The 53,671-nt window shown below is 70.2% G+C and carries 64 protein-coding genes and 1 riboswitch (1 of these 65 cut by a window edge); of the genes, 23 read left to right on the top strand and 41 right to left on the bottom strand.

Translation table 11 applies throughout. The features are described from left to right. From ABZ493_RS16455 to ABZ493_RS16430, 6 genes are all read right to left on the bottom strand, one after another. Positions 1-50: the 5' portion of a helix-turn-helix domain-containing protein gene (locus ABZ493_RS16455; protein ID WP_430583225.1), read on the bottom strand. 1,747 nt of this gene lie to the left of the window's left edge; 50 of the gene's 1,797 nt are visible here — the first part of the coding sequence; the start codon lies at positions 48-50; its stop codon lies beyond the left edge, outside the window. 304 nt (positions 51-354) lie between these two features. Then, positions 355-600: a hypothetical protein gene (locus ABZ493_RS16450; protein WP_430583224.1), complete on the bottom strand. Its 246-nt coding sequence runs from the start codon at positions 598-600 to the stop codon at positions 355-357. A gap of 65 nt (positions 601-665) precedes the next feature. Beyond that, positions 666-2,054: an AAA family ATPase gene (locus ABZ493_RS16445; RefSeq protein WP_430583223.1), complete on the bottom strand. Its 1,389-nt coding sequence runs from the start codon at positions 2,052-2,054 to the stop codon at positions 666-668. A 10-nt stretch (positions 2,055-2,064) separates the two neighbouring features. Continuing rightward, positions 2,065-3,138: a M23 family metallopeptidase gene (locus ABZ493_RS16440; protein WP_430583222.1), complete on the bottom strand. Its 1,074-nt coding sequence runs from the start codon at positions 3,136-3,138 to the stop codon at positions 2,065-2,067. Between the two features lie 2 nt (positions 3,139-3,140). Further along, on the bottom strand, positions 3,141-3,698 hold the full coding sequence (locus ABZ493_RS16435; RefSeq protein ID WP_430583221.1) for a hypothetical protein: 558 nt from the start codon (positions 3,696-3,698) through the stop codon (positions 3,141-3,143). A 1-nt stretch (position 3,699) separates the two neighbouring features. Next, on the bottom strand, positions 3,700-3,966 hold the full coding sequence (locus ABZ493_RS16430) for a helix-turn-helix domain-containing protein (protein ID WP_430583220.1): 267 nt from the start codon (positions 3,964-3,966) through the stop codon (positions 3,700-3,702). A gap of 146 nt (positions 3,967-4,112) precedes the next feature. On the opposite strand from ABZ493_RS16430, the gene ABZ493_RS16425 reads away from it, so the two are divergent. From ABZ493_RS16425 to ABZ493_RS16390, 8 genes are all read left to right on the top strand, one after another. Beyond that, a complete protein-coding gene (locus tag ABZ493_RS16425) occupies positions 4,113-4,742 on the top strand; it encodes a DUF6668 family protein (RefSeq protein WP_430583219.1) in 630 nt (209 codons plus the stop codon). Further along, on the top strand, positions 4,739-5,044 hold the full coding sequence (locus tag ABZ493_RS16420) for a hypothetical protein (protein ID WP_430583218.1): 306 nt from the start codon (positions 4,739-4,741) through the stop codon (positions 5,042-5,044). Before ABZ493_RS16425 ends, ABZ493_RS16420 begins: the two co-directional genes overlap by 4 nt. Before the next feature lie 95 nt (positions 5,045-5,139). After that, positions 5,140-5,808, top strand: coding sequence for a hypothetical protein (locus ABZ493_RS16415; RefSeq protein WP_430583217.1), 669 nt, complete (start codon positions 5,140-5,142; stop codon positions 5,806-5,808). Positions 5,809-5,814: 6 nt separating this feature from the next. Continuing rightward, complete coding sequence (locus ABZ493_RS16410) at positions 5,815-7,527, top strand: hypothetical protein (protein ID WP_430583216.1); 1,713 nt, start codon at positions 5,815-5,817, stop codon at positions 7,525-7,527. Continuing rightward, entirely contained in the window at positions 7,514-9,022 is a 1,509-nt protein-coding gene (locus tag ABZ493_RS16405; protein ID WP_430583232.1) for an SCO6880 family protein, read from the top strand. Before ABZ493_RS16410 ends, ABZ493_RS16405 begins: the two co-directional genes overlap by 14 nt. Continuing rightward, on the top strand, positions 9,019-10,557 hold the full coding sequence (locus ABZ493_RS16400) for an ATP/GTP-binding protein (protein ID WP_430583215.1): 1,539 nt from the start codon (positions 9,019-9,021) through the stop codon (positions 10,555-10,557). The genes ABZ493_RS16405 and ABZ493_RS16400 overlap by 4 nt, the downstream gene beginning before the upstream one ends. Further along, complete coding sequence (locus ABZ493_RS16395) at positions 10,557-12,353, top strand: TraM recognition domain-containing protein (RefSeq protein ID WP_430583231.1); 1,797 nt, start codon at positions 10,557-10,559, stop codon at positions 12,351-12,353. Before ABZ493_RS16400 ends, ABZ493_RS16395 begins: the two co-directional genes overlap by 1 nt. Then, a complete protein-coding gene (locus ABZ493_RS16390; RefSeq protein WP_430583214.1) occupies positions 12,350-13,030 on the top strand; it encodes a DUF4913 domain-containing protein in 681 nt (226 codons plus the stop codon). Before ABZ493_RS16395 ends, ABZ493_RS16390 begins: the two co-directional genes overlap by 4 nt. Positions 13,031-13,440: 410 nt before the next feature. On the opposite strand, the gene ABZ493_RS16385 is transcribed toward ABZ493_RS16390, so the two are convergent. The 3 genes from ABZ493_RS16385 to mobC are packed head-to-tail and all read right to left on the bottom strand — an operon-like array spanning position 13,441 to position 16,409. Continuing rightward, a complete protein-coding gene (locus ABZ493_RS16385) occupies positions 13,441-14,286 on the bottom strand; it encodes a hypothetical protein (RefSeq protein WP_430583213.1) in 846 nt (281 codons plus the stop codon). A gap of 15 nt (positions 14,287-14,301) precedes the next feature. Next, on the bottom strand, positions 14,302-16,011 hold the full coding sequence (locus tag ABZ493_RS16380; protein ID WP_430583212.1) for a relaxase/mobilization nuclease domain-containing protein: 1,710 nt from the start codon (positions 16,009-16,011) through the stop codon (positions 14,302-14,304). Further along, positions 16,011-16,409, bottom strand: a complete 399-nt coding sequence (gene mobC / locus ABZ493_RS16375) for a plasmid mobilization relaxosome protein MobC (RefSeq protein WP_430583211.1) — start codon at positions 16,407-16,409, stop codon at positions 16,011-16,013. Before mobC ends, ABZ493_RS16380 begins: the two co-directional genes overlap by 1 nt. 259 nt (positions 16,410-16,668) lie before the next feature. On the opposite strand from mobC, the gene ABZ493_RS16370 reads away from it, so the two are divergent. Next, complete coding sequence (locus tag ABZ493_RS16370; protein ID WP_430583210.1) at positions 16,669-17,055, top strand: hypothetical protein; 387 nt, start codon at positions 16,669-16,671, stop codon at positions 17,053-17,055. A gap of 135 nt (positions 17,056-17,190) precedes the next feature. On the opposite strand, the gene ABZ493_RS16365 is transcribed toward ABZ493_RS16370, so the two are convergent. The 3 genes from ABZ493_RS16365 to ABZ493_RS16355 are packed head-to-tail and all read right to left on the bottom strand — an operon-like array spanning position 17,191 to position 19,023. After that, entirely contained in the window at positions 17,191-18,192 is a 1,002-nt protein-coding gene (locus ABZ493_RS16365; RefSeq protein ID WP_430583209.1) for a zeta toxin family protein, read from the bottom strand. Then, positions 18,189-18,653 (bottom strand): hypothetical protein, encoded by a 465-nt coding sequence (locus tag ABZ493_RS16360; RefSeq protein WP_430583208.1) that lies wholly within the window; start codon positions 18,651-18,653, stop codon positions 18,189-18,191. Before ABZ493_RS16360 ends, ABZ493_RS16365 begins: the two co-directional genes overlap by 4 nt. Before the next feature lie 46 nt (positions 18,654-18,699). Next, entirely contained in the window at positions 18,700-19,023 is a 324-nt protein-coding gene (locus ABZ493_RS16355; protein WP_430583207.1) for a hypothetical protein, read from the bottom strand. 79 nt (positions 19,024-19,102) lie between these two features. Here ABZ493_RS16355 and ABZ493_RS16350 point away from each other — a divergent pair, with 79 nt between their 5' ends. Then, the gene (locus ABZ493_RS16350) at positions 19,103-19,867 is read left to right on the top strand and encodes a hypothetical protein (RefSeq protein ID WP_430583206.1); all 765 of its coding nucleotides are present in this window, start codon (positions 19,103-19,105) and stop codon (positions 19,865-19,867) included. Between the two features lie 4 nt (positions 19,868-19,871). Here ABZ493_RS16350 and ABZ493_RS16345 read toward each other — a convergent pair whose 3' ends face one another. Then, positions 19,872-20,066 (bottom strand): hypothetical protein, encoded by a 195-nt coding sequence (locus ABZ493_RS16345; RefSeq protein WP_430583205.1) that lies wholly within the window; start codon positions 20,064-20,066, stop codon positions 19,872-19,874. 256 nt (positions 20,067-20,322) lie between these two features. Between ABZ493_RS16345 and ABZ493_RS16340 the strand changes: the two genes are divergently transcribed. Together ABZ493_RS16340 and ABZ493_RS16335 are read left to right on the top strand one after the other, a co-directional pair. Then, positions 20,323-20,544: a DUF2188 domain-containing protein gene (locus tag ABZ493_RS16340; protein WP_430583204.1), complete on the top strand. Its 222-nt coding sequence runs from the start codon at positions 20,323-20,325 to the stop codon at positions 20,542-20,544. 2 nt (positions 20,545-20,546) lie between these two features. Next, positions 20,547-21,548 (top strand): ATP-dependent DNA ligase, encoded by a 1,002-nt coding sequence (locus ABZ493_RS16335; RefSeq protein ID WP_430583203.1) that lies wholly within the window; start codon positions 20,547-20,549, stop codon positions 21,546-21,548. Position 21,549: 1 nt separating this feature from the next. Here the strand turns inward: ABZ493_RS16335 and ABZ493_RS16330 are convergent, their stop codons facing one another. Next, on the bottom strand, positions 21,550-22,062 hold the full coding sequence (locus ABZ493_RS16330) for a hypothetical protein (RefSeq protein WP_430583202.1): 513 nt from the start codon (positions 22,060-22,062) through the stop codon (positions 21,550-21,552). A gap of 147 nt (positions 22,063-22,209) precedes the next feature. On the opposite strand from ABZ493_RS16330, the gene ABZ493_RS16325 reads away from it, so the two are divergent. Then, on the top strand, positions 22,210-22,383 hold the full coding sequence (locus ABZ493_RS16325; RefSeq protein ID WP_430583201.1) for a hypothetical protein: 174 nt from the start codon (positions 22,210-22,212) through the stop codon (positions 22,381-22,383). Positions 22,384-22,497: 114 nt separating this feature from the next. Here the strand turns inward: ABZ493_RS16325 and ABZ493_RS16320 are convergent, their stop codons facing one another. The 4 genes from ABZ493_RS16320 to ABZ493_RS16305 all read right to left on the bottom strand — a co-directional run bounded on the left by ABZ493_RS16320 (position 22,498) and on the right by ABZ493_RS16305 (position 25,843). Then, the gene (locus ABZ493_RS16320) at positions 22,498-22,734 is read right to left on the bottom strand and encodes a helix-turn-helix domain-containing protein (protein ID WP_430583200.1); all 237 of its coding nucleotides are present in this window, start codon (positions 22,732-22,734) and stop codon (positions 22,498-22,500) included. Positions 22,735-22,955: 221 nt separating this feature from the next. Next, positions 22,956-23,165, bottom strand: a complete 210-nt coding sequence (locus ABZ493_RS16315) for a hypothetical protein (protein WP_430583199.1) — start codon at positions 23,163-23,165, stop codon at positions 22,956-22,958. Between the two features lie 318 nt (positions 23,166-23,483). Continuing rightward, positions 23,484-25,232, bottom strand: coding sequence for a CocE/NonD family hydrolase (locus ABZ493_RS16310; RefSeq protein ID WP_430583198.1), 1,749 nt, complete (start codon positions 25,230-25,232; stop codon positions 23,484-23,486). Then, on the bottom strand, positions 25,229-25,843 hold the full coding sequence (locus ABZ493_RS16305; protein ID WP_430583197.1) for a TetR/AcrR family transcriptional regulator: 615 nt from the start codon (positions 25,841-25,843) through the stop codon (positions 25,229-25,231). The genes ABZ493_RS16310 and ABZ493_RS16305 overlap by 4 nt, the downstream gene beginning before the upstream one ends. A 74-nt stretch (positions 25,844-25,917) precedes the next feature. On the opposite strand from ABZ493_RS16305, the gene ABZ493_RS16300 reads away from it, so the two are divergent. Both ABZ493_RS16300 and ABZ493_RS16295 read left to right on the top strand, forming a co-directional pair. Further along, a complete protein-coding gene (locus ABZ493_RS16300) occupies positions 25,918-26,694 on the top strand; it encodes an SDR family NAD(P)-dependent oxidoreductase (protein ID WP_430583196.1) in 777 nt (258 codons plus the stop codon). A gap of 153 nt (positions 26,695-26,847) precedes the next feature. Beyond that, positions 26,848-29,010 carry an ABC transporter permease gene (locus tag ABZ493_RS16295; protein WP_430583195.1) on the top strand — a complete coding sequence of 721 codons (2,163 nt, stop codon included), beginning with the start codon at positions 26,848-26,850 and terminating at the stop codon, positions 29,008-29,010. Between the two features lie 156 nt (positions 29,011-29,166). Here the strand turns inward: ABZ493_RS16295 and ABZ493_RS16290 are convergent, their stop codons facing one another. Next, the gene (locus tag ABZ493_RS16290; protein WP_430583194.1) at positions 29,167-29,709 is read right to left on the bottom strand and encodes a GNAT family N-acetyltransferase; all 543 of its coding nucleotides are present in this window, start codon (positions 29,707-29,709) and stop codon (positions 29,167-29,169) included. Positions 29,710-29,724: 15 nt separating this feature from the next. On the opposite strand from ABZ493_RS16290, the gene ABZ493_RS16285 reads away from it, so the two are divergent. Continuing rightward, entirely contained in the window at positions 29,725-30,477 is a 753-nt protein-coding gene (locus tag ABZ493_RS16285; RefSeq protein ID WP_430583193.1) for a sodium/calcium exchanger protein, read from the top strand. 153 nt (positions 30,478-30,630) lie between these two features. Here the strand turns inward: ABZ493_RS16285 and ABZ493_RS16280 are convergent, their stop codons facing one another. The 4 genes from ABZ493_RS16280 to ABZ493_RS16265 all read right to left on the bottom strand — a co-directional run bounded on the left by ABZ493_RS16280 (position 30,631) and on the right by ABZ493_RS16265 (position 33,258). Next, the gene (locus tag ABZ493_RS16280) at positions 30,631-30,882 is read right to left on the bottom strand and encodes a hypothetical protein (protein WP_430583192.1); all 252 of its coding nucleotides are present in this window, start codon (positions 30,880-30,882) and stop codon (positions 30,631-30,633) included. Further along, positions 30,879-31,532 (bottom strand): copper resistance CopC family protein, encoded by a 654-nt coding sequence (locus ABZ493_RS16275; protein WP_430583191.1) that lies wholly within the window; start codon positions 31,530-31,532, stop codon positions 30,879-30,881. Before ABZ493_RS16275 ends, ABZ493_RS16280 begins: the two co-directional genes overlap by 4 nt. Before the next feature lie 107 nt (positions 31,533-31,639). After that, entirely contained in the window at positions 31,640-32,557 is a 918-nt protein-coding gene (gene ccsB, locus ABZ493_RS16270) for a c-type cytochrome biogenesis protein CcsB (RefSeq protein ID WP_430583190.1), read from the bottom strand. 221 nt (positions 32,558-32,778) lie between these two features. Beyond that, a complete protein-coding gene (locus tag ABZ493_RS16265) occupies positions 32,779-33,258 on the bottom strand; it encodes a hypothetical protein (RefSeq protein ID WP_430583189.1) in 480 nt (159 codons plus the stop codon). Positions 33,259-33,364: 106 nt separating this feature from the next. On the opposite strand from ABZ493_RS16265, the gene ABZ493_RS16260 reads away from it, so the two are divergent. Further along, on the top strand, positions 33,365-34,324 hold the full coding sequence (locus tag ABZ493_RS16260; RefSeq protein WP_430583230.1) for a cytochrome c oxidase assembly protein: 960 nt from the start codon (positions 33,365-33,367) through the stop codon (positions 34,322-34,324). A gap of 17 nt (positions 34,325-34,341) precedes the next feature. On the opposite strand, the gene ABZ493_RS16255 is transcribed toward ABZ493_RS16260, so the two are convergent. From ABZ493_RS16255 to ABZ493_RS16225, 7 genes are all read right to left on the bottom strand, one after another. Then, positions 34,342-35,277: a cation diffusion facilitator family transporter gene (locus tag ABZ493_RS16255; protein ID WP_430583188.1), complete on the bottom strand. Its 936-nt coding sequence runs from the start codon at positions 35,275-35,277 to the stop codon at positions 34,342-34,344. Further along, complete coding sequence (locus ABZ493_RS16250) at positions 35,277-35,678, bottom strand: metalloregulator ArsR/SmtB family transcription factor (RefSeq protein ID WP_430583187.1); 402 nt, start codon at positions 35,676-35,678, stop codon at positions 35,277-35,279. The genes ABZ493_RS16255 and ABZ493_RS16250 overlap by 1 nt, the downstream gene beginning before the upstream one ends. Positions 35,679-35,719: 41 nt before the next feature. Then, positions 35,720-36,448, bottom strand: coding sequence for a cytochrome c biogenesis protein CcdA (locus ABZ493_RS16245; RefSeq protein WP_430583186.1), 729 nt, complete (start codon positions 36,446-36,448; stop codon positions 35,720-35,722). Next, on the bottom strand, positions 36,445-37,104 hold the full coding sequence (locus ABZ493_RS16240) for a thioredoxin domain-containing protein (protein WP_430583185.1): 660 nt from the start codon (positions 37,102-37,104) through the stop codon (positions 36,445-36,447). The genes ABZ493_RS16245 and ABZ493_RS16240 overlap by 4 nt, the downstream gene beginning before the upstream one ends. A gap of 138 nt (positions 37,105-37,242) precedes the next feature. After that, positions 37,243-37,707 (bottom strand): hypothetical protein, encoded by a 465-nt coding sequence (locus tag ABZ493_RS16235; protein ID WP_430583184.1) that lies wholly within the window; start codon positions 37,705-37,707, stop codon positions 37,243-37,245. Between the two features lie 52 nt (positions 37,708-37,759). Beyond that, complete coding sequence (locus ABZ493_RS16230) at positions 37,760-38,515, bottom strand: M15 family metallopeptidase (protein ID WP_430583183.1); 756 nt, start codon at positions 38,513-38,515, stop codon at positions 37,760-37,762. A 220-nt stretch (positions 38,516-38,735) separates the two neighbouring features. Continuing rightward, a riboswitch (cyclic di-AMP (ydaO/yuaA leader) is annotated at positions 38,736-38,892 on the bottom strand. 103 nt (positions 38,893-38,995) lie between these two features. Further along, positions 38,996-39,631 (bottom strand): TetR/AcrR family transcriptional regulator, encoded by a 636-nt coding sequence (locus ABZ493_RS16225; RefSeq protein WP_430583182.1) that lies wholly within the window; start codon positions 39,629-39,631, stop codon positions 38,996-38,998. 75 nt (positions 39,632-39,706) lie between these two features. On the opposite strand from ABZ493_RS16225, the gene ABZ493_RS16220 reads away from it, so the two are divergent. Next, on the top strand, positions 39,707-40,210 hold the full coding sequence (locus ABZ493_RS16220; RefSeq protein WP_430583181.1) for an HXXEE domain-containing protein: 504 nt from the start codon (positions 39,707-39,709) through the stop codon (positions 40,208-40,210). Between the two features lie 157 nt (positions 40,211-40,367). Here ABZ493_RS16220 and ABZ493_RS16215 read toward each other — a convergent pair whose 3' ends face one another. After that, complete coding sequence (locus ABZ493_RS16215; protein WP_430583180.1) at positions 40,368-41,078, bottom strand: cation transporter; 711 nt, start codon at positions 41,076-41,078, stop codon at positions 40,368-40,370. Continuing rightward, complete coding sequence (locus ABZ493_RS16210) at positions 41,075-41,407, bottom strand: metalloregulator ArsR/SmtB family transcription factor (RefSeq protein WP_430583179.1); 333 nt, start codon at positions 41,405-41,407, stop codon at positions 41,075-41,077. Before ABZ493_RS16210 ends, ABZ493_RS16215 begins: the two co-directional genes overlap by 4 nt. Before the next feature lie 195 nt (positions 41,408-41,602). Here ABZ493_RS16210 and ABZ493_RS16205 point away from each other — a divergent pair, with 195 nt between their 5' ends. From ABZ493_RS16205 to ABZ493_RS16190, 4 genes are all read left to right on the top strand, one after another. After that, the gene (locus tag ABZ493_RS16205; RefSeq protein WP_430583178.1) at positions 41,603-42,166 is read left to right on the top strand and encodes a recombinase family protein; all 564 of its coding nucleotides are present in this window, start codon (positions 41,603-41,605) and stop codon (positions 42,164-42,166) included. Positions 42,167-42,314: 148 nt separating this feature from the next. Then, positions 42,315-42,686 (top strand): hypothetical protein, encoded by a 372-nt coding sequence (locus ABZ493_RS16200; RefSeq protein ID WP_430583177.1) that lies wholly within the window; start codon positions 42,315-42,317, stop codon positions 42,684-42,686. Then, entirely contained in the window at positions 42,683-43,495 is an 813-nt protein-coding gene (locus ABZ493_RS16195) for a hypothetical protein (RefSeq protein WP_430583176.1), read from the top strand. The genes ABZ493_RS16200 and ABZ493_RS16195 overlap by 4 nt, the downstream gene beginning before the upstream one ends. Positions 43,496-43,588: 93 nt before the next feature. After that, a complete protein-coding gene (locus ABZ493_RS16190; protein ID WP_430583175.1) occupies positions 43,589-44,137 on the top strand; it encodes a hypothetical protein in 549 nt (182 codons plus the stop codon). Between the two features lie 36 nt (positions 44,138-44,173). On the opposite strand, the gene ABZ493_RS16185 is transcribed toward ABZ493_RS16190, so the two are convergent. The 3 genes from ABZ493_RS16185 to ABZ493_RS16175 form a co-directional block, all read right to left on the bottom strand. Further along, a complete protein-coding gene (locus ABZ493_RS16185; RefSeq protein ID WP_430583174.1) occupies positions 44,174-45,193 on the bottom strand; it encodes a toprim domain-containing protein in 1,020 nt (339 codons plus the stop codon). 25 nt (positions 45,194-45,218) lie between these two features. After that, a complete protein-coding gene (locus ABZ493_RS16180; protein ID WP_430583173.1) occupies positions 45,219-45,473 on the bottom strand; it encodes a glutaredoxin domain-containing protein in 255 nt (84 codons plus the stop codon). Between the two features lie 289 nt (positions 45,474-45,762). Continuing rightward, complete coding sequence (locus ABZ493_RS16175; protein ID WP_430583172.1) at positions 45,763-46,827, bottom strand: helix-turn-helix domain-containing protein; 1,065 nt, start codon at positions 46,825-46,827, stop codon at positions 45,763-45,765. A gap of 78 nt (positions 46,828-46,905) precedes the next feature. On the opposite strand from ABZ493_RS16175, the gene ABZ493_RS16170 reads away from it, so the two are divergent. Next, positions 46,906-47,169 (top strand): hypothetical protein, encoded by a 264-nt coding sequence (locus tag ABZ493_RS16170; protein WP_430583171.1) that lies wholly within the window; start codon positions 46,906-46,908, stop codon positions 47,167-47,169. A 3-nt stretch (positions 47,170-47,172) separates the two neighbouring features. Here ABZ493_RS16170 and ABZ493_RS16165 read toward each other — a convergent pair whose 3' ends face one another. The 6 genes from ABZ493_RS16165 to ABZ493_RS16140 all read right to left on the bottom strand — a co-directional run bounded on the left by ABZ493_RS16165 (position 47,173) and on the right by ABZ493_RS16140 (position 52,474). After that, positions 47,173-47,940 carry a hypothetical protein gene (locus ABZ493_RS16165; RefSeq protein WP_430583170.1) on the bottom strand — a complete coding sequence of 256 codons (768 nt, stop codon included), beginning with the start codon at positions 47,938-47,940 and terminating at the stop codon, positions 47,173-47,175. Positions 47,941-48,146: 206 nt separating this feature from the next. After that, positions 48,147-49,082, bottom strand: coding sequence for a DUF3560 domain-containing protein (locus ABZ493_RS16160; protein WP_430583169.1), 936 nt, complete (start codon positions 49,080-49,082; stop codon positions 48,147-48,149). Between the two features lie 88 nt (positions 49,083-49,170). Next, a complete protein-coding gene (locus tag ABZ493_RS16155) occupies positions 49,171-49,512 on the bottom strand; it encodes a hypothetical protein (RefSeq protein WP_430583168.1) in 342 nt (113 codons plus the stop codon). 185 nt (positions 49,513-49,697) lie between these two features. Further along, the gene (locus ABZ493_RS16150; protein WP_430583167.1) at positions 49,698-50,099 is read right to left on the bottom strand and encodes a DUF6573 family protein; all 402 of its coding nucleotides are present in this window, start codon (positions 50,097-50,099) and stop codon (positions 49,698-49,700) included. Positions 50,100-50,135: 36 nt separating this feature from the next. Then, positions 50,136-50,447 carry a hypothetical protein gene (locus ABZ493_RS16145; RefSeq protein WP_430583166.1) on the bottom strand — a complete coding sequence of 104 codons (312 nt, stop codon included), beginning with the start codon at positions 50,445-50,447 and terminating at the stop codon, positions 50,136-50,138. A 578-nt stretch (positions 50,448-51,025) separates the two neighbouring features. After that, positions 51,026-52,474 carry a ParB N-terminal domain-containing protein gene (locus tag ABZ493_RS16140; RefSeq protein ID WP_430583165.1) on the bottom strand — a complete coding sequence of 483 codons (1,449 nt, stop codon included), beginning with the start codon at positions 52,472-52,474 and terminating at the stop codon, positions 51,026-51,028. Between the last annotated feature and the right edge of the window lie 1,197 nt (positions 52,475-53,671).

The raw sequence follows: 53,671 nt of genomic DNA, 5'->3' as shown, positions 1-53,671 counted from the left end.
CGGGGGAGGAGGTTCGTCAGGGGCCGCTCACCGCGCGTGGGGTACTCCACGGTGTACTGCCCGCCGCGGCGGCCGCGGACCCCGACGCGAACGCGCTCACGGCCTGCCAGGAGCCGCGCCGTCGCGGCCCACTGCTCTGCCGGCGAACCCGACTCGGGGTGCGGCTTACCCGGCGTGTCGTCGAGTTCTTGTAGATGCCTGTCGGCCGTCGCGGTTATGATCGCTCCTAGGAAGTACGACGGACCCGAGGGTGCGTCGAACGGGGCCCATCACCTCCCGCCCGCCAAAGCAGGGTGATGGACTTCGGATTCGGGCCCGGCCCCTTCGGGGGCCGGGCCGTTCGCTTATCTGCGGTTATGCAGGAATGTCGAACGCCTCCTGAGGGGGTCGTTTGCCCGCGCGCACGCCCGTGTCGGCGTCGATCAGCGAGCCCAGATAGTCACTGAGGGAGAGGCCTCGCTGCGCTGCAGCACGACGCGCCCTCTGATGCTGGTCGGGCGTCACGCGCCCTCGCAGGGCCACACGGTTGCCGTCGAGCTTCGGCTGACGCACCGTGAAGTCGTCTCGGGCGTCGCCCGCACGGTCATTGGTGCTGGTCATGCCGGTGAGCATGCCAGGGCGGCACCGCTGCAGGCGGTACCGGTCCCGGCGTGTCGTAACCCGGGTCACAGGCCGCGGGCGACTGCGGCGCCGGCGGCAAGCCACGCCCGCTGGGTTGCCGGCCGGAGCGCGCCGTAGCGCAGGGTGCCCTTCACCATCGCCTGGTCGTAGGGGATGGTGACGGCTTCGCGGGCCTGCGCGGAGAACCCGTCCGCGATGCCCTTCAGGTGCGCCGCCGACAGGTCCTTGTTGTCCTGGCTGACGATCACCACGGCTTCGTCCGCGAGGCGGGCGGCCTTGCCGCCTTGGTCGCGGAGTGCTTCGAGGAGGAGAGAGCCGGCCTCCGCGCGATCCTCGAGCGTCGTGGTGGCCACGACGAGCTGATCCGTGTGGTCGAGCATGCGGCGCCACAGAGGGTCGGTCTCGTCGTTACCGGAGTCGATGAAGATCAGCCGGTAGTACTTGGCGGCCACGGCGTGGATGGCGTCGACGTCGGCGGCGCTGATGCGCTGCTCGCTCGCGAGGACATCGGGCTTCGAGCGCAGCACGTCGTACTTGTCCGCGGTCTGGTGGTGCACGAAGTGCGCCAGGTCGGCGGACTGGGCGGATGCGCTCAGGAGGTGGTCGGTGCGGGGGAGCAGGTCGAGGAGGGTGGCCTCGTGGCGGCCTTGTTCGGTGCGCCATCCGAGCGTGCCGCGCGTCTGGTTGTTGTCCCACGCCAGCACGCCGGCGCCGCCGTACCGCGCGAACAGTGCCCCCAGGAGGATCGTCGTGGGCGTCTTGTTGGCTCCGCCCTTGCCGTTGACGATCGCGATGGTCCGGGGGCCGGGCCAGTGCTGGGAGACGGTGCGCACGTCGTCGCGCTCGGCTCGCTCGCTGTCGCTCGGGGTGATCCGAATGCCGACTCGTGCAAGGGCGCCTCGCCACCCGGTCGTCGCCGGCTCTTCGGCCCGCTCCTGGGTGAGGAATGACTGGCGCTCTCGGCGGCTGGGGTAGGGCTGGGTCTCGGCTTCCTCGGCGGACTGTTCCGCCGCGCTCCGCACCCATCCCTGTGCACCGTGGGGGGCCGCCGAGTCGGGCTCCTCGGGGGGTGCAGCCGCGGGGCTGGTCTCTTGCTCCGGCTCCTCGAGGGCGGCGGCAGGTTCCTCGACGGGATCCGTGGGCGCCGGCGCCGGGGGAGCTGCGGCTTCGGTCGACTCGTCGGGCTCCACGGTGCCGTCGGCGTGGATGATGAGCGGCCAGGCTCCGTCCGGGTCCTGCGTGACGACGCGCAGGGGACGCCCGAGCTGGGCGGCCTTCTGCGCGACAAGGGCGACTGTCTGGGTGCGGGCGTCGTCGACCGACGTGGCCGCGATCGGGTGCACGGTGCCCCCGATGGATACCTCGGCGGTGCCGTCGGCGTTGAGGGTGGCCGCGACACGGGGCCACGTGGCGGCCTCTGTGGTGGTGCTCATGGCGTGCTCCTTACTTTCCGAGAGTGATGCCGACCTCGGCCATGAAGGGCTCGGGGTCGACCGGTTCACCGTTGACGTGCACCTCGAAGTGCAGGTGTGGGCCGGTCGAGTTCCCGGAGGAACCCACGCGGCCGATCTGTTCACCGGCACGCACCTGGTCACCGGTGTTGACCAGGACGCCGCTCGCCCACATGTGCTTGTAGCGGGTGACCACGCCGCCGCCGTGGTCGACGTCGATGTTCCAACCGCCGTAGCTGTCGGTGAAGGTGTCGATGACGACACCGTCTTGTGCAGCCCAGATCGGCCCCCCGTCGCCGCCGCCGGCGAGGTCTGCCCCAGCGTGAAGCCGGGTGAACGCGCCGGTGACGGGGTCGACACGCATGCCGTAGTGGGACACGAGCGGCCCCTTGGCCGGCTGCGCCCATCCCTCGGCGTTGACCTTGCCGATGGTGCCTGCGCCCTTGCCGGCGCACACCTGGTCCCCGGTGCCAGGCACCAGACCTGTGTCGGTGCCCGCCAGCTCCTCGACGATCTGCACGGCGGCGTCCCAGTACTTGGCGTAGTGGTAGGGGTCCGCGTTGCGCTGCGTGCGATGCGCGACGATGGTCGGCTCCAAGGTGTCTCGAGCGTCGATCTGCTGCATCGCCTTGAAGAAGTTCGTCGAGGAGATGTACGGGTCCATGCGGTCGGAGTACGAGCCCCACGCGCCGTTGTCACGCTGCTGGAACAGTCCACGGCTGTCCGGCCCCGCGGCATCGCCGTAGTCGATGACGCGGAGTCCGGACTCTCCCATGGCTGTCATGACGCCGATGGTCTGGTCACGGACTCCCAGGCTGAGGTCCTTGCCGGCCTGGATGACGTGGGCGGCGTTGACGAGTTGTTCGTGCCCGTAGCCCGCGATGGTCGTGTCGGGCACAGAGTCAGGGTCGATGCTGACGCCGCTCTGCGCCCCCGGGTCGGGGTTGCAGGCGGCCGCGGCCGCGTCGTCATTCCCGAGCAAGAGGATCATGCTCAGGACGACGGCAACGAGTCCGGCGGGCACACCCGCGGCGAGCAGCATCCCGCCTGACTTCTGCTTGGACATGGCTAGTTGACGCCCTCCGGTGGGGTGATGCGGCTGACCTTCCACTCGGCATCAGCGCTCTTGCGCGTCAGGATCAGGGTGTAGGCGCCGACGTCGGTGGGGACCTCGACGGTGCCGACGTACGCGCTGCTCTTGTCGACCAGCTTCCCGGCGCCGGTGACCTTCTGGACCGGGATGTTGGCTGGGTCGACGTAGGCGTAGTCCTCGGCAGCCTGCTGGGTGAGGAGCGGTTGGAGCTCTGCCCACCAGCTCTCGGAATCGAGCCCAGGCCGTGCAAATGCCCGAAGCGCCACGGCCGCGGCGTCGACAACGCTCGACCGTGATGCCGCGTCCCACTCCGGCACGGCTTGCGGCTTGATCGTCTCGCCCGTGTCCTCATCTACCAGGCCGCTCGGGTCTGGTGTCGCCTCAGCAGCACGAGAGGGCGCAGCCGCCGGCGGCTGCGACGAGGCGGCACCGGTTGCCGCCGACGGAGCTGCCACCGGTTCCTCCGGGCTCGCGCAGCCTGCCAGGAGGAGGGCAATCAGCAACGCAGCGCTACCGACCGGTGCTCGACGCATGTCACCCCTCCTCGCCCTTGGATGGCCGCTTGGTATCGCGGGGCACGTTCGCGCCCTTGCGCAGGGCCTCTTTGAGGTCGTCGCGCAGGATGAACCACTGCGACCCGAGCTTGTAGCCGGGGATCACGCCATCGCGCAGCCAGTGGTAGACGCCTTGCTTGGTCATCCCCAGCATCTCGGCGACTTCGGGCGCGGTGAGGGTGTCGCGACGGCCCTCGAACAAGGCATCGAGTCCGTCGGTCACTGGAAACACCACCGTCGTCCGCATGCACCCATGTTATACGGGGCAACACTCTGTTGCCACCTTTCATCCAAAATCATCTGCTGTCCCTCCCTGTTGCCGATGTCACCCTCTGCGGCTATGATTGCCGCATAGAACACTACGGACGCCATTATTGAGCGGAGGGTGAGGTCGTGGCAGAAGGCAGGAACCCGTGGCTCTCGCAGCCAGCCCGGCCGGAACCTGTGGCTGCAGAGACTGAGGAGCGTGCAGCACGCCCCACGGGACCTACGACCCCGCAGCGAGGGGTGCCGGCGCCAGAGCACGGCGACCGGCTTCCGGTCCTTAGCCAGCGGCGTCGGGCCGAGCTGTGGTGCGTCGGTGCGCACGGAGGGGCCGGCGAGACCAGCTTCGCCGGCCTGGTCGAGGGGTGGGGCGCCGCGGAGCATGGGTGGCCTCAGGTTCCCGGTGGCGCAACCGCCCAGGTCGTACTGACAGCCCGCACGAGCATGTACGGACTCCGCGCCGCGCAGAACGCTGCGACGCAATGGGCATCCGGCTTGGTTCCCGACGTGAATCTGCTGGGGCTGGTGCTCGTCGCTGACGCACCTGGACGCCTGCCCCGACCCCTGCGCGACTTCGCGAAGATCGTCGCCGGAGGTGTCCCTCGGATGTGGTCCGTGCCGTGGATCGAGTCCTGGCGCCTTGGCGACGACCCCCAGCTTTCCGAAGCCCCGCACGCTGTTCGCCGCATCGTCGACGACCTTCGTGCGCTCACCCGACCTGGCGCCGCCGGCGCCACAAACCGAAAGGAACCGCGATGAGCACGCTTCTGACCGCGACGGGAGTGATGAGCGACGTCCTCGCCGTCCTCCCGGCTGACCTCCCCAACCCCGACCCGGTGCAGCCCCCCGGCACGGGCGCGATCAGCGACGTTCTGGGCTGGGCCAAGTGGGTGGCTCTCGCTGTCTGCATCCTTGGGCTCTTCGCCGCAGGAGCGATGATGGCCGTCCAGTCGCGCCGGGGCGAGGGCGGTGAGCACGTCGGCCGTATCGGCATGTCGCTCGCTGGCGTCATCGTCATCTCGGCAGCGGTGGCCCTCGTTGGCTTCCTGTCCGGGGCCTGAGCGAGAGGCCGGACATGACTACTGAGGACACTGAGCAGCAGAGCCCGTTCACGCGGCCTGGCTTCATCGCCTCTGCCGTGGTCATCGCTCTGATCGTGGTGGCGGGCGCGGTGATCGGGTTCGTGCTTGCGACCCGCGACGATCCCGAGAGCGCCGCCGCGCCGTCATCGTCCCCGGCCCCGACCGCCGCTCCGTCCTCCGAGCCATCGGGGGACGCGGGCGGCGCGAGCATTTGCGGCCTTGGTGATGTCGTCCTCACGGGCTCCGTCTCCACCGCGCCGTCCGCGCAGTGGGAGTTCCAGGGCACGACGGCGTACCCGACCTCGGCCGAGTTCGGTCCCGGCGAGAGCAATGAGCAGGGAATTCGCTACTGCTTCGAGCACTCGCCCGAAGGGGCGATCTTCGCCGCGGCGAACGCCGTCGTGCAGGGATCGGACGCGGCGACGTCCCCCGACTGGATCGCGTACTTCCTGTCCGAGGAGACCCCGAATCGCAGTCAGCTGCTCAGCGACGTTGCAGCAGGCTCGTCTTCCTCGACCCGGATGAACGTGGCCGGCTTCCGGCTCCTGAACTACGACGGCGAGAGCGCGCGGGTCGACATGGCGGTGCGGGCGGTGGGCTCGGGCAACTCGGTCAATGCGTCCGCGGTCTACGACCTCGTGTGGGAGTCGGGCGACTGGAAGCTCCTGCCGCAGGACCCGAACAACCCGCTCCAGATGGCGGAGCTTCCAGACACCGCCGGTTACATCGCCTGGGAGGAGTGACCCTCGATGGCTGAGTGCTCATGGTGGGAAGTCGGCTGCAAGGTCAACGGTTGGGTCGAGTCGACCGTTGGTGACGCGATCGAGAACATGGCGAACGCGGTCGTCGAGGCGTTCGGCAAGGCGGTCGCATCCCTTGGCACCATCTGGGTTCACATCGGGACCCCGAACCTGACCGGCACCGGCGGGTCGTCCGCGATCAGTGCGGGCAGCTCAGCCCCTGACGCGGGCAACATCACCACGGTTCTGAACTATGTGACGTGGATCAGCCTCGCCGTAGCGATCTTGTCGGTGATCGTCCTGGGTGCTCTCATCGCGACCCGGCTTCGAGCGGGTGAGGGGGTGGCGGCCCTCGGCAAGCTCGGCCTTGTCCTGGGCGCTGTCATTCTCATTTCGGGCGCAAGCGCGCTCGTCGCTGGGGTGATGCCCTCGAGCCCGAACCGCGCAGGCGGAGCGGTGCTGTTCCTGCAGTCGAGCCTCTGGTGGTACATGGGGGCGGCCGCCGTCGTGTCGGTGATCATCGGCGGCGCACGGATGGCGTGGGAACAGCGGGCCGAGCCTGGCCGCGAGACCGTCAAGGGCCTTCTCACACTCGTGGTGGTGGCGGGTGCCGGAGTGACGATCGTGAGCCTGCTCGTGACGGCTGCCGACTCGTTCTCCGTGTGGATCATCAACGGGTCGCTCAACTGCGATGTCACGGCCGCCAACTCGACCTGTTTTGGCGACAACATGCTGACCCTGTTGGCGCTCACCACGAATCCAGCCGCCGGCGGCCTGGGCGCGCTCCTCGTCATCATCCTCGGGCTCATCGCCATTCTGGCGACGGCCTTCCAGATCGTGTTGATGGTCGCGCGAGGCGGAATGCTCGTGATCCTGACCGGGATCCTCCCGCTCTCGGCGTCCTTCACGAACACGGAGATGGGCAAGAGCTGGTTCAAGAAGTGCGTCGCGTGGCTGATCGCGTTCATTCTCTACAAGCCGGCGGCCGCGATCGTGTACGCGGCCGCGTTCCAGCTCGTGGGGACGGACGTCTTCAGCGATGACGGGACCGGCCTCCTCGCCGTGTTGACCGGGCTCATGCTCATGGTGATCGCGCTCTTCGCGATGCCTGCACTCATGCGGTTCGTCACGCCGATGGTGGGCGCGATGGCCGCGGGCGGCGCCGGCGCCGCCATCGGCGCTGGTGCCCTGGCGGCCCTGCCTTCGGGTGCCGCCGCGGTTGGGCGTCTCTCTTCGGGAGCGGGCGGGGGCTCGACGCCAGCCGCTTCTTCCGGCAGTGAGGGACCGTCCGGGTCCGGGTCATCCGGGCCCTCTGGTTCGAGCGGCCCGGACGGTTCTTCGGGATCTTCCGGTGCAGGCGCCGGCGCCCCGGCGGGCGCTGCTTCGGGTGGGTCCTCGGAGAACGGGAACACCGGCTCCGGAGCCGCCGAGAGCTCCGGCGCGGGGGCTGGGGGAGGCGCACGGGGGGTCCCTGCTGCGGCCTCGGCCTCCGGCAGTGGCGGAGCGGCCGCCGGCTCGAGCGCCGGGGCTGGGACGGCGGCCGGCGCGGGGGCAGGCGGCGCAGCCGCGGCCGGTGCCGCCGGCGGGCCGATCGGTATCGCCGCAGGCGCCGCGGTCGACACCGGCATGAAGGCCGGCAAGGCCGCTGCAGGAGCGGCACAAAGTGTTGGTGAGCAGTCAACTGGCGAAGGTGAAGGGGGCGGTCCGAGTGGCAGCCGTTGAGTCGACCCGAAGCGCACGAACCTACGGAAACTGGCGCCGTCCCACGTCCGCAGGCATCCTCGGCCTGGGCTCGGTCGGCACGGGCCTGCTGCTGGCGGGTCTGATCGCCGTCGTCATCACGGTGATGATCCGCGGCCTGCTCGAGGCCGTCATTCTTGCCGGCGTGCTCGGGCTGGTCATGCTGGCGGTCCTGACCAAGGACGCACATGGCAAGAGCCTGCTCAGCCGCGGCGGCGCCCGGGTGGGCTGGTGGTCGGCCCGCTCGCGCGGGACCCACCTCTACCGTTCGGGCCCCCTGGGCCGCGCCCTCTGGGGCACGTACCAGCTTCCGGGCCTGCTGGCCCCTACCAGGCTGAGCGAGCACACCGATTCCTACGGCCGACCTTTCGCGCTGCTCTACACCCCGGCGACCGGTTCCTACTCGATCGTGATTGGCACCGAGCCTGATGGCGCCGCGCTCGTCGACCAGGAGCAGATCGACGTCTGGGTGGCCGACTGGGGGCACTGGCTCGCGAACCTGGGCGACGAGCCTGGGATTGAGGCGGCCTCGGTGACGATCGAGACGGCGCCCGACTCAGGCACCCGCCTGCGCCGCGAGGTGAACAACAACATCGATGACGACGCCCCGGAATTCGCGAAGGCGATGCTCCGCGAGGTGGTCGACCGGTACCCCGCCGGCTCCTCGACGGTGAAGGCGTTCGTCGCCGTGACGTTCAGCGCTGCTCAGCGCCCGGGTGCGAAGAAGCGCACGCCCGACGAGATGGGTCACGAACTGGCTGCTCGCCTGCCGGGGCTGACCGCAGGGTTGCAGGCGACCGGAGCGGGTGCGGCCCATCCGCTGTCGGCGCAGGACCTCTGCGAGGCGATCCGAATCGCCTACGACCCGGCGGCAGCGACTCTCATCGATGAGGCGCACGCCGCCGGCGAGGTGCCGGAGCTGACCTGGCCCGACGTGGGTCCATCGGCCTCGGAGGCGTCGTGGGAGGGCTACCGGCACGACTCGGCGTACTCGTGCACCTGGGCCATGACGCAGGCCCCCCGCGGCAACGTGCAGTCGGGAATCTTGGCGCGGTTGCTCGCCCCGCATCGCGACATCGCGCGCAAGCGCGTGACCCTGCTGTACCGACCGATCGACGCCGCCAAGGCGGCTGCGATCGTCGAGGCGGACCTTCGCGCCGCCGAGTTTCGGGTGACGTCGACGAACAAGCCGGCGGCTCGCGATGTCGGCGCGGCAAGGAAGGCGGCGGCCACCGCTGGCGAGGAAGCGTCGGGAGCCGGCCTGGTCCAGTTCGGGATGCTCGTCACCGCCACCGTTTCTGACCGGGCCAAGGCGGCGGATGCACGTGCCGCCATCGACAACCTCGGGGCGATCGCACGGGTGCGCCTGCGGCCGGTCTACGGGTCGCAGGATTCCGCGTTCGCGGCCGCCCTGCCCGTGGGTCTGGTGCTGCCGAAGCACATCCGGGTCCCCGCCGAGCTGAGGGAGAAGCTGTGAGCGCCAAGAAGCCCAGGCAGGCGCGGACCGACAAGAAGCGCACGGCGCGCGCCCTCAGCCCTCAGCGCCCGCCGATGCGCGGCTGGCTGGGCCGCGGCCGCGGTCAGGCCGCATACCTACAGGCCGCCGACGAGTGGCGCGGGACCACGGTGCAGGTGTGCGGGATGTGGCCGTTCGCGATCGGTGCCGGCACGCCCATGGTGGGTGTGCCGTTCGGGTGTCACATCCATACAGGCGCGACCCTGTGCTGCGACCCGATCAACTGGTACCAGCGGGCGAACCTCATCGGGAACCCGTCGGCGTTCTTCCTCGGACGCCCTGGACTCGGCAAGACCTCGGCGGTCATGCGGATGGCTGTCGGGCTGTCCGGCCAAGGAGTCATCCCCCTCGTGCTGGGGGACACGCGACCGGACTACGTGAGGATGGTCGAGCGCCTGGACGGCCAGGTAATCCCGCTCGGGCGCAACCGTGGCTCCCTGAACGTCCTCGACCCGGGCGAGGCTCCCGACGCCGCGGCGCGGCTGCGCGCCGCCGGGTTCCACCAGGCGGCGGAGGAGGTTCTGGCCGACGCCCAGGGGCTTCGGCTCAACATGTTGGTCGCGCTCATCACGGTGCTGCGCAAGAGCGCGCCGAGCTCGCGTGAGGAGACGATCCTCGCCCGTGCGATCGCCTGGCTCGACGAGCACCACGTCGGGGTGCCGCTGATCCCCGACCTGCTCGCCGTCGTGCGGGCGGCGCCGCCCGAGCTGCGCGAGGCGGCGCTCGACCGTGGCACCGATGAGAAGTACCAGGCGGTGACCGAGGAGCTGGAAGCCTCGCTCGTGGCGCTGAGCCCCGGCGGGAAGTTCGGTGACGTGTTCTCCAAGCCGACGACGCACCCGATGCGCCGGGACCGCGCCGTGGTGTATGACGTCTCCGCGATCCCACAGTCGGACGGCGACCTGCGCGCTGTCGCGCTGCTCGCCTCATGGTCGGCGGGGTTCGCCGTCGTCAACATCGCGCAGACCCTCGCCGATGTCGGGCTTGAGACGCGCCGCCACTACTTCGTGATCCTCGACGAGCTGCACCAGGCGCTCAAGGCCGGCCCGGGGCTCGTTGACCGTGTCGACTACCTCACCCGACTCAACCGCACGGTCGGGGTGGGGCTGGCCATGATCACCCACACGCTCAAGGACCTTCGCTCGCTGCCGCTCGAGGAAGACCGACAGAAGGCCATGGGGTTCATCGAGCGGTCCGGGCTGGTGGTGTGCGGCGGTCTGCCCATGAGCGAGATGCCCCTGTTGTCATCCGTCGTCGCCCTCTCGCGCGGCGAGCAGGAGCTGTTGGCCGGCTGGCAGGACCCGCCGGCATGGGATCCGAAGAAGGGGCGCGAGACCGCCCCTCCGGGCCGAGGGAAGTTCCTCGTCAAGGTCGGTGGCCGCCCGGGCATCCCGATCGACCTCGCGATCACAGCTTCCGAGAAGGCGCTCCACATGAGTGCGGAGCGCTGGGCCGACCGCTCACGGACCGGACTGCTGGACGAGGAGGTGGCGTGATGAGCGTGCCGAACAACCGTCGCCGCGATCCGGGCGGCATGGGCGGTGAGGTCGTCCTGTTGTGGGTCGGCATCGTGACCGTCGTCGTCGTGGTCGGCGCGGTGTACGCGGCGACCCACCTTGGGCACAAGATCGCCGGCACGGGCACAACCGTGCCGGCAAACCCCTTCGAGGTGTTCTTCGGCCTCCTGGGCGGTGATGTGCAGTGGCCCGGGGCGGCGGGCTGGTGGGTGCTTGGCGGCGTCGGCGTTCTTCTCCTCGTCCTTGCGGTGCTCGTGGGGCTCGCGACGGCGCGAGCACGCCGCAAGCGTTCGCGAGTGGACCGCGCCGCGTCCTACATGGGCCGCGGACGTGACGTCGAAGACCTCAGCCGCAAGAGCGCGCAGGCCAAGGCCGAGCGCCTCGGTGTTGCGGGGTCGCCGGGCGTCCCGATCGGCCGATCGGTGTCCGCGGGGCAGCAGCTGTTCGGGTCCTGGGAGGACATGCACTGCGACATCTGGGGCCCGCGCACTGGTAAGACCACCTCGCGCGCCGTGCCCGCGATCCTCGAGGCACCGGGCTCGGTGCTCGTGACGTCAAACAAGCGCGACGTCGTGGACTCCACGCGCGACCTGCGTGAGATGTCGGGCCCGGTGTGGGTGTTCGACCCGCAGGGCATCGCGCTCGAGGAGCCGACGTGGTGGTGGAACCCCCTGTCGTACGTGACCGACGAGGTAAAGGCGGCCAAGCTGGCCGAGCACTTTGCTTCGGGCTCGCGTGACCCGGGCGCCCGCACGGACGCCTACTTCGACCCCGCCGGGCAGGACCTCTTGGCCGGTCTCCTTCTGGCCGCGGCACTCGACAACCGTCCGATCACGGCCGTCTACACCTGGCTGACCCGGCCGACGGACGAGACCGCGATCGACATCCTGCGTCAGCACGGTTTCACGCTGACCTCGGACCAGGTTGCCGGCGTCGTCTCCGCGCCGGAAAAGCAGCGTGGTGGCGTGTTCGGCACCGCTCAGCAGATGGCTTCCTGCCTCACCAACCGGCAGGTGGCTCGTTGGGTCACTCCCGACGGTCCCGCGGACGATCGCCCGCAGATGAGCCCGGACGAGTTCGTGCGAGCCGGCGGCGGCACGCTGTACTCGCTGTCGAAGGAGGGTCGTGGCACCGCCGGCCCTCTCGTCACCGCGCTCACGGTCGCGGTCGTCGAGGCCGCCGAGGAGCTGGCCGCCCGGTCCGCCGGTGGCCGCCTGCCCACGCCTCTGCTCGGCGTGCTCGACGAGGCGGCGAACGTCTGCCGGTGGCGCGAGCTCCCGAACCTCTACTCGCACTACGGGTCGCGAGGGATCGTCCTCATGACGATCTTGCAGTCGTGGTCCCAGGGTGTGGAGGTCTGGGGCGAGTCCGGCATGAAGAAGCTGTGGAGTGCGTCGAACGTCAAGGTCTACGGCGGCGGCGTCTCCGAAGACTCGTTCTTGGAGAGCCTGTCCAAGCTGATCGGGGACTACGACCGGCTGGCGTCCTCGACGTCCTACGGCCGCGGGCATCGCACCGTGTCCCAGCAGCTCCACCGTGAACGCATCCTCGACGTCGCGGATCTCGGTGCGCTCCCGAAGGGCCGGGCGGTCGTGTTCGCCTCGGGCTCGCGCCCGACGCTGATCCGGACCGTGCCCTGGATGGCAGGACCTCATGCGGCCGACGTCGAGGCGTCGATCGCCGCCCATGACCCGCAGGCCGCGCGCACGCTGCGTGAGGCGCACGAGGAGCTGGCCGCCGTTGAGGCGGCCACTGAGGTTGAGGAGGCGTCGTGACGGACTGGGCAGAGGACGACTTCGAAGGAGCGGGCGTCGAGGCACAGCCCGTCGTCGTCGACGACGAGGCCCCGCAGACGTTCGGCGTTGACGTGCGCTCGCTCGCCGGTCAGCTCGTGGTCGGCGCGGTGCAGAAGGCCGTGGGCGGCGAAGTCTCGGAGGCCGCGCAGGCAGCCGTTAAGGAGCTGATGACACCGGAGCTCCGTGAGGCGATCCGCGCCCGCGCCGACGAGGCCGCCGCGGCGGCCATCAATGAGCAGGTCGATGGGCCCGTCGAAGAGCCGGTCGAAGAGCCGGCCGCGGACCTCTACTACGGGTCGGTCGACGAGTTCGTACGCGAGCACCTTCGCTACGTCTACCGCCGCAAGATCGGCGGCCGGGGCGGGGCGGGCGCCCGGTGGGACGCCGAATGGTGGAAGCACGAGGAAGCCGTGATCCGGCTCGAGGCGCTCTGGCGGTCGTGGGAGCACCTTCGTCAGGACGCCGCCACCGGGATGAGCGTGTGGTGGCGGGACCACGCTGACCACCACATGGGGATCCTGATGAGCCCGGACGGGCCATTTGCGGCCGCCGAGGGCGATGCCAACTCGAACAAGCTGGGCGATCCTCTGCCCTACATCCCACCACCCGAGGGGATGTTCCCCGACGTCCGCGCCGGCGTCGACGAGCGGCACTAGCCGCAGCGCCGCGAAGGGGCCGCATCGTTTCCGGTGCGGCCCCTTCGGCATATATAAGAATGAAACCTAAACACCACGAGAAACGTTAGGGCGATAATAACCAGAGTTTCTGGAATAACCACAACAGGCGTGCGCTTATGATAAGATAGTCATGTCCCTAAAGAACGATAGATGAACCTATATTAAGGATACTAGCATGCCATCAAATAAGGGCCGGAATAGACCGGCCAAAATGACCATCAAATTAACCATCCGCATTAGCCGAAAGACTCCGTACCGGCTGGCAGGCCACGCAATTTGGGGGTCGGTGGTCACGTACATATTGGCGGCCGGCGATCACTTGCCGCCGCCGTTCTAGCAGGGGCCTCGGCCCCCTCCAAGGTTGTCCTGGAGGGGGCCCACGAGCGGAACTAGCGATCGAGACCAGCGCGCTGTACTTGCGCTCCCCGCCCGCGCGTGCGGCGGGCCTTCGGTGCCTTCTGAGCGTCGCTCGCCGTCGCCAACGTGGCGGGCTTCGCCTGGCTGACGTCTGCTCGCATGCGCGTGGCGACGACCTCGTGATCCATCCCCTTGGCCTCGAGGTCACGAGCGGTTGCGTCTCGGCGCTCGGCGCTGTCGTACATGGCCCGTCCGTCCTCACGTGCCCGCTCGCCGGCAACCTCGCGCTGCTCGGCTTCCGCGGCCGCGCGGGCCCTGTCCTCGGGGTCGGGCTCGTGCTCCGCTGCCGCGCGTGCTTCGGCGGCGCGGTGGTCCTCGTGCGCGGCCTGCTGCATCAGTCGCTGTGCCTCGACGTTCTCCTCGGCCGACCGGCCGCGCTCGGCGTCGCCAGCCGCGCGCTCGTGTTCCGCGCGCTCGACAGCGGCGCGGACCGCTGACGGGTCGCCGCCGGCGTTGTCGACGTCGACGCCGTAGCGAGTGCGCAGCTCGTCGCGGATGCGCTGCTCGGCCCGCACGGCTTCGGGGTCCTCTTGCGCCCACGCTCGGCTCACTTGGTAGGTGTGCCCGATCTGCTCGGCGCTGGCGCGGTCCCACCAGTCCGAGCGGTGCACGTTGCCGAACTCTGCGCGTGCTGCTCGGTGTTCGGCGTCCATCCGTGATCGGAGCTCGCGCGCCTCCTGCTCGCTGGCGGCCTGGGCGCGCCGCAGGGCATCTTCCCGTGCCCTCGCAATGCGTTCGCCCACCTGTCCGGCGGCGGAGACGAGGACACGGAGCTGGCCCTCGAACGCCTCCTCGATGCCGTCTGATTCGTCAGCCATCGTGGTGCTCCCTTCCTATCGTTCGCGACCCCGGTCCGGGCCTCGCGTGGTGGTCTGCTTCGCTCGTTGCTCTTCGACCTTGTTGGGCACCGGTGACGCCGCCTTGGTGGCGTCGTGCGCGTGGCTCGCGTTGAGGCGATCGAGGATCGCCTGCGCGGCCGGGTCCAGCGTGGCCGCAGTGGTCGCGGTGGTCCTCGTCGCGGTGGAGCCCTGCTCCTGCATCGGAGCTGGCATGGCGTTCCGCACCCGCACCAGCCGTGCGCGTGTGTCCTCCGCGAGGAGCCGAGCCTGACGTGCCTGCTGCCCGGCTACGGCGGAGTCGTATACGGCCTGGGTGAGCCTCAGGAGCTGACGGATCATGACGGCCTGGGCAACGTGTCCCTTGCCGCCACGCGCCGCGCTCGCAAGGAGCATCGCGGCGCCCGAGATGGCGACCGTCCCCGCCTTCTCCGGCCTCGGGGTACGCCCGTAGGTCTGCGCCGAGCGAGACAGCGCCTCGGACGCGGCGGCGAGGTCGCCGGGCGTCTCCTCGGTAGCGTTCGACCAGGCGGCCAGTGCGCCGGCGGTCTGTCGCGCCACTGTCGCCCACGTGTCCCGATCGTCGAGGGGAACCGACCGCAGCCGGTCCACCAGGCCGCGCAGATCGTCGCTGCGCTTGACCCACAACTCGGGGTCGGGCTCGCGCGTCTCTCGGCCCGGCGCAACCACGCGGCGACCGCGCTTCGCTGCGTTCCACTCTGACGCGGCGTCGCCCGCTCCTGTTGGGGTGTCGGGCCATCCGTCGCGCAGCCGCGGCAGGGTCAGGTCGCGCCCCAGGTGCCCACCGCCGTACCAGATCGGTCGCTCGCCGGCTTCGGGTCGCGCGGCCACGGAGTAGCCCGTGATGACGTCGGTCCGACCGTCCGCGTACCGCGGTCGCACCAGCAGCCCGGACCGGCGCATGCGACGGACGAACTCTGCCTCGTTCTCGCTCGCCGTCGCGCACCCGCGGACCTTGAGAGCAAGGACGTACCGCGGCTGATCGGTGCGCATCTCGGAGGCGATCCGCGCCTGCCGATCCCCTCCACCGAGGTGCTCCCAGGCAGGGGCATCGGCACCGAGCTTGGGCCGTGTGCGCTCGTACTTTGCGCGTGCTCTGGCGCGGGCTTGTGCCTCGCGCTCAGCCGGGTCGTAGCCGCGTGTTGCACGCTCGGCCTTGACCGACTCCAGTTCCTCCAGACCGAATCTGGCCTCGAGCGCGCGGGCCGCAGTCTGCGCGCGGCGGAAGTCGTTGTGGGTCGATGCCTTCGTGCCGTCCTCGCGCACAAGGTTCACTGCGATATGGATGTGGTCGTTGCCGTTCTTCGACACCCCGTGTCGGATCGCGACCCACCGGCACGGCGCCTTCGTGCCTTCGTTGTCGTCGAACTCCATAGCGCGCACGAAGTCGTTCGCGATGGCGCGCCACTGGTCGTCAGTGAGCATGCCTTCGTCCGCACGCAAAGAGAGCGAGCAGTGCCAGACGTGGCCGCCCTTGACCTCGACGTCGTAGGCAGTACGCGGGCGGTCCAGGTGGCGCGCGATCGCAAGGGCGGAGTCGCGCCCGAGCTCGGCGTCGTCGTGCCAAGCCAACAGTGCACCATCACCCGCGACAAGGTGCGGCTCGGTGTGCTCGTTCGCCCTGCCTGGTCCGGCGAGGTAGGTCATGAGTCCGGTCATGCGGTCGCCCCGGACGACATTGGGCATCACGGGAGGCTCAGCCCGTCGATCGCCGCGTCGATGCGCCCCGCCGTCCTGCGCACGGCGTCGAGTGTCGCGTGCAGCTCGGACTGCACCTCGCCGGTCGCGTTGGCGACCTTCGCGATCTGGTTGACGTTGTTCGCAATGTTCGCCAGCAGCCGGTGGAGCGCGAACAACTCAGCCATCGCGTTGCGTCGCTCGGAGGGCGTCTCCGATGCTGCGGAGGCAAGCGCGGACTCGACAAGAAGCCGGGGGATCGTAACGTGCTGGGCGGCGGCGAGCCTCAGCAGCACGCCTTCCTCTTCGGGCGACACACCAACCTTGTGGAAGTGCTGGCGACCCCCGTCGACGTTCGCACGTCGACGTCGCGAGAACTGGCGCCCTCCGGGAGCCTGCTCGCTCATCGGGTTCACCCGCCTCTCAGCCCAGCGCAGCGACCCCGCCTTGTGCGGGGATCACACGTCCAGTGTGCACCGGCCGAACGACAGTGTCGAGCCGGGAAGCAACTTAGGGAACCTAAGTGTATAGCTTGCTCCGCTTCGCCAGGCGTGGAGGAGGGCGACACCGCGCTCTCGTGGGCTGTCGCGGCTCCGCCGCAAAGACACGGAAGTGCGGGCCTCCGGCCCGTCGACGTATCGCAGGTCCCTCCGTACGATGGAGGGCATGGCAAAGACACCCACACCCGAGGAAGCAATCGAACGCGCACGGCAGGCGCAGGAGGATCGCATCAGTGCGATTCGAGTCCTCGCGGAGGCCCGCCAATCCGTCGCGGATCTGCGCGAGCAGACCGCACGCGAACTAGCGGAACTCCAGGCGAGTATCGACAAGCGAATCGGGGACGCCGAGCGCTCCGATCTGAAGGCCTACAACGCTGCGATCGCGGCAGGCTGGTCGGCCGACGAGCTCCGCAAGATTGGATTTCCTGAGTCCGAGAAGAAGGCACGCGCGCGGCGTCGCCAGAGCCGCAAGCCCACGCCCTCCGCTGCCCCTTCGGGCTCGAGCTCGGCCGCACCTTCGGATGGCGCGGCAACTGGCGACGCCGCTGCCTGACGCGCGCGCTCTGCGCCCTCAGCCCACGCGCCCTTCCCGATTCGTCGGGGAGGGCGCCTGTATGACGTGACCAGCTCGACGTCGGCACTGCGCGAGCTGCTTGAGCCGCCGTCATCCAGGCGGGGTGAGCGGACCCTAGCGTTCGATTCCCGGGTGTCGCGGGGGTGACGTCGGCCGCCTCGCGGACGGCGCGCTGGCGGCACTTCGCTGGCGGCTCAAGATGAGGCTGTAGTCCACCAGCTGACTGCCGCGCGAGAACCTGCCGCGGTCCACCTCTACTCGCCGCGGAGCACTCTCTGCCGCCGTCCAGAAGCGGCGGAAGCGGAGGACCGCTGGGCACTGTTCGGCGAGTCGCTGTGCAGCTTCCTGGGAGCGCGAGCGTCCTGCCGGACCGGCGAAGACGTCGCGAGCGTAGACGCTCGGGACCCACCGGCCTCCGAGTCCGTTCCCGGTGACGACGGCGCCCTGGTACTGGCTAAGCCATCGCTGCGCGATGCGGGCCTGGGACAGGTCGTAAGGGACTTCGACGTCGACCACCTGGACTTCGTATCCCGCCGCTTCGAGGCGCCGGCCGAGCTGCACGGCCTTGTCTGGATCGGAGAGCACCGAATCGAGCACGACGTTCATGCCGTCTCGGAGCGCCTCGTCACGCAGCCTGCGTGCGAGGTACGACGATTCCTCGTGGACGAGCGCGGCCAGCTCGAGGGGGAAGAACGGCTCACCGTCGGCTTCGCGATCGCGTACAGCTTGGGGCTTCAGGAACGTTTCGTAGCTGCCGTCGGCGACTGCCTCACGCAGCAACTTCTCCTTGAATTTGTCGGCGTCAACGACGAGCCAAGCGTCCTTGTCGAGGCCGAGCACGTCGTCCTGGACGTGACCCTTGCCTGCACCGGGAGGGCCCGCGAGCACGATCGCCTTCCCCTCGTTCCGGACTCCAGGAGCCTCGGCGCGCGCCTCTTCAATGAGGCGTCGCCAGAGTGCTCGTCGCCCGGCCGTGGGGCTCGCGACGTCGCCGTCGAAGAACCACTGGGGGTTGCTCAGCGTCGCGTGCCCGCCATCTTTGTCGAGCGGGCCGCCGGCCTTGGAGAACTCACGCACCGTCTCCCGGTGCGCGGCGTGCTGGTCTTCTGGACTCACGGTTGACGAGTCTGGGCGGCCTCTCGCCTAGCGTCCAGGACTGCGGTGTACGTGTCCTCGTCGATCAGGCCCTCGTCGAGCGCTCGACCGACTTCCTCGAAGCTGCCGGCGGGCTCCTCGGCGAGCCAATCGACGCCGTCGGTGGCCGGGGTCTTCGGATACTCCCAGCGGCCGAGCTCGTCGACGAGGCGCGCACGGTCGATCATGCCCGCGGCGTACCGCTGCACGATTTCGTACGGGGTCCCGCCGGAGAACCCTTCGCGTACTTCGGGGACGCGCGCGGCGGCCCTGAGCGCCTTGTTCACCGCGGGCTGGCTGATCGCCAGGACCTTGGCGATCTCGGTCTGCGACTTGGTGGCGGACAGCCCGCGCAGGAGGCGCAGCTCGTCCAGCCGATCGACGGCCTGGCGGCGGCGCAGCCGGACCACGTCCGACAGCGTCGGGTCCTTCGTCATCGCCATGGCTACCACCTCCTATAACCAAGGATATGACGCTTGGGCTCGCGGCTCAACCGGGCGTGCCCCCGGTGCCCATCGCCGGGACCTCTCGGGGCCGTCGAGGAAGGGTTCGGTAGACGTCCTCTTGGCGCAGCCAGCACATGAGCTCGGTGACGTTGCTCGGCGCGTTCGGCGGCTTCACGGTCACCAGAACGCGACCCTCGGCCCACCGGATGGCCGTGCCCGGGATCATCTCCTCCCACGTCTCCCACAGCAGGCGCACGATCACCGCGTAGGAACCCTGCGGTCGCACCGGCACAGCCCTCGGCACGGGGGCAGCGTTCAAGGGCCGCTCCGCCGGCCAGTACTTCATGCCGTCGGGTCTCTGCCACACCTGGCGATCGTCTCGCCGACCTTCGCCTGTCACCCCCTCATGGTAGAGCCGACTCGAACGCATGTTCGATAATGGACGGGTGACCATGACCATGCCGGACCGCCTCGGCGCAGCGCGGGCCGCCCTCGCGGCGGCCGAGCTGCGCACGGGAGTACGCGACGGTGACCAGCGCACCCCGCGCTGGGCGGCATGGGGCGCGATCGGCAGGGGAGCGGGGAGCGAAGAGGGACCCGTCGAGGCTCCGGCCGAGCCGTTCACCGCGATCCTCGACGGCGGCCGCCTCCCGGTCGGCGCGGCGTCCGTCGTCGCCGGCTCGAAGAGCCTGCTGCTCGCGCTGCTCGCTGCCTCGCAGCACGCGGAGGACTGGCTCGCGGTCGTCGGCCTGCCGGACCTTGGGCTGCTCGCCGCGGCCGACGCGGGGATCGCCCTCGACCGCCTGATCGTCGTGCCCGACGTCGCCGGCCGCGGCGCGGAGACGGTCGCCGCGCTGCTGGACGGCATGGCCTACGTCGTCGCCGGCCCGGCCGCCGGCCTGACGCCGGCCGACCGACGCCGCCTCACCGCTCGAGCCAGGGACCGGGGGAGCGGGATCGTGGCCACCGGTGAGTGGGAACACGCCGCACTGCGCCTGCACGCGACCGCCCGGTGGTCGGGCGTCGACGTCGGCGCGGGATACCTCAAGCGCTGCGAGCTCGACGTCGACCGGCAGGCCCGCGGCCGGCCGGAGCGCTGGACGTTGACGCTGCCCACGCCCAGGCTCGACCCCTTCAACCCCGCGCACCCGGGGACCGCTCGCCGAGCGATCCCCGGGCGTCGCGGCGCCCCGCTGCGCGCCGTCGTGTGACGCGCTAGCCCCGAACCCGGTTCACGGAACCCCCGGGGGCGGCCGGTGAGGACGGGGGCCGCTTCCCGGGTTGGATGGCGAGTGCCACGGCGATCCCGAGGTCGACGAGGGTGGTGCCCTCGGGCAGCCAATGGGACAGGACGGCGAAGGCGACGGCCGCGATGACGGTCCTGGTCGCGATCTCGCTGGGCTGGATCATGGTTTCTGCTCCTCGTGTCGGTCACGGCCTGCGGTGAGGCCCGTTCACTAGCAGGAAGGTGCCGCGGGCACCCCCGCTGTGACGGCCAGGGTCGAAATTCGCTTCAGACGCCTATGTGGGGCGGCTGGTGAGCCTGTTCCGACGAAGGAAGGTGTCGAGCAAGGCGGCTGGTGACACGCAGCTCGAGGGAGCTCGAGGTGCGTGTAATCCGGGCCGGTTCCTACGGTGGCCACGGATACCGGCGGAGGAGCAGACCGTGGCCGTGACGATCGAGGTCTACCACCAGGACGACCAGTGGCATGTACGCCGCGAGGGCGAGAGCGAGCCGCTGTCGAGCCACGCGACGAAGGACGCCGCGACCGTGGCCGGCCGCGACGCCGCACGACGCGAGAGCGCCGAGCTCGTCATCAAGAACGCTGACGGCACGATCGCGCAGAAGGACTCGCACGGGCACGACCCGCGCAACGTGCCCGGCTGACCGTGGGCCTGCCGCCGGGACTGCGGCTGCCGGTCGACGTCGCGCTTGCCCGCGCGGTTGAGCAGATCCCGGCACCGACGGCGCTGCCCGGGGGGTGCCTGTACGAGCCGAAGTGGGACGGCTTCCGGTGCGTGATCGCGCGCGATGGCGCCCGGGTGAGCCTGTGGTCACGCCGCGGCACCGACCTCACGACCACGTTCCCCGAAGTTGCCGCGGCCGCCGCCGACCAACTCGCCTCCGGGACCGTGCTCGACGGCGAGCTGGTCGTCTGGACGGCGGGCCGGCTCGACTTCGGCGCCCTGCAGGAGCGCATGGGCCGCGGCCCGCGCGCGGCAGCGCAGCACGCCCGCGCCCACCCGGCGTCTGCGGCCGTGTTCGACGTGCTGGCGACCGGTGGTGACGACGTGCGGGCCATGCCGCTGAGGCTCCGGCGCGCGTTGCTCGAGGATCTGGCCGCCATGTGGCGGCCACCGCTGAACCTCTCGCCCATCACGTCCGACGTCGACGAGGCACGCGAGTGGTTCGAGACCTACGTCGTTGCCGGCGTCGAGGGCCTGGTCGTCAAGGGCGGCGGACAGACCTATCGCGGCGGGCAGCGCGACTGGCTCAAGGTCAAGCACCGCTCCACCCTCGACGTCATCTGTGCCGCCGTGATCGGGCCCCGTGCCGCGCCGCAGCAGGTCGTCGCCGGCCTGCCCATCAACGGCAAGCTGCGCATCGTCGGACGGTCCACCCCGTTGAACCCGACCCTCCGCCGGAGCCTCGCAGCGCACCTCCGGGCCCCGGTAGGGCCGCACCCGTGGCCCGAGCAGGTCAGCCCCGGCGCATTCGGGCGCTTCGGGAACGACCGCGGGCCGGTGGACCTGACGCTCGTCGAGCCGCTCGTCGTCGAGGTCAGCGCGGACGCCGCGTGGTCGGGGCGGTCGTTCCGTCACCCGCTGCGCTTTCGACGCCCTCGCCCCGATCTTGAGGTCGAGGGCGTCGAACTTCCCCCTGGCGCATGACCTAGTTCTTGCGGTCGTCGATCCGAACGGTGACGTTGGCACCGCTCGGCCCGGGGAAGGCGGACTCGACGATGATCCGGGAGTCGCCAGGGGGCGAGATCCGCGCCCGGTCGTCGGGGTAGACGATCAAGGTCCATCCGTCGAGCTGGACCCGGCGGTTTCCCTCCCGCGTGAGCTCCACGGCCGAGGACTTCTGCTGCATCGTCGTCGTCTCGACGAGCTTGACCGGGTTCGCCTGCCCCTGGGTCCACACCACAGGGGACTCCTGGCCGATGAGGTCTTCGAACTCGCTGGACTTCTTCTTGAGGACGAACGTCGCTCGACCGTCGTCCTCGCGCTTGGTCTTCGCGATGTCCCAGGCGCCGACGACGGTGTTCTTGCGGACCGCGACCAGCACGTCCGCGTACTCCTTCTCCGAGCTCTCGGACAGGACCCAGGCCCCACGGGCTACGTCCTTGATCTGCTCCGGCGTCACGGCCTTCGCACCGGACCGGTTGATGTTTACGAGGATCACCTGGACCCCTCTCCGTCGATGACGCACGTCTTGTGCGTCGAGACGTGAACTCTACCACGAGACACCACGTCTTCGTCAAGGAGTCCTGACGTCTTCACCCCGCCCGGAGCAACCAACCGCCCGGCGCGCGCCGACTACGCTCCCGTCGTGATCCTGCGCGCGCACGTCGAGACCATCCCGCCCGACAACTCGGGCACGCATGAGACCCAGGTGCGGGAGGTCGAGGTCGAGGCCCCGACGTACGAGGACGGAAGGGCCCTTCTGGACGAACAGCTCAAGGACGGCGAGCGGCTCATCACGATCCGGGTCGCAGGGATCTGACGCCGACGCTCGACCCGTGCAGAGAGCTTGGGCGTCACCGGCGCCGCTGTCGGCGCTGCCGACTCGACCGGGCTGCGGCCGCGCGTCGTGCGCGGCGGGCCGCACGGGACTGAACTACTCCTCGGCGCCCTCGGGTGCGACCTGCCCCTTGGCGATGGCGTCACGCGCGGCCGCGTACTGCCGCTCGATGTACTCCTCGAGCTTCACCCGTTCGATCCGCCACACTCGCTTCGGCCCGACCTGAATCGCCGGCACCTCGCGCGTCTTGAGCAGCGTGTACACGGCCGTCTCGGTGATCGCGAGCTCGTCGGCGACGTCCTTCACGGACAGGAAGCGGGGCGAGGTCGTCATGCCGCCATCTTCCCAGCGCCGGAGAGGCGAGCGACCCGCCTGTCCACAGGCCATCATCTGACTTGGTTCAGGTCCTACTCTGAACATCTGGAAAGCGGACAAACACCCTCTATCGGACATAATCCGGGTTATCGGTTGAGGACTGGTGCGAGTTGCATCTGATGCAACAGCCCGCACCTCGCGAGGCCCGTTCGCGCTGGTGACGACGCCCATTTAACGACTCAGGCGCCAAATTTCCGGCGGAGTTCGGCTTCGTTCACGTTCTCGACGCCGTGCTTACGCAGCACACGTGCGAAGGCGCGCGCCTTCGCTTCGGGCGTCGACTCACGGTCCGCCGCACGGTTCGCCTCCACCTCCGCCTTCTTGAGCCCTTGCTGGACCTGCTTCTCAAGCGCGCCCATGGCCTTCTTGTCGAAATTGAAACTGGTCATCGTCGTCGATCCCCTCACGCTCGTTGGACCCAGGGCTGCGCCCAGCATGGCAGCCCGCTCAGACACCCGACGGCGCGGCACCGATGTCAGGGGAGCAGCTTCACACGAGCATGTCGGGCCGGCCGGCAAGCGGCGCACGTCAGAACCGACGGTGGGTTGAGACCGCCACCGTTTCTGAGGCGCGCCAGAAACGAGTTCTGGAGGTTTCGAAACCTCCCGATATCGACCCGGGCGCCGATTGCCGTGGGGCTCGTTCCCGTGCCGGTGAGCGAGCTCGGCCACCACCCGCGTAGGCAGGTGGTGGCGAGGGCTCGATCGTTAAGGACGCTCGATCACGGGGAGGATCAGGCGGCTGCGGTGCTGCGGGCCGTGCAGCACGGTGTTCGTGACCACGACCGGCTCGGCGGTGTCGTGGGTGATGTCGCCGCCAGTGTTCGTGTTGCGGTCGTAGCGCGGGAAGTTACTGCTCGATACCTCGACGCGCAGCCGGTGGCCCGGGAGGAACACGTTGGAGGTCGGTCCGAGGTTCACCGTCACCTCGTACTCGTGCCCCGGCTCCATCAGTTCGGGCTCGGTGAGCGAGTCGCGGTAGCGCGCACGCAGAAGGCCGTCAGCGAGGTAGAGGGCGCGGCCGTCCGGGAAGACGTCGACGAGCTTCGCGGTGAAGTCGGTGTCACGTGCCGACGACGACACGTGCAGCACGGCGGAGACCTCGCCGGTCACTTCCAGCGGCTCGTCGAGCACCGGAGTGGTGAAGCACAGCACGTCGTCGCGGGCCTCGACCGGAGTCTGGTCGAGGGGCCCCGCGGTGAACCCGGCTGCGGCGACGTTGCCCGGCGAGAGACGCCGGCCGCCGATGGTGGGGACGGGATCGGCGGGGTCGTAGCGGATGGTGTCGGCGGCCTCACCGGTCGGCGCGTCGGGGGTGAGCATGCCGTCGCCACCGGCGGTGTTGGCGTGGCCGGACCCGCCGAGGAAGTAGTCGACGTAGCGGGTGTCGGGCAGAGGCCAGTCCTGCTCGTCACGCCACTGGTCGATGCCCATGACGAAGATCCGCACGGGTGCGTCCCCGGCGTCGGCGGTGGCGTCTCCGCGCAGGTGGTGGTTGAAGAAGCGTACGTGCGCGCCGGTGAGGTCCGAGCTCAGTGCGCTTGCCCGCGGGCCGAAGGACCGGTCGCGGTAGAGGCCCTCCTGGTTGCGGTGATCCCACGGTCCGATGAGGAGCCTCTGGTTCTGCCGGGCCTCGGGGGTCGCGGCCTCGGCGCGCAGCCGGGCGAAGGCCCGCGTGGTCTCGGCCACGAAGATGTCGAACCAGCCGCCCACGTGGAGGCCGGGGGCGGCGACGTCAGCAATCCGGTGGCTGGGCGCGGACTCGGTCCAGAACCGATCGTCGACGGGGTGCTCCAGGGACTCCTTCCACCAGGGCCACTGCTGGTTGAGGATCGGCTGGTCGCCGATCGGGAGCTTGAGCAGGTGGGGCTCGGGGTCGGCTGCCACCTGCGCGGCCTGCATCATGGCGGCCATATCACCCTCGCCGCGCTGCAGCGCCCGCAACGCGAGCGTCTGGTTCATGCTCGCGGACCACGTGAGGCTGGTGTGCCAGAACAGCCCACCGGCGCGGTCGTGTCGGACGTACTGGAAGTCGACGGGCGCGGTGGCGGGTGCGATGGCCTTGAGTCCTTCCGGGGCCTCCGACGCCAGTGCCCACTGGGTCAGCCCCAGGAAGGACGACCCGTACATGCCGACGTTCCCGTCGCACCAGGGCTGCCGGCGAATCCACTCCAGGGTGTCGACGCCGTCGGCCGCGTCGCCGGCCTGCGGGGTGAAGACGCCGTCCGAGCCCCACGTACCGCGGCAGTCCTGCCACACCACGGCGTAGCCGACCTCGGCGAACGCGAGCGGAGTGGGCAGCACCGGCTGGCCGAGCTTGCTGATCATGTCCTTGCCGTAGGGCAGCCGCACGAGCAGCACGGGCGCGGGCCCCTCGCCGGGCAGATACAGGTCGGTGGTCAGCTCGACCCCGTCCCGCATGGGCACGCGGACATTCTTCTCGATGGTGATGGTCATGAGCTCTCCTGGTGGGACGTTGCAGATCGGTTGATGGACTCGGCGAAGATCGTGGCCACGCGCCGCAGACGGTCGTCGAGCTCGTCCGGGTCGGCCGGCGACCGGGGGCTGGTGATCCAGCTGCGCACGATCGCCTGGACCCCGGCGGCGAAGAACAGCCTCATGTCGTCCAGCGCGGCGCGGTCGAGGTCGCCGAACAGTGCGCCGACGGACGACCGGTTGAGATCGCTGAACAGGTCCTTGAGCGCCTCGCTCGCGGCGAACGCGCATGGGCCGCTGAAGATCGCGCGGTAGTAGGCCCGGTGCTCGGCGAGGTGCCGCGTGAGGGCGACCATTCGCTCCACCGGATCCTCCGCACCCACATCGCTCAGGGCCCTTTCGGTGAAGTCGACCGTCGCCGCGACCAGCAGTGCATCGCGGTCCCCGAAGTGCTGGTACAGCAGCTTGCGGCTGACGTCGGCAGCATCGGTGAGCTCGGTGACGGAGATCGCCGCGGTCTCCCGTTCGGTGACCAGTCGGATGGCGGCTTCCACGAGCGCCGCACGCGATCGCCGCACCCTCTTGTCCTCTGTCGTCGCTTCCACACCACGATAATATACAGGTGTTCCCAAAGTGACAAGTGGGTAGTAACGTGTGCGCTGCCGAGGAGCCGCCTCGGCCTGCCGACAGTGGAGAAGAGAACGAGATGTCCTTCGAAGGAAGATCAGCGATCGTCGCCGGAGGCGCGGGAGGGCTTGGCAGTGCCACCGTTCGGCGCCTGGCCGAGCTTGGCTTCGGTGTCGTCGTCGTCGATATCGACGAAGACCGGGCGCGGGCGCTGGTGAGGGACGTGGGGCCGAGAGCCGTTTTCGTCGCCGGCGACACGATCGACGACGACGTGGTCGAGCGCGCGGTCGATGCCGCTGGCGAGCTCGGCTCGCTCTTCGCGACCGTGGCCGCCACCGGTGTGGTGATCCGCGCCGGGCGCATGGTGGAGGAAGACGGCACGCTGCTGTCGAAGGACGCCATGCGCGCGAACTTCGACCTGCACGTCCTCGGGCCGTTCAACCTGGCCCGGATCGCCGCAGGTGCCATGGGCCGCAACGAGCCTGACAGCGATGGGCAGCGTGGCGTCATCGTGCAGACTGCCTCGATCAGCGCCTTCGACGGTCAAGCGACGATGGTTCCGTACGCGGCCGCCAAGGGCGGCGTGGCGTCGATGGTGCTGCCGATGGCGCGCGATCTCGCGCCGCGCGGGATCCGGGTGAACGCGATCGCCCCAGGTGCTTTCGGGACGCCGCGGCTCACTGACCCGCAGATCCAGGCGATGCTCGTGCGCGACAACACGTTCCCGAAGCGGGTCGGGCACCCCGAGGAGTTCGCGACCCTGGTCGAGACGATCGTGCGAACGCCGTACCTCAACGCGCAGGTCATCCGGGTGGACGGCGGCGCCCGGCTCCGCGCGGACATGACCCAGGGGTAAGACACCCGGGTCGCCGGGCCCGACCGCCCGGAGACCGGACTTCGACGGTGGCGTGATGAGCGGGTAGCCATCACGCCACCGCAGAAGCGTGCGCCGACGAAGCCGCACCATCCCGCGCACACATCTGCATCAAGACGAAGGACCCGAGACGCCGTGACAACCATCGCTCCGCAGGAGCCCACTTCGACCCGAGCCGGCGAGCAAGACCCGGCGCCCGACAAGCGCGAGGCGATCGGCCGCCTGGTCGCCGTCTTCCTCTTCCCGCTGCTCATCGTGGCGATGATGGTCACAGGTACCCTGCTGACCACCCATAACCCGACTCCGCACGACCTGCCGATCGCCGTGGTCGGACCCGAGGCACAGATCGACCAGCTGATCGCCGCGGTCGACGCAGAAGAGCCCGGTGCCGTCGACTTCGAGGTCATGGACGACGCGGCCGCGGCGCAACAGAGGGTGGTCGACCGTGAGATCGCCGGCGCCGTCAGACTGGGGGGCCCGGGCGAGACGGCCACCATCGCCACCGCGGGCGCTGCCGGTCCCTCGCAGGCGTCGCTGGTGCAGGCCCTCGTGGCGCCGCAGCTGATCGCGCTCGGCATCGACTCCCAGGTCAGCGACCTGGTGCCGCTCGGTGAGCACGACACCGGCGGGGTGGCGGTCATGTTCCTCGCGATGGCGTTCATCATGGCCGGGTACATGCCGATGAGCCTGATTCTCTCGGCCTCGCCCAAGACGCTGCGGATCCGACGGATCGTGCCGATCCTGGCGGCATGGGCCACGGTGACGGCGCCCCTGATCTGGTGGATCGTCGGTCCGCTCCTCGGGGCGTTCGAGGGTCACGCCCTGCCCGTGATCGGGATCGGTTGGCTGTCGGTCTTCACGGTCGGACTCGTCCAGGTCTTCCTCACGCGCATCCTCGGACCAATGGCGTCCCTGGCAGCCGTGCTGTTCATCAGCGTCCTCGGCGGGCCTGCATCAGGGCTGACATCGTCGATCCACACGATGCCCGGCGTGTTCGCCATGCTCCAGCAGTTCCTGCCGACACCCGCGACCGGACAGGCCCTCGCATCGATCATCTACTTCGACGGCAACGGCGCGTGGCCGCACATCCTCGTGCTCATCCTCGGCGCCCTGGTCGCGTTCGCAGCGATCCTGGCCATCGACGCCCGCCGCCGCCGCAACCCCGAACACACGGACCCCGAGCCGACCATGCTCACCCTCACCGGCGGGTCCAAGCCTCACTCCGCCCTCGGGAAGTACCTCTCGATCGCGATGTTCCCCGTGATCATGATCGTGATGCTGCTCTCCACGCTCCTGGCGAGCACGTACCAGCCGTCTCCGAAGGACATGCCCATCGCCGTGGTCGCAGGGACTACAGAACAAGCCGAAAACGCCGTGGCGGGACTCGAGCAGAGCACCGGGGAACTGTTCGACCTGCGCGCCTTCGACTCGACGGACACGGCTGCCGACCAGGTCCGCAGCAGGGAGGTCGTCGCGGCCTACCAGCTGCCCACGAGCACCCCCGAAGCGACGCTCACCGTCAACCAGGCCGCGGGCGTCAGCCAGGCGAAGCTGGTCGAGTCGATCTTCCGGCAAGTCGCCGACTCCCAGGACGCCGGCCTGAGGATCGACAACCTCGCCCCCGTCGACGCCCGCGACTCCGCCGGGTCCGTCAGCCTGGGAATCGCCCAGGGCTGGATGATGGCCGGGATCCTGATCGTCATCGTCGCCGCAAGCGCCGCGCCCGCGATCATGCGGCTCCGGACGCTGCTGCCGATCCTCGGAGCCTGGGCCCTGTTCGCGCCGGCCATGATCTGGCTCATCGCAGGCCCCATCGTCGGCGCCGTCAGCGGAGACTTCCTGCCCCTCTACGGCGCAGGGGTCGTGGCAGTGTTCGCCACCGCGACGGTCACGCTCGTGTTCTCCAGGCTCATCGGGCTGTACGCCGTCATCCCAGCAGTCGGGATCCTGGTCTTCCTCGGCGTGCCCGCCTCTGGAGGCGCGCTGTCCATCTACATGACGCCCGAGGTCTTCAGGCTCCTGCACGACGTCCTGCCGATGCCCGCCGCCGTCGAGTCGATCCGCTCGATCCTGTACTTCGGCTCGGACACTCTCGCGCACGAGCTGGTCTTCGTCGGGCTCTGGGGCGCGATCTCACTCACCCTCGTGATGCTCATCGACAAGCTCAAGCCCGTCCGCACCACACCGCTGACAGCCGCCGACGACGCCCACCCTGTCGTGCAGACAATCCTGTCGGACGCGGCTCCCGCGTCCACGCAGGAAGACGACGGAAGTCGGACGCCTCCAATAGAGCGATGAGCATCCAGACACTGGCGAGACCAGGGTCGCAACCTGAATCCGGCCCCCGCGCGTGAAGTGCGACCCCGGTTCAGAACCGACCGATTCTGAGGCGCGCCAGAATGGGGTTCTGGATGTTTCGAAACCTCGGGTGTGCGGGATGCGCCGCCGGCACGGTCAGAGCGGCGCGAGGAGCATGAGGACCTCGTCGCGGTCGTCTCCGCCTGCGAGGCGTAGGGCGTCGGGCCAGCGTCCGAGCTCTTTCCAGCCCAGGCTCGCGTAGAAGGCTTCGAGGCCCGCGCCGCCACCCGCGGCGAGGTGGAGCTGTTCGAGGTCCATCTCGTCTCGGGCGACGCGGCGGGCCTCGGTCATGAGGGCTGTTCCTGGGCCACGGCCTTGCAGGATCGGGCGGGCCTGGAGGTGGTGGATGGTGCCCCAGTGGGAGATGAGCGGCCATTGGTCTCGTCGGAGGTTGAGCCAGCCGGCGAGCTGTCCGTCGTGCTCGGCGATCAGGAGGCGACTGGTCTGCGGATCGAGGTTCTGGATGATCGCGTCGAGTGAGGGCACCACGTCGGCGGCTTCCACCGGCGGGAAGGGGAACCCCGCTGCGCCACCCGCGTTGGTCACCTCGACCCAGCACGCAGTGAGCGCCGAGTGCTGCTCGGCGGTGACATCGCCGGGGGCTGTGAGCTGGGCGAGGGAAGGCGCAGCGTCGGTCACGGGCTCTCCTGGGGAGTGACGGTTGACGCGGTCGCGGGCGTGCTCGGCGCCACGGTGAGGTCGACGGTCCCGACGGCGGGCAACGCGTGGCGGATGGCGTATTCCGCCGCAGCGGCCGCCTGGTCCGCGGGCCGCGATGGTGGTGCCGGGGGCAAGGTGCAGGCGGGCCTGGACGACGAGGCGGTGGCCGGACCAGCGCAGCCGGACGTCCGAGGCCTGTTCGTGCTCGCCGCCGCCGTGATCCTGGCGTGTGCGGAGCCGTTCGCCGAGTCGCTCGTCGCCTCCGGCTCCCAGCTCGGGATCGACGAGTTCCTCCTCGTGCAATGGCTCGCGCCGCTCGCGTCCGAGGCACCTGAGTTCATCATCGCCGTGCTGTTCGCGTGGCGTGGCAAGGGCACCGCGGCGATCGCCACCCTGATCTCCTCCAAGATCAACCAGTGGACCCTGCTGGTCGGGTCGCTGCCGATCGCCTACCTCGCCGGCGGCGGCACCGCATCGCTGGTCCTGGACACCCGGCAGGTCGAGGAGGTCCTGCTCACCGCCACCCAGACCATGATGGGCGTCGCCATCCTGCTCGGCCTGCGGTTCCACCGCTGGTCTGCCTGGACGCTCCTCGGGCTGTTCGTCATCCAGTTCGCCGTCACCGGCACGACGGGACGCTTCGTCCTGTCGGGGATCTACGCAGCCATCAGCGTCGCCATACTCATCGTGCAGCGCCGACACATCATCCCGACCCTTACCGCGCCCTTCCGGACCAACACCGAGTAGACCCTTCGTGAAGCCGCCTGCCGGGTCGGCCACGAGTGCTGGCCCGGCAGGCAGCTCAACGGTCGATCTTGGCGCACTCCCAGGTTGGCTCCTGGACATCTCGACAGCCGTGGTTCTCCTCGCACGGGTCGGTGGCGCCCGTGGCTTCGCCTCCTAGCGAGGGTCCAGGAGCAGTGCCGCGGTGCCGGTGTGGTGGAACGCCGCGGTGTTGAAGGCGCGAAGGGCCGCTTCGAACTCGTCGGTCAAGGTGTCGAGCTCGATGCCGGGCACTGTGGCGTCGTCCGTCGTCGCGCCGTTGGCGTATCGCAACACGATGTCGGCCAGCCGGAGCGCGGAGGTGCGGAGCGCCGCCGCGGTCTGCGGGGTGAACGTCTCTGGTGCTTGGGTCTCGGCGTCGCTGGTCACTTCTGCTCCTGGTTTCGTTCGCGCCGCTTGGTGATCGCGGTGAGGACTGCGAGCGTGATCAGCAGGGCCACGATGGCGCCGGCGAACAGCCACAGGACGGTAGGCGAGACGCTGTTGGCGTTCTCGGTGCTCTCCGGGGGGTCGATCGCGAGTTCCGTGGAGGGTTCCTCGGTCTGGTCGGCGGTCGGTGCAGGGTCGGGGCCGGCTGCCTCTGCGTCGTCCGGCTGCGAGTCAGATGCCGTGGGGGTGGGGCTGGGCGTCGTGTCGGTTGCGGCGAGCTCGAAGGTGAAGTCGCCGTCGATCGGGTGCCCGTCGGAGGACACGACGCGCCAGGACACGTCGTAACCGCCGGCGGCCATGTCTGCGGGGAGGGATGCGGTGACCTGGGGTCCGTCGACTGCGACCTCGCCGGTAGGGACCTGTGTTCCCGCGGCGTCGGTGACGGCGATCTGCGCGCCGGTGAGGATGAGGTCGGCACTGAAGTTCAGCACGATCTGGCCCGGGCTCGTGTCGACCGTCTTGCCGTTGGCGGGCTTGGAGGACAGCAGCTCGTCGTGTGCGCTGGCGACGGGTGCGGTGGCGAGAACGGTGGTGGCGGCGACGCAGAGCGCGGCCAGGGTTGTGATGGTGCGGCGGACGGTGCGGAACACGGAGCTCTCCTGGATCGGGGTGGTGTTTTCGTGCCGGGCGGCCGGAAGGCCACGACGTGCGGGTGCAGAGCGCGCGGGCGGCGGCCGTGCCTCGGTGGTGGGATGTGTCATCCGGTGGTCAGCCCGGAGTAGGAGTGCTTGCCGTTGATCACGAGGTTGACCACGGTGAAGTTGAAGATGACGCAGGTGTAGCCCACCAGGACGAAGTAGGCGGAGCGCCTGCCGGCCCAGCCGCGGGTCATGCGTGCGTGCAGGTAGGCGGCGTAGACGACCCAGATGACGAAGGTCCACACCTCCTTGGGGTCCCATCCCCAGTACCGGCCCCAGGCGTCCTCTGCCCAGATGGCCCCGCCGATGAGGGTGAAGGTCCAGGCGACGAATCCGACGGCGTTGAGCCGGAACGACAGCGCCTCGAGCGCGGCGGGCGCGGGCAGGTGAGCCACCCACTGCAATGCCCGTGGGGTGGGGTCCGGGCGCCCCTGGAGCTGGTCGGCGAGCAGCTGCAGCATCGACAGGATGAACGCGACGGTGAAGATGCCGGCGGCGCCGACGGCGACGCCGACGTGGATGACCAGCCAGTAGGACTGCAGCGCGGGGAACAGCCCGGTGGCGGGGACGTAGAAGGCATTGAGCGCGAGGACGACGAACAGGGCTGCGATTCCCGTGACGAAGGTGCCGAGGAACCGAAGGTCACGGCGCAGGTTGATCAGGACGAACACCAGCAGGGCGGTGCAGGCCCCCACGAGGGTGAACTCGTACATGTTCGACCAGGGCGCGCGGCCGGCAGCGACCCCGCGCATCGTGATCGAGGCGATGAGCATCACGGTGGCGACCCAGGTGGTGGCCATCGCGGCGCCGGCGGCCCGCCGTGGGCGTGTGACGTCGCTCGGCGGGGCTGCGCCGGGCGGCGCTCCGGTGCGCTGGTCGGCCTGCCGGGACAGGTCGATGGCGAAGGCGATCATGGCGGTGGTCAGGGCTGTCACGGCAGCCCACGCGAACAGGACGCTGAGGTCGGAGGCGGGCATGAGGGTCCTCTCCGCGACCCGGACCGCAGCAGGGCAGGCGGGTCGCGACCAGGCCGCCCGGCGGTGTCCGCGAGGAATGCGGCGCCCACGAGCCCCACTCGGGCTCGAGCCGAGCGGAAGCTGGAGGCGCGGGGGGAGGGACTCCGGGCCGGCAGGTGACAAGGGTGGGTGCTGGCGGGACGACGGGCGCTGCCTCGTCGGTGTCCCACCCGCGGAGGGGTCTACCTCCGGCACACTCCCCAGGTCAGAGGGCTTGCCTGCTGCATCGCGGCGCGCATCCCGGTGCCCGGCGTCGGGCTCGAGGATTCACGGCCGAGGATCGGGGTGCGGCGTCGCCACAGCATCGCGATGCCGTGCAGGAGCATCGCGAGACCGGTGACCAGCAGCGCGCATACGCACAGCAGGCCGGCAGGTTCGTCGAGGTGGCCGGTCGTCGCGATCGTCGTCGTCGGTAGGACGTCCTGGGCCACGGTGCTGGTGCCGGCGACCGCCGGGTCCCCGATGCTCGCCATGCTGGCACCGGCGGTGACGGTCTCGTTCGACGTTGCGGCCACGGTCGGGGCGGTGGCTGCTGTCGCGGCTGCGGGGGCGGCGGACTCGGGCACGGTGGTGCCCAGCAGGACCGCCAGCGCGAGCAGGAGGACCGTCAGCACGCATCGTGCGGCGGTCGATCCTTCGCGGGTCTGGGTCGGTGCAGCCATGGCAAGGTCGATCCTAGACGCGGAGCGGGTCCCGTTCGGACGGCCTTGCAGTGGCCTCTGTTACGGTCCGTGCGGCGATCCGAGAATGAAGGTGGTGGGCGTAGTGATGTCGGTGCCGGCGCAGTTCGACGGGCCGGTGTGGTTGCCCTCCGCGCCGCCGTCGTGGGAGACCTACCTCGCCCCCACGCTCCAACCCGTCCCGGTCATCCCAGTCATCGGGCTGCTCGCCGCGACGCTCTACCTCGCCGGCGCGATCCGGGTCTGGACGACGGGCCGCCACTGGTCACCATGGGCCACCCTGTCCTTCCTTGGCGGCTGCGCGGTCCTGGTGGTCGTGATGGGCGCAGGGGTGGAGGGCTACGGGCTCGAGATGTACTCGGTGTTCATGTTCCAGCAGCTGACGCTGATGATGGCGATTCCCCCGCTGTTGGTGCTGGGCCGCCCGGGGACCCTGCTGCTACGTGCCACCCCGCACAACTGGGCTGGGCGCCCGGTCCTGGTCGCCGCCCGGTGGGGCCTGCGGTCCTGGCCAGGGCGGGTGGCCCTGCACCCGGCGCTGATGATCCCGCTGTTCCTGCTGAGCTTCTACGCCCTGTACCTCAGTGACCTGGCCGGCGAGCTGCTGTCCACGTGGGGCGGGCACCTGTCGTTGGAGCTGCTGTTCCTGGTCGCGGGCATCTTGTTCACCGTCCCGGTGCTTTCGCGCGACCCGCTGCCCAAGCCGCAGGGGCACCTGGGCCGGGCGGCGGACATGTTCATCGAGATGCCCACGCACGCGTTCTTCGGTGTCGTGGTGATGATGGCCAGCGCACCGCTGGTGTCCGCGTTCACGCATCCGCCGGCGTCCTGGGGCGTGGACATCATGGCCGACCAGGGGGTCGCCGGCGGCCTCGCCTGGTCCTACGGCGAGCTCCCGTCGCTGATCATGCTGGTGATCATCTTCGTGCGCTGGAACAAGGACGAGACGCGCAAGGTCGCCGCCGCGGACCGGCGCATCGACGCAGAGGGCAACCCCGAGCTCGAGGCGTACAACGACTACCTGCGAAACCTGGGCCGCCGCGCCTGACGCGGTTCGCGCCTCGCTCAGGCGTGCGCGGTGCTCTCGCTCTCCCGTAGCCGCCCGGTCTCCAGCTGGATCGTGGAGTGCCCGACCGACACGAGGAAGTGCTCTGCTACGCAGGTGCGGATGCGTTGCAGGATGTCTGGCGCGTGGCCGTCGGCGAAGCATTCGTCGTCGACCACGACGTGCGCGGAGATGACGGGCAGCCCGGTGGCCACGGTGGAGGCGTGTACGTCGTGCACGTCACGGACGTGGTCGAGGGCGAGGATGTGCGTGCGGACCTCGTCCAGGTCCAGGCCGTCGGGTGTGTACTCCATGAGGACGCGGAACGTCTGGCGCAGGATCGCGAACGCACGCGGGACAATGAGCACTGCGATGAACAGGCCGGCGATGGCGTCGGCCCGCTGGTAGCCAGTGGTCGCGATCACGATCGCGGCGACGATGACGCCGAGGGAGCCGAGCGCGTCGTTGAGGACCTCGAGGAACGCGGCGCGCATGTTGAGGTTCGCGCCACGGCTCGAGGACAGGATCGTGATCCCGATGATGTTCGCGACCAGCCCGACGATGCCGAACACGAGTAGCTCGGTGGACGGCACCTCGGGCGGCGCGACGAGCCGCCGCACGCCCTCGATCGCGGCGTAGGTGCCGACGGCGATCAGCAGCGTGGCCTGGCCCAGTGCTGCGATGACCTCGATGCGGCGAAAGCCCCACGTGCGGCGCTTGTCGGCGGGCCGGTGCATGAGCGTCGCAGCAACGAGAGCGACCAGCAGGCCGGCCGCGTCGGTCAGGGCGTGCGCGGTGTCGGTGAGCAGGGCGAGGCTGCCGGTGACCACCGACCCCACAGCCTGAGCCACGACGATCGTGGAGGTGAGGCCGAAGGCGATCGCGAGCCGTCGGCGGTGCGACGGCGCCGCCGCTCCGTCGCCAGGTGTGGGGCCGTGGCTGTGTCCGGCGCCCATCAGGAAGCCTCGCTCACGGCAGCAGCGGTGTGGCCGTGGGTGTGCGGGTGCATCAGGTGCGAGCAGAGGGTCACCTGGTCGCCGGTGGCGTCCAGGAGGCGCTCGGCGCCCGCCAGCAGCCCGGCCAGCAGCTCGGGCTGGGCCAGCGAGAACCACGACGCACGACCCTCCGCGCGTACCGACACCAGCCCACACTCCCGCAGGCACGCCAGGTGCTTGCTCACGGTCGACTGCGCGAGGTCGAGGTGCTCGACCAGGTCGCGCACCCGGTGCTCACCGAACGCGAGGTGCTGCAGCAGTGCGAGCCTGGTGGCGTCGGACAGCGCGTGGAAGAGGTCGGCGAACGCCCCGGTGGCAACCCGGTCGATATCAGCGCGCGCAGGCGACTCTATGATCGTCATATGGCGATGCTATCGTCTTATGGCGATGTGGTCTAGGTGTCTCAGATGGGGGTGACGAAGCCTCGCACCCATCCCTGCATGGTCATCATCAGCAGTGACCATGCCCCGGAGACCATGGCGAGCCCGATGAGCACGAGCACGGCGCCGCCGGCGATGTTGATGGTGCGCAGGTGCCGGCGCAGGAATCTCGTCGAACGTTGTGCCCACCCGAACCCCCAAGCGATCATCAGGAAGGGGACGCCGAGGCCGATGCAGTAGGCCAGGGCGAGGAGCGCGCCGCGCGGGGCGGAGGCGGTGTCGATGCTCAGGGCCGAGATCGCGATCAGCGTGGGCCCCAGGCACGGCGCCCAGCCCAGCCCGAAGACCATTCCGAGCATCGGCGCCCCCAGGACCCCGACTCGCGGCGTCCAAGCTGTACGGACGACGCGCTGCAGCGGGCCGAACTGGCCGACGAAGACCAGGCCCATCACGATCACGAGCACCCCCAGCACCCGGATCAGGATGTCCTGGTAGCGCACCAGCCAGGCCCCGAGCGCTCCGAAGAGGGCGCCGTACGCGATGAACACCACGCTGAAGCCGGCCACGAAGAGCGCGGCCCCGGCCAGGAGGCGACGCCGGGACGCCTCCTGACCCATCCCGCCGACGTAGCCGAGGTAGCCGGGCACGAGGGGCAGGATGCACGGCGAAGCGAACGACACCAGGCCGGCCAGCAGGGCGAGAGGAATGGCGATCGCCAACCCGCCGGAGAACACGACCTCGGGGATGGTCATCCCTGCAGGGCCTCCTGGACCAGCTGGTAGAGCTCGTTCGGATCGGATGCCTCCAGCCGCTGCCCGTCGAGGAAGAACGTCGGGGTGCCCTGCACGCCGAGCGCGCGGCCGTCGTCGAAGTCGCGCTGCACGCGTGCGGCCACCGCGGGGTCGGCGAGGTCGGCGTCGTACTGCTCGAGGTTCAGCCCCAGATCCTGGGCGAAGCCGCGGAAGACGGACGCCTGGGAGTCGCGCTTCTCGCCCCATTCGGACTGGGTCTCGTACATGCGCTGGTACATGCCCTCGAGCTGCTCTTGGCGTGCCGCGGCCTCGACCGCCAGGGCGGCGTTCTGGGCGTTGGCGTGCGACGGGATCGGGAAGTAGCGGATGGCGAGTGTCAGCTCGTCGGGGAAGTCGGCGCGCAGTTGCTCGACGGCGGGGTAGAACGCGCGGCACGCCTCGCACTCGAAGTCGAGGAACTCCACGAGGACGGCTTGCTCGTCGCTGGCCTGGTTGATGACGTGGGTCTCGTCGTTCAGCACGGCTGGCGCGTCGTTGCCGGACGCGATGGGCGCTGCGCCGGAAGAGCGGTCGGACACAACCAGCCAGATGACGATGCCAGCTAGCGCGAGGACGGCGGCAAGAAGGACGGTCTGCAGCACACGGCGAGAGGTCATGGGGATTCCTCGTCGTTCGAAGGGAAGCGGGGGCGCGCGGAGACCGTGCTCGAGGCAGACCGCACCCACGCCCCACCCGGGGGCGGGTGTACGCGGTCCCGTGCGAGGCGCGAGGAATCGCACGGCAGTCCGGCTCCGCTACGTCCTGCTCACACCCCAGTCGATCGGGTCCTGCGCCCGCTGCGGGAACCCGACGACGGGAACGACAGGACGCTCCGTGTCACGCCGAGATGCGGCCAACCAGCGCGTCGGGCGCCGATGGGCGGCAAGCAGCATCGTCGCGACGAGGAGGGCACACAGGCACAGCAGAACAAGACCCTCGTCCTGATGGCCACCGCTCGACGCGCCTCCGGCGGCTGTACTCAGTGCGGCCAGATCGGCTCGGTCGGCCAGGTCGAACGGGTGAGCGGCGGGCCCCTGCGCGGCCTCGCCGGTGGTGGCCACCGACAGGCTCGCGGTGGCACCGTTGCCGGACGCCGCAGCGCCCGGCAGGTCGGAGTCGATCACGGTGAGGCCGAGCGCGCACGCAAGCGTGAGCAGCACGATGGCGAGCACGTACCGCAGCGCGGTCGTGCTGGCAGCGTCTCGGGTCACGGCGAGCATGGCAAGACGGATCCTAAAGCCCGAACCTGTGCCTGCTTTGCCTCCCGCTCGGTCAGGACTGCTCGGCGACGGCGTCCGTGAACTCCCAGTGCCACGGCTCGTACTTCGACCCGCCAGGACGCGCCCAGTCCGGGTTGTCCCAACCGGAGTCCTGCGCCTGCTCGGCAAGCCAGTCCCACCGCTCGCCGGCGTACGTCTCGGCGCACAGGTCCACCGCAAGGCCCCAACCGTGGTTGGAGTACCCCGGCTGGGCGGCGAGGTACCCCTTGGCAGCCTTGGTCGCGACCTGCTGGTCGTAGGACCGGTACCCGTCCGCCAGGCACATCGACTCGCCGAAACGGGCCGTGTACGCCTCGTTCAGCGCGGCGAGGCTCCTCGCGGCATCGGCGCGGATCTCCTGGGCTCCCTCCCACGGGGCGCACAGCTGGTCGGACGGGACCTGGCCGTTGGCGAACCCGGTACCCACCTCGACGTCGCACCCCGCAAGCGGGCCGGCCGCGGCGCCGTCCGCCTCCTCGCCGGCCGACGCGTCGGCGCCGGTGGCGCCCGTGTCGCTGGGCGGCTCCGGCTTCGGCTCCGGAGGCGCCGGGACGATCTTGGCGCGCGACGGACGCTCGTCGGTGCGCGAGATCTTCGCCGAACGATCGACGACCACCGGAGGCGCGGCCTGGACCCGCTGCGTCGCCTCGGCCGGCGCTTGTGCGCGCGCCTCGGGTCGCTGGTCCAGCGTCTCGGCATGTGCGAGCTGACTCTCGCTCGCGGTGATCGCGAACGCACCCGTCGTGGCGACCAGGGCGACGATGCCCACGCCGTGACCCAGCAGGCGAGCCGCAGCGCGGGGCCCGGCGGAGCGGCCGGGGCGATCCTGGGCGTGGCGACCACGGGTCGCCCGGGAGCGATCGGGGTGGGTCGTGCTGCGCGGGGCGGAGTCGGGCCGGCCGTGCTTCACGCGGCACCACCGGCCACGAGCAGACCACGCCAGGCAGGCGAACACGGACAGGAGCGCTCAGGGCGCAGGAAAGCGTGCATGGGGATCTCCTGGCGCCTGCGAGGTTAGCTGTCGGATTCGGGTCGGAGACTGACCCGGCCAGCGAGCGCGCTCGCGTGGCTTCACCCCGAGGACGCCGCGATGCGACGCCCGAAAGTGGGTCCCCCGTCCCTGCCAGGTGTCAGTTCAGCACCAGCGGTGGCAGGGCTCGGCGCCCGCCGGCGTGTCCCCACGGTCGTGGGGTGGCGGCGAATCTACCCGACGCTCAGCCGAAAGTCACGAACGGATAACGGTGCGCACTCACGAGGTGCGCTTGGCCACGAGGTAGGCCGTAAGCATCTCCAAGAGCTCCGCACTGAGCGTCGCGCTATCGAAAGGCTGGCCATGGCCGGCGAATCGGTGCGTGACGGACTCGACCGTCGTTACGGCGAGCAGTGCCGCTTGGCCGGGGTCGTGAATGTGACCGCCCGGGACCTCCAGGAGCAGCTCCGCGACGGTCCGGACCGTCGCGGCATGGCTGGCGGTGTACGCGGCAACGAGCTCAGGAGACCGGGAGGCCTCATCCAGGATCACGCGCTGGAGCGCGGGATCGTGCGCATGGATGGTAACCACGGCGTCCACCAACGGCTCGAGCCATGCACGGTCCGACGCGGGTGGCCGGCCAGCAGAGGACAACGCGGCGCGTACCGCGGCATCGGCCTCCTCGAGGTGTCGGAGAGCGAGCGCGTGCAGGACCGCGTCCTTGTTCGGGAAGTACTGGTACAGGGAGCCGACCGAGACCTCGGCCCGCTGCGCGATCCGGTCCGTGGTTGTCGCGGCGTAACCCAGCTCGCCGAAAACGCGAGCCGCCGCCGCGAGGATGTGCCCCACGGTGCGCCGCGAGCGAGCCTGTTTCGGCGCCTTGCGGGGGCTGTGGCCGGACGGGGCAGGCGTCATCGGGTCTCCGTGGATGCGAGTACCAAACCTGAGTAATTCCTCATATTCTAGAGGGCCGCGACGAAGGAGCCCGTCATGACCACTCCCGCACCGGAGACGTCCCCCGTCGACCAGCGTCTGGCGCGCGCCTCGTGGGGCCCGCTGCCGTACTTCCTGCCCTTCGTGGTCTACGTGATCCACACCCTCGAGGAGCTCCCGGGGTTCGCGAGTTGGGCGACCGCGCACTTCGGCCCCGAGTCCACAGAGACCTTTGCCGCCTACCACATCCCGCTGATGCTGCTCGTCTTGCTGGCCTCGTGGCAGGCCTCGCGAGCGACGAGGGCCAACGGCTGGGTCGTTGCTGCCACGGCATTCCAGTGGCAGTTCGGCGTCAACGCGCTGTTCCACCTGACCACCTGGATCACCCTCGGCGTCTACTCGCCCGGGGTGGTCACGGGCGCAGTCGTGTCGATCCCTGCGACTGTCGCCTACCTCGTCTGGATCCGACGCCAGAACCGCATCACCATCCGACAGATATGGCTCGCGGCTGCGATCGGTACCGCAATCGCCGCTGCCGCGATCGGGTTCCTCTTCCTATGAGCGCGTTGGCCCTTCGTCGCAACGCGATCTAGGTGGAATACCTCCTCCTTCGTCTGTAGGTATTCGACGACGCGACTCGATGCTTCAAGACTGACCGATACTGCGCCGCGGCAGAACGGGTTCTGCCTAGACCGCAAACGCTCGGTTCTGACGCGAGTTACTTCGGGTCCGGTATGCAGCACCCGTCGCTGCACCCTTCTTCGCCCTCGTCGTCATGAGCGAGGAGCGCGCCGACCGGGGTGCAGCAGGCGTCGCCGCGCCATGCCTCGATGCCCTCCTTGATCGCGACACCGGCGATGACGAGCGCGGCGAGCGGGTCGGCCCAGGTCCACCCGAGGGTGGAGTTGAGCACCAGGCCGACGAGCAGGACCGCGGACAGGTAGGTACACAGCAACGTCTGCTTGGAATCGGCGACGGCGGATGCCGAGCCGAGCTCGCGGCCGGTGCGGCGCTCGAACCAGGACAGGAACGGCATGATCGCGAGGCTGACGGCAGCCAGAACGATGCCGACGGTGGAGTGGTCAGGCTCCGCGGCTCCGAACAGGGTGCGCACGGCGTCGACGGTGACGAACAAGGCAAGGCCGAAGAACGACACCGCGATTAGCCGCATGGCGGCACGCTCACGGCGGTGCGGGTCGGGGGCGGCGAACTGCCAGGCCACCGCGGCCGCAGACAGGACCTCGACGACAGAGTCGAGCCCGAACCCGACCAGCGCCGCGGACGAGGCGATGCGTCCTGCGGTGATCGCGACGACGGCCTCGATGACGTTGTAGGTGATCGTCGCGGCCACGATCCACCGCACACGGCGCTCAAGCACCGCGCGGCGCGCAGTGGACAGCGGGCGAGGGCCGAGTGAGAGCGAGGTCATGAGCAGGTGCACCCTTCGGGCGAGCAGCAGGTCGGGTCGACGGCCACGACCAGGCGCAACAGGTCGTCGAGGGCCGGGGCAAGGTGCGAGTCGGCCAGCCGGTACCAGGTGCGACGCCCGTCCGGGATCGCCTCGACCAGGCCGCAGCCGCGCAGGCACGCAAGCTGGTTCGACATCACCTGCCGGGAGACCTCAAGCGCGTCGGCGAGATCTGCTGGGTAGGCCGGCGCCTCGCGCAGCGTGAGCATGATCCGGGTGCGGGTCTCGTCCGACAGCGCATGCCCGAGCCGCGCGAGCGCGGCGGTGTGGGTGAGCGTGACCGTCTCCATGAGCGTGACAGTACACGGAAGCGTGAATCCACAACACCCTGTATCCACCGCCCGGTCTCGCGCCGTGTCAGAACCGACCGGTTTTGACGCACCAGCGCCGCGGTCTCGCCGCGCCGGTGACACGCCGCTCAAAAACCCCCTTCAAAACCCCGCCGGTTCAGAACCTCCCGCGGGGGTTTTCGCTACGGTCACGGCATGGCGATCACCTTCGGCTACGCGCGGGTCTCGACGTCGACGCAGAACCTCGACGCACAGCGCGACGCGCTCCTCGCCGCCGGCGTCGACGCGCGACACCTACGGGTCGAGACCGCGTCCGGCCGGCGCGACGACCGCCCGGTCCTCGCCGCACTACTGGCCGAGGTCGACGCCGGCGACACCGTCGTCGTGGCCAAGCTCGACCGCCTCGGTCGAAGCGTGTCCCACCTGGTGCGCGTGATCGACGAGCTGGAGCGCCGCGACGTCGCCCTCCGGTCCTTGTCCGAGCAGATCGACACCAGCACGTCGGCGGGCCGGTTCATGGTGCACATGCTGGCCGCCCTCGCCCAGATGGAGGCCGACCTGATCCGCGAACGCACTCTCGACGGCCTGGCTGCCGCGCGCTCGCGCGGACGGGTCGGAGGGCGCCCGACCGTGATGTCGCCGGAACGACTTGCCACGGCGAGAGCGTCCGTCGCCGGCGGCCAGTCTGTTGCCGCCGTCGCGCGAGCGCTCGGGGTATCGGTATCCACGGTCCGCCGGCACCTCGCCGGCCACGTGTGAACCTCGAGCACCGCCGCTGAACTGCTGCTCGTGGCGCCGGCCGGGAACTCGCACCTCACGAGCACGCACCCCTACCAGTGAGTCACACGTGTCTCATTCGTGACTCAGGTGCGTTGAACCTAGCGTGCCAAAGTGGCACGATGGGCTCATGCCCATCCAGGTGACCACCGACGCCTTCGCCGACTCGATCCGCCTCGACATCCACGATCTGACGCGCGAGCTGATCGACAACGTCGGCGCCACTGTCGTTGCCGCAATGACTGGCGCCGGCTCGCGATCGCTGCCGTACAAGTGGGCCGACAAGACCGAGCCTCGCCGTGAGGCTGAGGATCGGCTACGGCTGGGGTACCGCGTGTGGCGGACCGTGCGTGATGCCGAGAAGCCGCATGTCGCCCTGGCGTGGCTCGTGGGTGCGAACCCGCGTCTTGGCGAGGCAACTCCGGTGACATTCATCCGCGAGCTGCGCACCCGCGACGTGGTCGGCGCCGCCGTGGGGTTCATCGAAGACGTTCCGGCATGACGGCCCCGGCCAATGGTCGAGTCTGTAGCGAGACGGGCCTGTACCTCTTGCCCGCGGCCGCCGAAGTCGCCCACCGCGTGGCCAAGGACCGCTACGTCAAGAGCCAGGGCATCAACTCGGCACGCTTCAACGAGGCGGTTGGACAAATCTCCGCCGACGCCGAGGACTCGCGAGGCCGGTTCGACACCTTCGGCCGGACGGTCTATTTCGCCGACTCACCCAAGACGGCGTTTGCGGAGGTGCTGCAGGGATTCCGCAAGAGTAAGGCGGCGCTCGTGCCCGACGCGGAAGCCGCGGGGGTGCCGGTCGACCAGTACATCGCCGATGTCGTTCAGGAGGCCCGGGCGAACCAGATCGACGCGCCCTGGGCGATCTCGGTCGACTGGCAGATGGAGCGGTCCATCTGGCAGGTGAAGATGCCGGCCGACGGCTGGTGGGTGGCGATCGATCACCCCTCGACCCAGAACCGCCTGACCGACGACCTTTTCGGCGAGCTGTACCACCTCGGGTACCGACAACTGCACAGCGGGATCGTCGCAGGTGACGATCGCGCCGTCACGACCGTTGTCGCGGAGCACATCCGCAATCTCGTGTTGGACGACGGAAACCTCCCCCTGGGCATCAGTTTTCAATCGAAGACGGAGTACGGCCGCTGCTGGGCGTTCTGGAACCGTCGCATGGACGACGGGCTCGTAGCTTCCCCGAATGACCCGCAGGCGCTCGACGGCGAAGGTCGCAACGTCGCCATCGAGGAATTCGAGACGATCGCGCGCGACTACGACCTCGCCATCCTGACCCGCGGACGGTAGACGCCGACGCTCGCTGGCAAATTGCATGCGTAACGTCCTAGATACGAATTGGGCACGGTAGTTGCCACTACAGTCGGCGCCAGGGAGGACCGGATGACGACCAGCAGTTTCGAAGCACTCGCGGATGCGGTTGTCGCTGCATCGGACGCCGACCGGTGGGACCAGGCAGTACTGGAGTGGCAGGTGGTGAGCGTTGCGCGTGACCCACACGCGGACGGTGTCTGCGTGTGCGGTCAGACCAGGCTCGTCAGCCTCTTCACGATCGAGAACACGCGCAACGGGGAGATGCTCTTCCCGATCGGAAGCTCCTGTGTGAACCAGTTCGGTCGAGCTGACCTGGATCGCCAGGTCGATCTGTGGGAACGCCTCCTAGCTCTCCGTCAAGCAATTGACGCGCGTCAGCCAATCAGGCTTACGACCGAGTATTTCTCGCGCGCCATGCTCGATCACCTGTACGAGTCCGGGGCATTCCCCCCGGACGAGTGGAACGGTGGCGACGGCTGGAAAGACTACGATTTCCTGCTGAAGATGTTTAACAAGCGCGACAAGGCCGCGATCACGGACGGGCAACAACGCAAGATCTACATGTTGCTGACCAGGAAGGTCATCCCATTCGTCCGATCGTACGATCAACTAGGTTAGCGATGCTGCGCTAGCCCGCCGCCGTGCGGTGCGTCGTCATGCATCCTCCGTCGCGCTGGTGGCCGCGCTGATTATCTCGGTCACGACGACGTCGTGCTCGGTGGTATCCGCGAGGCGCTTGGTCAGGTGACCAGTCGCCTGGGCCAGGACGGCAGGGGTCGCACCCTTGAGGGCGCCGGCGATGTGCCGCAGGGCGGCGAGGGAGCCTTCGACGTGCTCGAGGTCGTACCGGGCGAGGGTGGCGTCGATCGCGGCCTGGACGATCGGCCGGGCGTCGTCGACGAGGACTCCGCGGAGCTGGGAGCGCTGACCTGCCTGCACGAGGTCTGCAGGGTCGGTTCCCGGCTCGAGGACGGCCGCGCGCACGGTCGCCGCTTCATCGGTGGTCAGGAGGTTCCACAGGCGGCAGATGGCGCCCTGGCCGGCGGTGTCAGCGTCGGTCGCGTTGATGAGTCGACCCACGGCGGCGGGGTCGATGTCGCGCAGCTGCTGCAGGTGGCCCGCGGTGATGGCTGTCCCGCACAGGCCGAGGGGCACGAGGTCGTTGCCGGCGCGGCGTACGGCTTCGGCGTCGAGGGCGCCCTCGACGAGCACGGGGATGCCGCCTCGGGCGATACGTGCCGCGGCGTCGGCGTCGAGTCCGTACAGGGCGCGGGACTTGTCGTAGGCCGGGGTGCTGGTGGTGTTGAGGTACTTCGGTGGTGCGTCGGGGTCGACGTCGGTGGCGGGGTTGCGCCGCGCGGTGAACCCGATGATGCGGTCGCTCGCGTCGCGGATGGGCAGGACCAGGCGGTCGCGGAAGGCGTCGCCCACTCCCCCGTTCTTGGCCTCGAGGGCGAGGCCGGCGTCCAGGAGCTCGGTGTCGGTGAACCCGCGCCGGCGCAGCGTGGGCACGAGCCGGGCCCAGCCGGCGGGCGCCTGGCCGGCGACGGTGCCACGCAGGCCGCGGGAGGCGAGGTATCCGGTCACCCACTCCCCCGGCTGGGTGGCGTGCCAGCGCCAGTAGTCCCAGGCGGCGGTGTTCACCGCGATGACGCGCTCTGCGGTGGTGGTCATGGTCTCCTCCTCCCCTGCTGCTCGGTCACGCGGCCGCGGCCGCGACGCGGTTGATCTGGTCGACCCTGAAGCCGCTCCAGTGATCCTGCCCGGTGCCGTCCTCGACAACGACCACGGGGGCCTCGGAGTACCCGAGCTCCTCGGTGACGTACTCGCGTGCGGCGGGGTTCTCGGCCAGCTCGACGACGTCGACGTGCACGCCCTTGGCCTCGAGCTTGTCCTTGGTCATCTTGCAGCGCATGCACGCTGGCCCAGTGCTGTAGACGGTGACGCTGAGCATGACGCCCTCCTCGCTCACTCGGTGGGATCGTTCCTGATAGCGGAGCCAGGGCCGCCGTGAGCGGCCGGCGTGTCAACCCGCAGGGCGGCGGGGGAAGAAGTTCTCGGTCGAGATAAGGAGCGCAGCGACGCGGCCGTGAAGTTCTGGCGGAGCCGGTGGGCCACGCGGTGTTGGTGGCCCGCTTGCACGCCGGGCGCGGCGGCCATGATGGAGCGGCAGGAACGAGCCCCACTGGTGCGGGCGCAGCCCGCACGGTCCATGCCGCCCCGCAGGGGCGCCCGCCCAGGGTTCATGCCTGTACGGCCTCGTCGAGCAGGCTCGGCGTCTGCGCGTCGGATCGGGCACCGTGCTTCTTCAGGACACGGTTGACGGTCGATCGCGACCACGGGACGCGATCGGCGATGGCCCGCTCGGACAGTCCCTCATGGTGCAGCTCGAGGATGACGGTTGCCTGCTCGTCGCGGGCGATCTGCTGGGCGGCGGCGACGGGCGCCGGCACGGCGCTCTGGACGACCGCCACCGGCAGCGGGTCCGGCGACGCGGCCGCGGGCTGCTGCTCTTCCTCGACTCCCGGCGCAGGCTCGTCCGTCTCGACGAGCGCTGAGGGCGACGTCGGCGCGTCGTCGACGTCGTGGCCGCCGCGGCCGCCGCGGCGCACGCCGCGGCGCGCGGCCGCCGAGGCGCCGAGAGCGTCGAGCCGTTCGCCGTGCCGAGCGGCCGCCTCGAACCGGTCGACCCAGGCTCGCGTGCGAGCGTCGAACTCCTCGACGGTGAGCAGCTTCAGCGCGCGATCACGCGCGGTCTGCTGGCGCCGGTGCGCGGCGCGCACGCGCCGGGCGTCCGCGCGGCCGCCCGCGTCGTCGCGGCGAGCATCACGCCACCGCTCGGCGCTGACGATGAAGCGGTGCACGCGGCGCTCACGGCGCCGCTCATCGAGAGTGTTCCCGGTGACCAGGTGCCGCTCCCCCACCAGCGCGAGGTGCCACATCAGCGCGGCGACCAGGGGCGGCACGAACCGGAAGACCACCATGTAGGGCGTGGAGCCGTTCATGACGGCGACCTCGTGCAGGGCCGCGAACGTGCCCGACGTGCCCGACAGAATCCACGTGAGCGTCAGCAGGACGCCGTACGGGCGGGCGTTGAGGGCGGCCCTGCGGGCCATCAGCGCGACAGCGATCAGGGCGATCTCGAGGAACCCGGCGAGCATGTACGCCTCGGCGGGCACCATGCCGGCGACCTCGAGCCCGAACAGGACCATGCCGCGGTAGGCCAGCGCGGTCGCGATGGCGGCGGCCGCGACGACAGCGGCAAGAGGGAGTCGATCGTGACCCGCTGGCGAGTCCGTCTGGTTCACAGGGAAGACCTCCAAAATTAGGGCGCCTGCGCCTAGTTTAACAGAACTGGGGCGCATGCGCACTGTTATCGTGGGTGGATGACCAGGTCAGACGACGCCACTTCGCCCGCCGCTGCGGGTCTCGACCCGGGTCCGGGTCCGGGCGGCCTGTACGACGTGGCCCGCCTGGCTCAGCGGCTCGGGCTGGCCCGCACGTCGCTGCGCAACGCGCGCCTTCGCGGTGCGGACTGGCTCCCGGCTCCCGCGGGGGAGCTCAACGGTGGCCCGGTGTGGTCCGCGTCGAGCCTGGAAGGGATCGAGGATCGGCGCCGCGGCCCTGGTCGGCCGCGCGGCTCGCGCTGAGCGTCAGCGGGCGCCGGTGCGGGTCGGGCCGGTCCAGGCGTCGAGGGTGCGGCGCGTGATGCCGGCCGCCGCGGCAAGGTCGGTCTTGCTCATGATGCGCGCGGCGTGAACGCCGCGGACGGCGGTCCGCAGGACGTCCCGGCGTCGGGCCTCGTCGGCGTCGGCGGCCCCACGGGCCGGCCCGCCCTCTCGGGTGAGCTCGGCGAGCAGCCGGACGCCGTGGGTGGCGTACCAGCTCGCGGCCAGGATCTCCGCCGACGGGTCCTCGTCGAGCACGAGCGCGGCCAGGCGTGCGGTGGGCGCGATGAGGCCGGCGCCGCCGGCGTGGGTGAGCCACGCGGCGATGGCCCGCACGGGACGCACGGTGGCGGGCAGCGGCTCGGGCAGGTCCTTGAACGTGCGGCGCAGGTCGAGCGCGCCCTGCATGCGCTCGTCCCAGTCCCACGAGCCGATCGGCCCGGCGGCCTGGGCCAGGGCCCGGGTCCACGGCTCAGCTTCGGCCCCGTGGTCCGCATGGCCGGCCTGATCCGCCGTGCGGGCCAGGTCGCGGGCCGCGGTGAGCCGCAGCGCGTGCGCGGCGCATTGGCCGGCGGACAGGGTGCGGCGGGCGGCCTTGTGCCCGGTGCGGATGCGGGCCTGGCCGGCCTCTGCGACGGCCCAGGCGTCTTCGGCCCCTTCGGGCGCGGCCGCGGCCGCGCGTACCTGCTCGAGCAGCTCGAGGATGGGTGCGGCGTGCTCGGCGGGGAGCTCGTCGAGCCGGCGGGTCGTCATGGGCTGGGTACCTCGAGGGTGCAGGCGGCGGCACGCCCCGCCAGAGGCGGGGGGTGTGGGGGGCGGCATGCCCCCCACGGCGTTTCGTGGCCCGAGCCTACGTGTCCGGCTGTGAGTGGTGGCGGTCATGGCTGCTCCTGTCGTGTCGCGGGGTGGGCGAGCCGCGGCCGCCCTTGTGGACGGCCGCGGCCCTACTGCCGATGCGGTCAGGCGGCCGCGGCGGGCCGGTGGTCGGCGACCTCCTGCCAGGGCGTGCGGTCGGGGCCGAAATAGCCCTCGACGGTGACGCTCTTGGGGTTGGCGCGCAGCACGCGGTACCAGGTGCCGCGGACCTGGACGGCGTCGCCCTTGGCGACGTTGTGGGGTCCGTAGTTGGTGGCCGTGCCGTTGGCCTGCTGGTCGGCGCGCACACCGCGCCAGTAGGTCAGCGCGTCGTCCGTCTCGGCGATCAGCTGCTCGAGCTGCTCGCGACGCGCACCGGTCGCGGCCGGGTGCTCGGTGGCGTAGACGCCGCTGCCGCTGGTGTATCCGTCGCGGCGGCGCTCGAACTTGCGCCGGCCGGCCTCGAGCTTGTCGATGCGGTTGGCGACGGTGACCGGGTTGTACCGGGCGGCGGTGGTCGCCGCGGCCTCGGTCGCGCGGCGCTCGGCCTCCTCGGCGGCGCGGCCCGCCTCGACGCTGCGGCCCAGGGAATTCCACGCGCGGGAGATGTCCCGGCGGTGGCGTCCCTCGGAGTGGTGGCCGATCTTGACCGGCTCGCCCTCGGGCGGCAGCCGCTCGACGTCGCTGTGGTGACGCGCCCACGCGGCGGACTCGTCCTCGCGGCGACGCTCGGCCTTCGCGGTCAGGGCGTCGACCCGGTCGGCCTGGCGGGCAATCTTGTCGGCCTCGACGTCGGCAGTCGCGCGCGCGGTGTTGTCGATGGTCACCTCGACGTCGTGCCCGGCCGCGCGCAGCGCGGCCGCGGTCGCGTCGATCTGCCGGGTCTTGGCGTGCTGGTCGCGCGAGCGCGGGATGTACCAGGCGCCGAGGTTGCGGCTCCAGCGCCAGCGCTGGGCCTTGAGGACGTCGGCGGTGCCGTCGCCGCGGGCGGTGCCGTCGATGAGGGTTCCGGCCTCGTGGGTGTGGGTGATGGTCAGCATGTCGGGTGGTCCTTCCGGTGGTCCGCTGGTGGCTCTTCCTGGTCCAGCCGGTGGGCCGGGGGTCTCCCCTCCGGCCCACCGGGGCACGTCAGGCGGCCAGCGGAGCCGGGCCGGTGGCGGTGTGCACGACGCTGAGCTCGTGCGCCACGGTCCCGGCGGGGACCTCGACCTCGTGGCACAGCACGCCGCGACGGTCGATCACCAGGTGCGAGCGGTTGCGGCCCAGCGACAGGGCCTCGGTCGTGCCGCTCAGGATCGGGTTGGTCGCCGTGAGCGTGTAGGGGTCGGCCGCGTCCATGCGGTCGAGCACCTGGGCCACGGACTCCCCCGTCATGAGCGTGCGAGCCTCGGCGGCCGAGACGTCGAGCGCGAAGCCGGCCGCGTCGGGGGTCTGGTGCTGAACGGTCGTGGTGCTGATGGTGCGAGCCATTTGGCCCTCCTCTTGCTGGCGTCGGGTGGCCGGTGGTCTCCGGCCGTTGCTTGCCCTGCCAACACCTTTAATATACATCACCTAGCGTCATTTGTATACTCAAACCTGGAGTTCCGTGCCCGGGATTCTTCGCGTACTCGGGCCGCTGGCCCGGGGTGGCCCGACCTTGGGCCACCCTGGCCGGGCTAGTCCTCGTTGGGCATGAGGATGGTCAAGACGGGCTCGGCGTTGTCGCCGGGGCCGAAGTGGACGCGCAGCGTCGTCCGGCGCGGGCTCTGGGCACGGGGCGCGTTGGGCACGCGCAGCACGTCGAACAGAGCGCGGTCCTCCCACGGCGGCGTATTGGCGAGCGCGTGTCGGGCCATCGTGAGCACGTCCCACAGTCGCCCGGTCTCGCCCTGGACGCCGCCGTGGTCCCAGGCGACGGCGTCGGCCCAGGCGGCGGAGGTCAGCGCGAGCGGGTAGCGGAAGCCGGCTTCGCGGGCGAGGTCGGCGGGGACCTCGCGCAGCGCTCCGTCCTCGATGGCCTGGGCGCGGGTGTAGGTGTGGATCGCGGGCCCGAACAGGTCGGTGAGGTCGTGGCTCATGGTGGGGTTCTCCTTCGTAGGTCCGGGTCGAGATCGTCAGCGGGTGGGGTTGAGGGTGTGGTGCGCGCTCCAGAGCTGGTCCTTGGCCGTGCGGAGGGTGCCGCGGGCCGCCGTGACGTCGGCGTCGCGCACGCCGGACCGCTGGAGGATGCGCCGCGCGGCGCGCACGTGGGCGAGGGCCTGCGTGATGGCCTTCTGGCGGGCGCTGTCGTCCGCCGGGGTGTCGAGGTCGTCGGGAGTCGTGGTCTTGGGGTCGAAGATCCGGAACTCGCCGGAGTTCACGGCGGCGTCGAGGGCGGCCAGCAGGGCCGCGTCGGCGGGGTTCTGGGTGGGGGTCTGACCGGTCATGGTGGGTTCCTCTCGGGACGGGGACCGCTTGGCGCACGGTCGCTGTGGGGCGTCGTTCCTGATAAGCGGAGCAGCACCCGCCCGGCCCGAAGCGGCAACCCCGAAGGGGCGCCGGGGGAGGAAGTTCTCGGGCGAAATAAGGAGCGCAGCGACGCGTCCGAGAAGTTCCGGCGGAGGCGGCGGCGAAGCCGCTTGTGCGTAGGGCCGGGCGGGGGATGATGGAGCGTCAGGAACGACGCCGCTTGTTGATGCAGCTGGGCCGCGCAGCGGCCGCCGTTCGGCGCCGGCCGAAGGTCGGCATCGGTTCGTGCCGCTCCCCCGCCGCCGGCTCACCCACCCCCGGTCCTGTGCGGGCCACCGATCCGGCGCAGCCGGACCTCACTGCCCACCGGTGGTTCACGCTGTGGCTCGGTCGTCGGTTCGCTCGAGCTGCGGCGGTGGCGGGGGTCCGGGGGCGGCATGCCCCGGCTGTTGCGGTCGGCCCTCGATGGGCCGGCCGCGACACCATGCCGACCAGCAAGAGTCCGGGGCGGCCCGGAGGTGGCCCGGCCCTGGTTCGGGCCGGGCCACCGGTGGTTCTACTTGCTGGGCCGCTCGGCGTCGTCCTGCACGCCACGGGCGATCTGCTCGACGTCGGAGAGCGTGTAGCCCCAGGATTCGAGGGCGGTCAGGTAGTCACGCTCGTGGCCCGGGTTCCGCCAGGTGTGGGTGCCGGTCTCGCCTTCGCGGGCCGCGAGGGCCAGCACGAGCGCGATGTGCTGGGCGCGGCTGGGGGTGGCCTTGGCGATCATGGCGGCGATGTGCTGCCCGGTCGCGTAGTAGCCCGTCTCGGCCTTCGCGCCGAGCCATTCGGTGGCGAGGGCGTGACCCTTCTCCCCCGCCCGGCGCAGGATGAACGAGTCCGCCGCGATGGCAAGTGCGACGTACTCGGCGGCTCCCTTCGGCGCGGTCTTGCGCTTGGCGAACTCCGCCAGCCATTCGCGGCGCACGACCTCGGCGGACTTCCACGCCTTGTTGTTCTCGATGACCGTGCGACGTTCCGCCTTCTGCTCGTCGGTCATCGGGCCGGACTTCGGCGTGCCCATCGCGGCGTACTTGTCGCCGTGCCCGTGGGTGCGCCAGTTGGTGCAGACGTAGACGACGGTGACGCTGCTCCACGACGAGCGGATGTAGGCCGCGTGGCCGGGGCACTCGGCGTGGGCCTCCGGGGTGAGGTCCGTGCCGTGGTCCGCCTCGGTCGAGGGGCGAAGTTCGCTCAGGCTGCGGACCTTCTTGTCGTCGTAGGACGGGGCCTCGACCTCGGTCACGCCCTCGGCGGCCAGGGCCTCGCGGGCGGCGGCGACCTGCTCGGCTCGCTCGCGATCGTCGCGGGCGCGCTGGGCCTCGTGCGCGAAGCGTCCCGGCTCCTTCACTGCGACGGCGGTCAGGGCCTTGACCGTCTCGGGGGCGTCGGCGAACTCCGCCAGGACGGCGGCCTGGTCGAGCGTGAGGTCGTACTTGGCCTGTACGGCGGCGGCGACCTTCGACTCGGCCACCTTGAGCGTGACGGCCACCTGGTCCTTCTTGGTGCCGGTGCGCTTGGCGATCTGCCCGGCGGTCAGCCCGAACTCGAGGGACAACTGCCGGAACGCTTCGGTGCGGTGGGTGTCGCGCATGTCGGCGCGGTGGTCGTTCTCGGCCAACTGCTCGATGATCCGGCGGGCCTCGCGGGCCTTCTCATCGTCGTCGCTGGTGACGATCTGGGCGGGGATCGTGGCGCGCCCGGCCTCGATCGCGGCGAGGGTGCGGCGCTGGCCTTCCAGGACGGTCAGGGAGCCGTCGGCCTCGCGGCGGACCCTGATGGCCTGGATGACGCCGTGCTGCCTGATGGAGCCGATGAACTCGCCGCTGAGGTCGGCGTCGGTGCGCACGTTCGCGCCGACGATCAGGGTGCGCGGGTCGAGGTGGGCGAACTCGACGCCCTCGGCCAGCACCTGCGCTGCGCCCTCGCGGGTAGTGGTGTTCTCGGTGTTCGTGGTGCTCGTCATGAGTGAGCGACCTTCCTGCCGGGAGGTAGGTGGCACCCGATGTCCGGGACCGTTTTTCGCCCCCTCCTGGCGCTGGAATGACCGCCCGCATAAGCGGCCCGGAGTGCAAGCCCCGGCACCGCCCGACGGCGGGGCTCGTGGGCCGAGCTCAGGGAGCGAAGCGACCGCAGGCCCACGAGTTTCGACGGCGGGCGGCGGCGCAGCCGCGGGGCTTGCGCGGAGGGTCGCGCGGGCGATCATGGAAAGCCAGGAGGGGGCACAGCCGGCCCCGCGCGCCAGCGCGGAACGACAGGGCCGCGCAGCGGCCGCGGTTCGGCGCCGGCCGAAGGTCGGCATGGGCTCGTGCCGCTTCCCCCGCCGGCCAGCTCGCCGGTCCTGACCATCTCCCTGTACGGCGTTCGGGCTCACACCGTTACAGGCCACTGACCTGAACTTCTCGCCGAATTTCCGGGTGCCTCGCATGGTCCGCACGACAGTGTCGATCTCTTCGGCGCGTGACGGTGCGTGGCGGACCAGGACGCGACGCCGTGCTCGGCGGTACAGGGGTGGCGGGTCGGCGAGGTCGAGGGCCCGTTGCCAGAGGTCACGTACCGAGATGTCAGCCTCGGCTGCCGCCGCTGCCACCTCGTCCAGGCCTGCCTGCGGGACGGGGCCCTTCCCCCATTGGTACGAGACCGTAACAGCGATGAGGGTCCCCTCCAGCACCTTCTTGTGCGCTGCCGCCACGGCCTCACGGAGCGCGTCGTCGTTCACCCTTGAGAACCGGTTGAGCGCGCCCCTGAGCGCGCTAGAGAGCTCGGGAATGTTCGCGAGGGGATCTTCGGGCCGCACGGCCACGTCTGTTACCGCGTCGTACCACGCGCCCAGCGGCCTTTCACATTCCTCGAGCGCTCGGTGCAGGCGCTCCGCAAGCGCACGCCGGCGCTCGTGCCGCGCGGCGATTGACGGGGAGATCACGGCAGATATCAACGCGCTGAGGAGACCAACGGCGCCACCGATCGCAACACCCCAGAGTGTCTCGCTCACGACCCGACCTCCACGTCCAGACGTGGCGAGATCGTCCCATGACACAACCGGCGATGCGTGGTCGCAGCGCGCGGGTCGAGAGGCGGGGGTCCGGGGGCGGCATGCCCCCGGCTGGGCGGGGCCCGGCCGGCGTGGGGCGGGGCCCGCCCCCCCCCGACCGGGTGGCGGCCC

This window comes from Isoptericola sp. NPDC019482, assembly GCF_040632295.1.
GTDB lineage: Bacteria > Actinomycetota > Actinomycetes > Actinomycetales > Cellulomonadaceae > Isoptericola.
The sequence above is the reverse complement of the archived record's forward strand: the minus strand, read 5'-3'. Positions and strand labels throughout refer to the sequence as shown.

Excerpts from the sequence above, each read along its gene's own strand:
- mobC (WP_430583211.1), bottom strand. The coding sequence starts at position 16,409 with ATGAGCGAGCAGGCTCCCGGAGGGCGCCAGTTCTCGCGACGTCGACGT.
- ABZ493_RS16180 (WP_430583173.1), bottom strand. The coding sequence starts at position 45,473 with ATGCTCAGCGTCACCGTCTACAGCACTGGGCCAGCGTGCATGCGCTGC.
- ABZ493_RS16395 (WP_430583231.1), top strand. The coding sequence starts at position 10,557 with ATGAGCGTGCCGAACAACCGTCGCCGCGATCCGGGCGGCATGGGCGGT.
- ABZ493_RS16185 (WP_430583174.1), bottom strand. The coding sequence starts at position 45,193 with ATGACCACCACCGCAGAGCGCGTCATCGCGGTGAACACCGCCGCCTGG.
- ABZ493_RS16265 (WP_430583189.1), bottom strand. The coding sequence starts at position 33,258 with ATGGCTGCACCGACCCAGACCCGCGAAGGATCGACCGCCGCACGATGC.
- ABZ493_RS16195 (WP_430583176.1), top strand. The coding sequence starts at position 42,683 with ATGACGGCCCCGGCCAATGGTCGAGTCTGTAGCGAGACGGGCCTGTAC.
- ABZ493_RS16380 (WP_430583212.1), bottom strand. The coding sequence starts at position 16,011 with ATGCCCAATGTCGTCCGGGGCGACCGCATGACCGGACTCATGACCTAC.
- ABZ493_RS16190 (WP_430583175.1), top strand. The coding sequence starts at position 43,589 with ATGACGACCAGCAGTTTCGAAGCACTCGCGGATGCGGTTGTCGCTGCA.
- ABZ493_RS16345 (WP_430583205.1), bottom strand. The coding sequence starts at position 20,066 with ATGATCCAGCCCAGCGAGATCGCGACCAGGACCGTCATCGCGGCCGTC.
- ABZ493_RS16450 (WP_430583224.1), bottom strand. The coding sequence starts at position 600 with ATGACCAGCACCAATGACCGTGCGGGCGACGCCCGAGACGACTTCACG.
- ABZ493_RS16245 (WP_430583186.1), bottom strand. The coding sequence starts at position 36,448 with ATGACCATCCCCGAGGTCGTGTTCTCCGGCGGGTTGGCGATCGCCATT.
- ABZ493_RS16440 (WP_430583222.1), bottom strand. The coding sequence starts at position 3,138 with ATGTCCAAGCAGAAGTCAGGCGGGATGCTGCTCGCCGCGGGTGTGCCC.
- ABZ493_RS16320 (WP_430583200.1), bottom strand. The coding sequence starts at position 22,734 with ATGACGACCTCGCCCCGCTTCCTGTCCGTGAAGGACGTCGCCGACGAG.
- ABZ493_RS16145 (WP_430583166.1), bottom strand. The coding sequence starts at position 50,447 with ATGACCGGTCAGACCCCCACCCAGAACCCCGCCGACGCGGCCCTGCTG.
- ABZ493_RS16430 (WP_430583220.1), bottom strand. The coding sequence starts at position 3,966 with ATGCGGACGACGGTGGTGTTTCCAGTGACCGACGGACTCGATGCCTTG.
- ABZ493_RS16205 (WP_430583178.1), top strand. The coding sequence starts at position 41,603 with ATGGCGATCACCTTCGGCTACGCGCGGGTCTCGACGTCGACGCAGAAC.
- ABZ493_RS16420 (WP_430583218.1), top strand. The coding sequence starts at position 4,739 with ATGAGCACGCTTCTGACCGCGACGGGAGTGATGAGCGACGTCCTCGCC.
- ABZ493_RS16315 (WP_430583199.1), bottom strand. The coding sequence starts at position 23,165 with ATGACCAGTTTCAATTTCGACAAGAAGGCCATGGGCGCGCTTGAGAAG.
- ABZ493_RS16170 (WP_430583171.1), top strand. The coding sequence starts at position 46,906 with ATGACCAGGTCAGACGACGCCACTTCGCCCGCCGCTGCGGGTCTCGAC.
- ccsB (WP_430583190.1), bottom strand. The coding sequence starts at position 32,557 with ATGCCCGCCTCCGACCTCAGCGTCCTGTTCGCGTGGGCTGCCGTGACA.
- ABZ493_RS16240 (WP_430583185.1), bottom strand. The coding sequence starts at position 37,104 with ATGACCTCTCGCCGTGTGCTGCAGACCGTCCTTCTTGCCGCCGTCCTC.
- ABZ493_RS16385 (WP_430583213.1), bottom strand. The coding sequence starts at position 14,286 with ATGGCTGACGAATCAGACGGCATCGAGGAGGCGTTCGAGGGCCAGCTC.
- ABZ493_RS16260 (WP_430583230.1), top strand. The coding sequence starts at position 33,365 with ATGTCGGTGCCGGCGCAGTTCGACGGGCCGGTGTGGTTGCCCTCCGCG.
- ABZ493_RS16410 (WP_430583216.1), top strand. The coding sequence starts at position 5,815 with ATGGCTGAGTGCTCATGGTGGGAAGTCGGCTGCAAGGTCAACGGTTGG.
- ABZ493_RS16210 (WP_430583179.1), bottom strand. The coding sequence starts at position 41,407 with ATGGAGACGGTCACGCTCACCCACACCGCCGCGCTCGCGCGGCTCGGG.
- ABZ493_RS16220 (WP_430583181.1), top strand. The coding sequence starts at position 39,707 with ATGACCACTCCCGCACCGGAGACGTCCCCCGTCGACCAGCGTCTGGCG.
- ABZ493_RS16360 (WP_430583208.1), bottom strand. The coding sequence starts at position 18,653 with ATGGCGATGACGAAGGACCCGACGCTGTCGGACGTGGTCCGGCTGCGC.
- ABZ493_RS16435 (WP_430583221.1), bottom strand. The coding sequence starts at position 3,698 with ATGCGTCGAGCACCGGTCGGTAGCGCTGCGTTGCTGATTGCCCTCCTC.
- ABZ493_RS16310 (WP_430583198.1), bottom strand. The coding sequence starts at position 25,232 with ATGACCATCACCATCGAGAAGAATGTCCGCGTGCCCATGCGGGACGGG.
- ABZ493_RS16235 (WP_430583184.1), bottom strand. The coding sequence starts at position 37,707 with ATGCTCGCCGTGACCCGAGACGCTGCCAGCACGACCGCGCTGCGGTAC.
- ABZ493_RS16155 (WP_430583168.1), bottom strand. The coding sequence starts at position 49,512 with ATGGCTCGCACCATCAGCACCACGACCGTTCAGCACCAGACCCCCGAC.
- ABZ493_RS16250 (WP_430583187.1), bottom strand. The coding sequence starts at position 35,678 with ATGACGATCATAGAGTCGCCTGCGCGCGCTGATATCGACCGGGTTGCC.
- ABZ493_RS16445 (WP_430583223.1), bottom strand. The coding sequence starts at position 2,054 with ATGAGCACCACCACAGAGGCCGCCACGTGGCCCCGTGTCGCGGCCACC.
- ABZ493_RS16150 (WP_430583167.1), bottom strand. The coding sequence starts at position 50,099 with ATGAGCCACGACCTCACCGACCTGTTCGGGCCCGCGATCCACACCTAC.
- ABZ493_RS16140 (WP_430583165.1), bottom strand. The coding sequence starts at position 52,474 with ATGACGAGCACCACGAACACCGAGAACACCACTACCCGCGAGGGCGCA.
- ABZ493_RS16160 (WP_430583169.1), bottom strand. The coding sequence starts at position 49,082 with ATGCTGACCATCACCCACACCCACGAGGCCGGAACCCTCATCGACGGC.
- ABZ493_RS16255 (WP_430583188.1), bottom strand. The coding sequence starts at position 35,277 with ATGGGCGCCGGACACAGCCACGGCCCCACACCTGGCGACGGAGCGGCG.
- ABZ493_RS16215 (WP_430583180.1), bottom strand. The coding sequence starts at position 41,078 with ATGACCTCGCTCTCACTCGGCCCTCGCCCGCTGTCCACTGCGCGCCGC.
- ABZ493_RS16225 (WP_430583182.1), bottom strand. The coding sequence starts at position 39,631 with ATGACGCCTGCCCCGTCCGGCCACAGCCCCCGCAAGGCGCCGAAACAG.
- ABZ493_RS16370 (WP_430583210.1), top strand. The coding sequence starts at position 16,669 with ATGGCAAAGACACCCACACCCGAGGAAGCAATCGAACGCGCACGGCAG.
- ABZ493_RS16165 (WP_430583170.1), bottom strand. The coding sequence starts at position 47,940 with ATGACGACCCGCCGGCTCGACGAGCTCCCCGCCGAGCACGCCGCACCC.
- ABZ493_RS16200 (WP_430583177.1), top strand. The coding sequence starts at position 42,315 with ATGCCCATCCAGGTGACCACCGACGCCTTCGCCGACTCGATCCGCCTC.
- ABZ493_RS16300 (WP_430583196.1), top strand. The coding sequence starts at position 25,918 with ATGTCCTTCGAAGGAAGATCAGCGATCGTCGCCGGAGGCGCGGGAGGG.